Source organism: Lysobacter sp. 22409 (assembly GCF_052045105.1).
In the GTDB taxonomy this organism is placed as follows: Bacteria; Pseudomonadota; Gammaproteobacteria; order Xanthomonadales; family Xanthomonadaceae; genus Lysobacter; species Lysobacter antibioticus_B.
On record NZ_JBQEOE010000008.1, the window covers coordinates 16,715 to 68,147 of the forward strand.

General features: G+C 67.8%; 45 protein-coding genes and 1 pseudogene. 24 read left to right on the forward strand and 22 right to left on the reverse strand.

Annotation, left to right across the window (positions count from 1 at the left end):
• Window positions 1-106 precede the first annotated feature (106 nt).
• Window positions 107-1,267, forward strand: coding sequence for a hypothetical protein (locus ACTJJK_RS06090; RefSeq protein WP_440729765.1), 1,161 nt, complete (start codon window positions 107-109; stop codon window positions 1,265-1,267).
• An 82-nt stretch (window positions 1,268-1,349) separates the two neighbouring features.
• Here the strand turns inward: ACTJJK_RS06090 and ACTJJK_RS06095 are convergent, their stop codons facing one another.
• From ACTJJK_RS06095 to ACTJJK_RS06110, 4 genes are all read right to left on the reverse strand, one after another.
• A complete protein-coding gene (locus ACTJJK_RS06095) occupies window positions 1,350-2,090 on the reverse strand; it encodes a 2OG-Fe dioxygenase family protein (protein ID WP_223621497.1) in 741 nt (246 codons plus the stop codon).
• 43 nt (window positions 2,091-2,133) lie between these two features.
• On the reverse strand, window positions 2,134-2,529 hold the full coding sequence (locus ACTJJK_RS06100; RefSeq protein ID WP_440729766.1) for an MAPEG family protein: 396 nt from the start codon (window positions 2,527-2,529) through the stop codon (window positions 2,134-2,136).
• A gap of 135 nt (window positions 2,530-2,664) precedes the next feature.
• Window positions 2,665-4,431 carry a M28 family metallopeptidase gene (locus ACTJJK_RS06105; protein ID WP_440729767.1) on the reverse strand — a complete coding sequence of 589 codons (1,767 nt, stop codon included), beginning with the start codon at window positions 4,429-4,431 and terminating at the stop codon, window positions 2,665-2,667.
• A gap of 160 nt (window positions 4,432-4,591) precedes the next feature.
• On the reverse strand, window positions 4,592-5,260 hold the full coding sequence (locus ACTJJK_RS06110) for a hypothetical protein (protein ID WP_440729768.1): 669 nt from the start codon (window positions 5,258-5,260) through the stop codon (window positions 4,592-4,594).
• A gap of 251 nt (window positions 5,261-5,511) precedes the next feature.
• Between ACTJJK_RS06110 and gpmI the strand changes: the two genes are divergently transcribed.
• From gpmI to ACTJJK_RS06125, 3 genes are all read left to right on the forward strand, one after another.
• Complete coding sequence (gene gpmI, locus ACTJJK_RS06115; RefSeq protein ID WP_223621495.1) at window positions 5,512-7,062, forward strand: 2,3-bisphosphoglycerate-independent phosphoglycerate mutase; 1,551 nt, start codon at window positions 5,512-5,514, stop codon at window positions 7,060-7,062.
• Window positions 7,062-8,354 carry a murein hydrolase activator EnvC family protein gene (locus ACTJJK_RS06120; RefSeq protein WP_440729769.1) on the forward strand — a complete coding sequence of 431 codons (1,293 nt, stop codon included), beginning with the start codon at window positions 7,062-7,064 and terminating at the stop codon, window positions 8,352-8,354. Before gpmI ends, ACTJJK_RS06120 begins: the two co-directional genes overlap by 1 nt.
• A gap of 110 nt (window positions 8,355-8,464) precedes the next feature.
• Window positions 8,465-10,078: a S41 family peptidase gene (locus ACTJJK_RS06125; RefSeq protein ID WP_440729770.1), complete on the forward strand. Its 1,614-nt coding sequence runs from the start codon at window positions 8,465-8,467 to the stop codon at window positions 10,076-10,078.
• A 129-nt stretch (window positions 10,079-10,207) separates the two neighbouring features.
• Here the strand turns inward: ACTJJK_RS06125 and ACTJJK_RS06130 are convergent, their stop codons facing one another.
• Together ACTJJK_RS06130 and ACTJJK_RS06135 are read right to left on the reverse strand one after the other, a co-directional pair.
• Entirely contained in the window at window positions 10,208-10,525 is a 318-nt protein-coding gene (locus ACTJJK_RS06130) for a DUF1820 family protein (RefSeq protein ID WP_031371311.1), read from the reverse strand.
• A gap of 236 nt (window positions 10,526-10,761) precedes the next feature.
• Window positions 10,762-11,457 carry a rhomboid family intramembrane serine protease gene (locus ACTJJK_RS06135; RefSeq protein WP_031371310.1) on the reverse strand — a complete coding sequence of 232 codons (696 nt, stop codon included), beginning with the start codon at window positions 11,455-11,457 and terminating at the stop codon, window positions 10,762-10,764.
• A 265-nt stretch (window positions 11,458-11,722) separates the two neighbouring features.
• Between ACTJJK_RS06135 and ACTJJK_RS06140 the strand changes: the two genes are divergently transcribed.
• The 3 genes from ACTJJK_RS06140 (at window position 11,723) to ACTJJK_RS06150 (ending at window position 14,425) form a co-directional block, all read left to right on the forward strand.
• On the forward strand, window positions 11,723-13,102 hold the full coding sequence (locus ACTJJK_RS06140; RefSeq protein ID WP_223621492.1) for an OmpP1/FadL family transporter: 1,380 nt from the start codon (window positions 11,723-11,725) through the stop codon (window positions 13,100-13,102).
• A 218-nt stretch (window positions 13,103-13,320) separates the two neighbouring features.
• Window positions 13,321-14,037 (forward strand): MOSC domain-containing protein, encoded by a 717-nt coding sequence (locus ACTJJK_RS06145; RefSeq protein ID WP_440729771.1) that lies wholly within the window; start codon window positions 13,321-13,323, stop codon window positions 14,035-14,037.
• A 133-nt stretch (window positions 14,038-14,170) separates the two neighbouring features.
• Window positions 14,171-14,425, forward strand: a complete 255-nt coding sequence (locus tag ACTJJK_RS06150; RefSeq protein ID WP_031371307.1) for a DUF2164 domain-containing protein — start codon at window positions 14,171-14,173, stop codon at window positions 14,423-14,425.
• Between the two features lie 57 nt (window positions 14,426-14,482).
• Here ACTJJK_RS06150 and ACTJJK_RS06155 read toward each other — a convergent pair whose 3' ends face one another.
• Together ACTJJK_RS06155 and putA are read right to left on the reverse strand one after the other, a co-directional pair.
• Window positions 14,483-14,944 carry a DUF3574 domain-containing protein gene (locus ACTJJK_RS06155; RefSeq protein WP_081930688.1) on the reverse strand — a complete coding sequence of 154 codons (462 nt, stop codon included), beginning with the start codon at window positions 14,942-14,944 and terminating at the stop codon, window positions 14,483-14,485.
• A gap of 326 nt (window positions 14,945-15,270) precedes the next feature.
• Window positions 15,271-18,447, reverse strand: coding sequence for a bifunctional proline dehydrogenase/L-glutamate gamma-semialdehyde dehydrogenase PutA (gene putA / locus ACTJJK_RS06160; RefSeq protein ID WP_223621503.1), 3,177 nt, complete (start codon window positions 18,445-18,447; stop codon window positions 15,271-15,273).
• A gap of 675 nt (window positions 18,448-19,122) precedes the next feature.
• Between putA and coxB the strand changes: the two genes are divergently transcribed.
• From coxB to ACTJJK_RS06185, 5 genes are all read left to right on the forward strand, one after another.
• The gene (gene coxB / locus ACTJJK_RS06165) at window positions 19,123-20,079 is read left to right on the forward strand and encodes a cytochrome c oxidase subunit II (protein ID WP_031371304.1); all 957 of its coding nucleotides are present in this window, start codon (window positions 19,123-19,125) and stop codon (window positions 20,077-20,079) included.
• Window positions 20,080-20,105: 26 nt separating this feature from the next.
• A complete protein-coding gene (ctaD, locus tag ACTJJK_RS06170; protein WP_031371303.1) occupies window positions 20,106-21,731 on the forward strand; it encodes a cytochrome c oxidase subunit I in 1,626 nt (541 codons plus the stop codon).
• Between the two features lie 87 nt (window positions 21,732-21,818).
• Window positions 21,819-21,950: a hypothetical protein gene (locus ACTJJK_RS06175; protein ID WP_255611049.1), complete on the forward strand. Its 132-nt coding sequence runs from the start codon at window positions 21,819-21,821 to the stop codon at window positions 21,948-21,950.
• Window positions 21,947-22,564: a cytochrome c oxidase assembly protein gene (locus ACTJJK_RS06180; RefSeq protein ID WP_223621488.1), complete on the forward strand. Its 618-nt coding sequence runs from the start codon at window positions 21,947-21,949 to the stop codon at window positions 22,562-22,564. The genes ACTJJK_RS06175 and ACTJJK_RS06180 overlap by 4 nt, the downstream gene beginning before the upstream one ends.
• 49 nt (window positions 22,565-22,613) lie before the next feature.
• Entirely contained in the window at window positions 22,614-23,492 is an 879-nt protein-coding gene (locus ACTJJK_RS06185) for a cytochrome c oxidase subunit 3 (RefSeq protein ID WP_057919357.1), read from the forward strand.
• A gap of 288 nt (window positions 23,493-23,780) precedes the next feature.
• Here ACTJJK_RS06185 and ACTJJK_RS06190 read toward each other — a convergent pair whose 3' ends face one another.
• Window positions 23,781-24,008, reverse strand: coding sequence for a twin transmembrane helix small protein (locus tag ACTJJK_RS06190; protein WP_031371300.1), 228 nt, complete (start codon window positions 24,006-24,008; stop codon window positions 23,781-23,783).
• 105 nt (window positions 24,009-24,113) lie between these two features.
• Here ACTJJK_RS06190 and ACTJJK_RS06195 point away from each other — a divergent pair, with 105 nt between their 5' ends.
• The 5 genes from ACTJJK_RS06195 (at window position 24,114) to ACTJJK_RS06215 (ending at window position 29,018) form a co-directional block, all read left to right on the forward strand.
• Window positions 24,114-24,833: an SURF1 family protein gene (locus tag ACTJJK_RS06195; RefSeq protein WP_440729772.1), complete on the forward strand. Its 720-nt coding sequence runs from the start codon at window positions 24,114-24,116 to the stop codon at window positions 24,831-24,833.
• Between the two features lie 7 nt (window positions 24,834-24,840).
• Window positions 24,841-25,410, forward strand: a complete 570-nt coding sequence (locus ACTJJK_RS06200) for a hypothetical protein (RefSeq protein WP_440729773.1) — start codon at window positions 24,841-24,843, stop codon at window positions 25,408-25,410.
• Between the two features lie 121 nt (window positions 25,411-25,531).
• A complete protein-coding gene (locus ACTJJK_RS06205) occupies window positions 25,532-26,719 on the forward strand; it encodes a COX15/CtaA family protein (RefSeq protein WP_051884656.1) in 1,188 nt (395 codons plus the stop codon).
• Window positions 26,719-27,651 (forward strand): heme o synthase, encoded by a 933-nt coding sequence (cyoE, locus tag ACTJJK_RS06210; RefSeq protein ID WP_036148252.1) that lies wholly within the window; start codon window positions 26,719-26,721, stop codon window positions 27,649-27,651. The genes ACTJJK_RS06205 and cyoE overlap by 1 nt, the downstream gene beginning before the upstream one ends.
• 68 nt (window positions 27,652-27,719) lie before the next feature.
• A complete protein-coding gene (locus ACTJJK_RS06215) occupies window positions 27,720-29,018 on the forward strand; it encodes a Xaa-Pro dipeptidase (protein WP_031371295.1) in 1,299 nt (432 codons plus the stop codon).
• A gap of 25 nt (window positions 29,019-29,043) precedes the next feature.
• Here the strand turns inward: ACTJJK_RS06215 and ACTJJK_RS06220 are convergent, their stop codons facing one another.
• The 4 genes from ACTJJK_RS06220 to ACTJJK_RS06235 all read right to left on the reverse strand — a co-directional run bounded on the left by ACTJJK_RS06220 (window position 29,044) and on the right by ACTJJK_RS06235 (window position 33,783).
• Window positions 29,044-30,042 carry a bile acid:sodium symporter family protein gene (locus ACTJJK_RS06220; RefSeq protein WP_440729774.1) on the reverse strand — a complete coding sequence of 333 codons (999 nt, stop codon included), beginning with the start codon at window positions 30,040-30,042 and terminating at the stop codon, window positions 29,044-29,046.
• Between the two features lie 291 nt (window positions 30,043-30,333).
• A complete protein-coding gene (locus ACTJJK_RS06225) occupies window positions 30,334-30,708 on the reverse strand; it encodes a hypothetical protein (protein WP_031371293.1) in 375 nt (124 codons plus the stop codon).
• Window positions 30,709-30,730: 22 nt separating this feature from the next.
• Window positions 30,731-31,669 carry a DNA/RNA non-specific endonuclease gene (locus ACTJJK_RS06230; protein WP_440729775.1) on the reverse strand — a complete coding sequence of 313 codons (939 nt, stop codon included), beginning with the start codon at window positions 31,667-31,669 and terminating at the stop codon, window positions 30,731-30,733.
• A gap of 128 nt (window positions 31,670-31,797) precedes the next feature.
• The gene (locus ACTJJK_RS06235) at window positions 31,798-33,783 is read right to left on the reverse strand and encodes a prolyl oligopeptidase family serine peptidase (RefSeq protein ID WP_440729776.1); all 1,986 of its coding nucleotides are present in this window, start codon (window positions 33,781-33,783) and stop codon (window positions 31,798-31,800) included.
• Window positions 33,784-33,992: 209 nt separating this feature from the next.
• Here ACTJJK_RS06235 and ACTJJK_RS06240 point away from each other — a divergent pair, with 209 nt between their 5' ends.
• Window positions 33,993-35,114, forward strand: a complete 1,122-nt coding sequence (locus ACTJJK_RS06240) for a dipeptidase (RefSeq protein WP_440729777.1) — start codon at window positions 33,993-33,995, stop codon at window positions 35,112-35,114.
• Window positions 35,115-35,350: 236 nt separating this feature from the next.
• On the opposite strand, the gene dnaG is transcribed toward ACTJJK_RS06240, so the two are convergent.
• The 5 genes from dnaG to rpsU form a co-directional block, all read right to left on the reverse strand.
• Window positions 35,351-37,096, reverse strand: coding sequence for a DNA primase (dnaG, locus tag ACTJJK_RS06245; RefSeq protein ID WP_031371289.1), 1,746 nt, complete (start codon window positions 37,094-37,096; stop codon window positions 35,351-35,353).
• 155 nt (window positions 37,097-37,251) lie between these two features.
• Window positions 37,252-38,139: a YihY/virulence factor BrkB family protein gene (locus ACTJJK_RS06250; RefSeq protein ID WP_031371288.1), complete on the reverse strand. Its 888-nt coding sequence runs from the start codon at window positions 38,137-38,139 to the stop codon at window positions 37,252-37,254.
• 222 nt (window positions 38,140-38,361) lie between these two features.
• Window positions 38,362-38,592, reverse strand: coding sequence for an SEC-C metal-binding domain-containing protein (locus tag ACTJJK_RS06255; protein WP_081930684.1), 231 nt, complete (start codon window positions 38,590-38,592; stop codon window positions 38,362-38,364).
• 315 nt (window positions 38,593-38,907) lie between these two features.
• Entirely contained in the window at window positions 38,908-39,354 is a 447-nt protein-coding gene (locus ACTJJK_RS06260) for a GatB/YqeY domain-containing protein (RefSeq protein WP_031371287.1), read from the reverse strand.
• Between the two features lie 211 nt (window positions 39,355-39,565).
• On the reverse strand, window positions 39,566-39,781 hold the full coding sequence (rpsU, locus tag ACTJJK_RS06265) for a 30S ribosomal protein S21 (protein WP_031371286.1): 216 nt from the start codon (window positions 39,779-39,781) through the stop codon (window positions 39,566-39,568).
• A 138-nt stretch (window positions 39,782-39,919) separates the two neighbouring features.
• On the opposite strand from rpsU, the pseudogene tsaD reads away from it, so the two are divergent.
• From tsaD to ACTJJK_RS06280, 3 genes and pseudogenes are all read left to right on the forward strand, one after another.
• Window positions 39,920-40,968 (forward strand): annotated as a pseudogene (gene tsaD / locus ACTJJK_RS06270) (tRNA (adenosine(37)-N6)-threonylcarbamoyltransferase complex transferase subunit TsaD); the annotation flags it as partial.
• 91 nt (window positions 40,969-41,059) lie between these two features.
• The gene (gene folB / locus ACTJJK_RS06275; protein WP_440729778.1) at window positions 41,060-41,410 is read left to right on the forward strand and encodes a dihydroneopterin aldolase; all 351 of its coding nucleotides are present in this window, start codon (window positions 41,060-41,062) and stop codon (window positions 41,408-41,410) included.
• Window positions 41,411-41,546: 136 nt separating this feature from the next.
• Window positions 41,547-42,371: a DUF6159 family protein gene (locus ACTJJK_RS06280; RefSeq protein ID WP_440729779.1), complete on the forward strand. Its 825-nt coding sequence runs from the start codon at window positions 41,547-41,549 to the stop codon at window positions 42,369-42,371.
• A gap of 7 nt (window positions 42,372-42,378) precedes the next feature.
• Here the strand turns inward: ACTJJK_RS06280 and ACTJJK_RS06285 are convergent, their stop codons facing one another.
• A complete protein-coding gene (locus tag ACTJJK_RS06285; RefSeq protein ID WP_223621477.1) occupies window positions 42,379-43,224 on the reverse strand; it encodes a hypothetical protein in 846 nt (281 codons plus the stop codon).
• Between the two features lie 234 nt (window positions 43,225-43,458).
• On the opposite strand from ACTJJK_RS06285, the gene ACTJJK_RS06290 reads away from it, so the two are divergent.
• The 3 genes from ACTJJK_RS06290 (at window position 43,459) to ACTJJK_RS06300 (ending at window position 47,809) form a co-directional block, all read left to right on the forward strand.
• Window positions 43,459-44,643, forward strand: coding sequence for a class I SAM-dependent methyltransferase (locus ACTJJK_RS06290; RefSeq protein WP_031371281.1), 1,185 nt, complete (start codon window positions 43,459-43,461; stop codon window positions 44,641-44,643).
• Window positions 44,640-45,074, forward strand: a complete 435-nt coding sequence (locus ACTJJK_RS06295; RefSeq protein WP_440729780.1) for a VanZ family protein — start codon at window positions 44,640-44,642, stop codon at window positions 45,072-45,074. The genes ACTJJK_RS06290 and ACTJJK_RS06295 overlap by 4 nt, the downstream gene beginning before the upstream one ends.
• Before the next feature lie 236 nt (window positions 45,075-45,310).
• Window positions 45,311-47,809 carry a TonB-dependent receptor plug domain-containing protein gene (locus ACTJJK_RS06300; RefSeq protein ID WP_036148247.1) on the forward strand — a complete coding sequence of 833 codons (2,499 nt, stop codon included), beginning with the start codon at window positions 45,311-45,313 and terminating at the stop codon, window positions 47,807-47,809.
• A gap of 237 nt (window positions 47,810-48,046) precedes the next feature.
• Here ACTJJK_RS06300 and ACTJJK_RS06305 read toward each other — a convergent pair whose 3' ends face one another.
• The 3 genes from ACTJJK_RS06305 to ACTJJK_RS06315 form a co-directional block, all read right to left on the reverse strand.
• Window positions 48,047-49,273, reverse strand: a complete 1,227-nt coding sequence (locus ACTJJK_RS06305; RefSeq protein ID WP_440729781.1) for a multifunctional CCA addition/repair protein — start codon at window positions 49,271-49,273, stop codon at window positions 48,047-48,049.
• Window positions 49,274-49,391: 118 nt separating this feature from the next.
• Window positions 49,392-49,769, reverse strand: a complete 378-nt coding sequence (locus tag ACTJJK_RS06310) for a PH domain-containing protein (protein WP_031371277.1) — start codon at window positions 49,767-49,769, stop codon at window positions 49,392-49,394.
• A gap of 730 nt (window positions 49,770-50,499) precedes the next feature.
• On the reverse strand, window positions 50,500-51,411 hold the full coding sequence (locus ACTJJK_RS06315) for a complex I NDUFA9 subunit family protein (protein WP_440729782.1): 912 nt from the start codon (window positions 51,409-51,411) through the stop codon (window positions 50,500-50,502).
• Between the last annotated feature and the right edge of the window lie 22 nt (window positions 51,412-51,433).

A 51,433-nucleotide genomic window follows, 5' to 3' on the forward strand; every position in this document is an offset into this window, starting at 1 on the left:
CTCCACTTGACCGGCAAAGCGCCAAAGCAGATCAAAATCACGGCCACGGCCACGGCCACGGCCACGGCCACGGCCACGGCCACGGCTACGGCTACGACGCTCAGTCTTGCCGATGTTGGCGGCCACATCGACGACCGGCTCGTGCATTTTCTTCAATTTCTGCGCCTTCTTCGATGTCCGCAACTGCGACTTCTACGCTCGCTTTTACTCGCAGGCGAAGCTATTTCGCGGCATGACGCTGTTCCGGGCGTCCGACGGATTCATCCGCCATTGCCGCCTGCGTTATTTTCGCGAGGACGGCATTCATACGACCGGTTCGTCGCACAGCGCGAGTCCGAATCCCTACCGCACCGTCGACGTGCGCATCGAGTCGACGCGCATCTACGCATGCGCCGGCTACCAGGTCTACTTCGGACCGCACACCGGCGGCATGTTCGTAAACGACCTGATCCTGATGCAGGCCGATCAGAATCCGGCGTTCTATATCGATTCCGACCCGGTGACCCAGGACGGGACGAATTTCTTCGTCGTCAACGTCAATATCGAAGGCGGCAATAGCGGCAGCCGCGGGATCGTCGTCAACAAGGGACAAGCGGTGCAGATCGTCGGCGGCTGGGTCGGCGGCATCCTCGGCAACGGTGCGGGGGTGGAGCTCGGCGCAGGCGCGAGTTCCTGTGAAATCAACGGGTTGAAGGCGGATTACTGCGGGCTGATCGTTAACGGTCCGGCCAATTCGATCAAGAATTGCGATATCACCGGAGACTTGACCAGCACCGTCAACGGCATCGTCCTCGGGCCGGGCGCGAGCGACACATTGATCACTGGGTGTCGGATCCGTCAGTTCACCGGCCCGGCGATCCTCATCCAGAAGCAGTCGGGTGGCCCGGCCCGTTGCGTCATCAGCGGTGTGACGCTCAAGGACGCGCCGGCCTCGCCTTATATCGAGGGGGCCGACTACCGGGAAGGCCCGTCGATTACCGGCATCCGTAGCGACGCCGCCGTTTACATGACGGCAGCTGCGCAGGTGCAACTCAACTACGGAGCAGAGTTCTATCAGGTGATCGGCGGGACGGCGATTCAGGACCTGGTACCGCGAAATCCGGGGCGGCGAGTGACCATTCAGGCCGGTTTAAACGGCGTAACCTTCACCGGCAACGGTGTATTGCAGCTCAAGGGTGGCGCCGCCAGCGTTACGGTGCCCGCTTATCGGACCATCGAATTCATGTCCGACGGCCTCAATTGGTTTGAATCGGGAGGCAATCGCTGATTCTGGTTCGTCTCCATAACGGTTGACCGATCCGAATCCTGCTGCGCACTTCCGGCAGGATTCGGATCACGGTCGCCTCCCGTCAACGGGCATCTACCGCCCGAAACGTCACCACCAGCACGTCCCGATGCGCTTCGAGCGTCGGGTCTTGCGGGGTCACGGCGGTTACGCCGTGGAAGACGCGGGCATCGTCGACCAGGGCGGCGTCGAGCGGGGCGGTCAGGGTGAAGCTGCCGAGCAGGCTGCCGTCGGCGCTGTGGATGGTGGTCGTGCCGCTGACGATGTTGTGGCGATCGATCAGCAGTACCAGCACGTAATCCACGCCGTCGCGGTGCACCCCTTCGGGCGTGGGCTGGCCTGCTTCATCGCTGCGGGCCTCGATGCGGAACTGATGCAGTTCGATGTGCCAGCCCGGTACCTGCGGCGCCAGCTGGCCGAAGAAGTCGCGGCAGAAACCGAGCACGGTCGCCAAGGTGGCGCCGTTGGCGACGTCGTCGCGTACCGGCTCGAACCAACGTTCGATGTCGCCCTGCAATGCGTTGTAATTCAGGCTTTGGTAGTGAGGCTGATGCGGCTGGCGCGCGATCGCGCCGTCGCGACCGGCGCGGAACACGGCGTGGCGGCGGCGGCGATGGCGGCCGACGCTGGCGAGGTAAGTATCCGGCGCCAGGTCGTTCCAACTGTCGGCGAACGCGGCCCAATCCTGCAGCGAACCGTGCCGCTGCAGATGCGTGCGCATGTCTTCGCCGGCGACGAAACGGAAGCCGTCGCGACGCAGGGCATCGGCGAAATCCTGGTGCTCGGAACTCGGTGCGGGGTTCATGCCTGACTCTTGAAGACGGAACGAACGAAGTCGAGACGAACGGTCAGACCGTCGCCAGCGCCGCTTGCGCCAGCAAGGCGATCACGCAACCGAAGCCGACGAACCAGACCAGGCTGCGCAGGGGCGGTTTGCGCAGCAGATAGAACAGGCCGTGCAATACGCGGCAGACGATGAAGACCAGCGAGAGCACGACGATGATGCCGGTATCGACGCCGGCCATCTGCGCGCCGAGCACGCCGGCCGCGAACGGTGCGAAGGCCTCGAAAGCGTTGAGGTGCGCGGCATACGCGGCATTGCTGCGCGGATTGTCCTGACGGCTCTGCCAGGCGCGGGGATCGCGGTTGTCGTAGCGCTGGCCGCTGCCCTTGGCGATCGCGACCCAGGCATAGGGCAACAACGCGGCGATCAACAGGCACCAATAAGCGATGGTCATGGACATGCGCGTTCCCTCATGGCCGCGGAACGCGGCCTGCAAAGCCTAGCGGAAAAAACGACGGCGCCCAGGGGCGCCGTCGTCTGATCGCTTTGCGGTCGCGGGCGACCGGCCGAACGTCCGGCCCGGCCACCCGGCGGCTTACTTGGCCGGAGCGGCCATCAACTTGTCGTGCGCCGCGCGGAAGGCATTGCCTTCGTACCAGTTGGGCCACTGCTCGTTGCCGGCCAGGACCTTGCCGACGCCGTACAGCGCATCGAGGTCCTGGACCACGCCGTCGAGCCTCCAGTTCGGGTCGAACTGGTCGGCGGGCTTGTGATAGCGGTGGTCGCGATAGTCGACCTGGGCCTTCTGTCCGGCTTCGGTACCGCCTTCGAGCAGATCGTCGCCGCCCTTGGCGTACAGCGCGGGCACGCCGGCCTTGGCGAAGTTGAAGTGATCGGAGCGGAAGTAGAAGCCGTCCTGCGGGGTGGCTTCGGCGTGCAGCACGCGACCCTGGCCGTCGGCGATGGTCTTGAGGATGTCCTCGAGCTCGGAGCTGCCGTAGCCGACCACGGTGAAGTCCTTGGCCTTGCCGATGATCGGCATGGCGTCGAGGTTGATCACCGCGACGGTCTTGTTGAGCGGGACGGTCGGATGGGCGACGTAGTACTTGGAACCGAGCAGGCCCGACTCTTCCAGCGTCACCGAGACGAACAGCAGCGAACGGTCCGGCGGCGGCGTCTGCTTGCTGAAGGCTTCGGCGATCTCAAGGATGCCGGCCACGCCGGAGGCGTTGTCGATCGCGCCGTTGTAGATCGTGTCGGTGCCGCCGGCCTTGCCGTCGCCGGCGCCGTGGCCTTCGTGGCCGCCTTCGCCGGTGTGGTTGCCGAGGTGATCCCAGTGCGCCATGTAGACGATGGCTTCGTCGGGACGCTTGGCGCCGTCGAGGCGCGCGATCACGTTGCGCGAGGACTTCTCGCTGATCTTGCTCTTCAGATCGACCGAGGCCTTGGCTTGCAGCGGGATCGCCTTGAAGCCGCGCTTGCCGGCTGCCTTGTAGAGCTCGTCGAGGTTCTGACCGAGATCGCCGAGCAGCTTGCGTGCGCTGTCGCCGGTGATCCAGCCCTGCACCGGCAGGCGCGGTTCCGGATCGTCCTTGGCCGGCAGGTCGAACTGCGCGCCGGACCAGGAATTCTTGACCACCTCCCAACCGTAGGAGGCGCCGGCATCGTCGTGGACGATCAGCGCGGCGGCGGCGCCCTGGCGGGCGGCTTCTTCGAACTTGTAGGTCCAGCGGCCGTAATAGGTCATGCGCCGGCCTTCGAACAAGGTCGCGTCCTGGCTGTGGAAGCCCGGGTCGTTGACCAGGATCACCACGGTCTTGCCCTTGACGTCGACGCCGGCGTAATCGTTCCACTTCTGCTCGGGCGCATTGACGCCGTAGCCGACGAAGACCAGGTCGCTGGCGTCGAGCTTGACCTCGGCCTGGCCGGTGCGGGTGCCGACGACCATGTCGCTGCCGAACTTGAGTTCGCGCGGCTGGCCCTTGACCTCGAGCTTGAGCGAGGTGGCCTCGTCGGCGGTGGTCTCGACCATCGGCACGGTCTGGAAATAGCTGTCGCCGTTGCCGGGCTTCAGGCCGAGGCGTTTGAACTGCGCTTCCAGGTACTGGACGGTCTTTTCTTCGCCGGCGCTGCCGGGCGCGCGGCCCTCGAATTCGTCGGAGGCCAGGACCTTGACGTGCTGGGCGAAGTCGGCGGCGTTGATCGCGCCGTCGAAGGCGTGATCGGCGGCGGTGCCGGGCGTCGCCGCCGGGGCATCGGCCGGAGCCTTCGCGTCCGGTGTTTCGGCCGGCTTGTTGCAGGCCGACAACACCAGAGCGGCGGCCACCAGCGAGGTGGCGGTGAGGAGCGGGGTACGGGACATCAGACCTCCAGGAGCGGCCGGTGGGCCGGGGGTGGGGGAGGTCCATTCTAGGGGCAACTTTGAGGTGGCGTTGTCCCGTGCGTGGCCACTGACGGGCGCGGTTCCCGCGCACGCACCCGGCCCGGCCCGTTCAGCGGGCCGGGCCGGGCGGATCGACGGCTTACTCGGCCGGCGGCTTGGGCGTGTTGTAGGCGATCGCGGTGGCGCCGCGGATCGCGCCGGTCTTGGCGGTGGCGTGCACGTACAGGGTGACTTCGCGTTCGAACACCAGCGGGCCGTCGACGCGCGCGTTCGGGCCGATCACCACGCGCGGGTTGCGCGGCTTGAGCTTGATGCCGATGCCGCTGGGCTTGACGTAGTGGATGCCGCCGCTGACGTGCGAGTCGACCCCGACGGTGACATCGCCGTTGACGGTTTCGATGCCGCCGGTCACGTCGGTGTCGACCAGGCCGATCGAGCCGTTGACGGTTTCGATGTCGCCGCGCACGGTGCCGCCGCGGTCGACGAAGATGCCGCCGTTGACCGTTTCCAGGCCGGCGCTGGCGGTGACGTTGCTGCCGACGCGGATACTGCCGTTGACGGTCTCCAGGCCGCCGGTCTGGCTGCGTGAGCCGACGCTGATGCTGCCGTTGACGGTTTCGGCGTCGGCGACGCGGGCGTTGTCGCCGATCTTGATGCTGCCGTTGACGGTTTCCAGCGTGCCTTGGCTTTCGCCGGAGCCGACGGTGATGCTGCCGTTGACCTTGCTGATGCCTTCGGCGGCGAACGCCAGCGGCGAGGACAGAGCGATCAGGACCGAGAGGCTGAGAGTGAGGCGGGGGCTCGTCATGGCGTGTTCCGTTGTTTGGTGGACAGGGACTGAGATGCGGGCAATGCGCAAACGGTTTACGTGCGGGTAAAGAAATCCTGCATCGGCCGCCGCCCGGCGTTGAGGATCAAGCACTTGCCGGCGCCGCTTCGAGCCGGGTCATGCCCGATCCGCCGCCGCGCGGCGGTTGCACGGGGCTTCATGCCCCGCTTCGCTACAATCGCAGGACCCGCCCGTGGCGGCCCCTGCCCCAAGTCATAGGAACTTCCGACGTGTCAGCGCCTTCCCGCCCCAAGCCCGTAGTGTTGTTGATCCTGGACGGTTGGGGCCATCGCGACGATCCCGCCGACAATGCCCTGGCCCAGGCGACCCTGCCGAACTGGCACGCCTTGCTTGCGAGCGAACCGCACACCCTGATCCACACCGAAGGCCGTCACGTCGGCCTGCCGGACGGGCAGATGGGCAATTCCGAAGTCGGCCACATGAATCTCGGCGCCGGCCGCATCGTCTACCAGGACCTGACCCGCGTCGATGCGGCGATCGAGGACGGCAGCTTCTACGCCAACGAAGAATTGCGCGCGGCCTGCGCCGCGGCCAAGGCGAACGGCGCCGCCCTGCACGTGATGGGCCTGCTCTCGCCGGGCGGCGTGCACAGCCACGAGCAGCACATCTTCGCCATGCTCGAACTGGCCCGTCGCGAAGGCGTGGCCCGGGTCGCCGTGCATGCCTTCCTCGACGGCCGCGACATGCCGCCGAAGTCGGCCGCACCGAGCCTGGAACGCCTGCAGCAGGTGTGCGAGAGGGTCGGCAATGCCCATATCGCTTCGATCAGCGGTCGCTACTACGCGATGGATCGCGATCAGCGCTGGGACCGGCAACTGCGCGCCTGGAACGCGATCGTCGACGCCGCCAGCGAGCATCGCGCCGCGAGCGCGCTCGCAGGCCTCGAGGCCGCTTATGCGCGCGGCGAGACCGACGAGTTCGTTGCTCCCACGGTGATCGGTACCGATGAAGCCGGCGCAAGCGCGGCGATGGCCGACGGCGACGCGGTCGTGTTCATGAATTTCCGCGCCGACCGCGCCCGTCAGCTGACCGCGGCCTTCGTCGATCCGGCGTTCGCCGGTTACGAGGCGCGCCGGCCGAAGCTGTCGCGCTTCGTCTGCCTGACCGAGTACGACGCCAAGTTGCCGGCGCCGGTCGCGTTCGGCCCGGACGATCTGCACAACACCCTCGGCGAACTGCTGGCCGCGGCCGGCCTCACCCAGTTGCGCATCGCCGAGACCGAAAAGTACGCGCACGTGACGTTCTTCTTCAGCGGCGGCCGCGAAGAACCGTATGCCGGCGAAAGCCGCATCCTGATCCCGAGCCCGAAGGTCGCGACCTACGATCTGCAGCCGGAAATGAGCTGCCCGGAGCTGACCGAGAAGCTGGTCGCATCGATCCGCTCCGGCGCCATCGACGTCGCGGTCTGCAACATCGCCAATCCCGACATGGTCGGCCACACCGGCGATCTCGGTGCGGCGATCAAGGCCGCCGAAGCGGTCGATCAGGCCATCGGCGCGGTCGCCGCGGCGGTACGCGAAGTCGGCGGTGCCCTGTTGATCACCGCCGACCACGGCAACCTGGAAATGATGCGCGACCCGGAAACCGGACAGCCGCACACCGCGCACACGGTCGGCCCGGTGCCGTTCGTGTATCTCGGCTCGCGCAAGACCGCGTTGCGCAGCGGTGGCGCCCTGCGCGACGTCGCCCCGACCATGCTCGACCTGCTCGGCTTGGCGCAACCGGCCGAAATGACCGGGCAGAGCCTGCTGGAGCGCTGATGCCCAATCTGCGCGCGTGGAGTTTGCCGGCACTGGCGACGCTCGCGTTCGCTGCGGCGTCGTTGCTCGTGCCTGCGTCGGCCGCGCTGGCGGCGGCGCAGAACAGCAGCCGCGAGACCGAACGCAAGCTCGAGAAAATCAAGACCGAGTTGAAGTCGGTCGCCGCCGAGCGTCGCCAACTCGAAGGCCAGCGCGGCGACGCTTCGCAGCGACTGCGCGCCGCCGACGAACAGGTCGGCCATTCCAACCGCGCCCTGCGCGAGACCGAAACGCGCCTGGCGCGCGAGCAGGCCGCATTGAAGGATCTGCAGACGCGTCGCGATGAGCTCAACGGCAAGCTCGGCTCGCAGCGCCAGGAGCTCGCGCGCCTGCTGCGCGCGGCCTATGCGCAGGGCAACGACGCGCCGTTGAAGTTGTTGTTGTCGCAGGACAAGGTCGCCGACAGCGGCCGCATCCTGACCTACCACGGCTACATCCAGCGCGACCGCGCACGCCGCATCGCCGAGCTCGGCACGCAACTGCGCGAACTCGATGCGATCGAGCGCGAGATCGTCGAGCGCCGCGTCACCCTCGACAGCACTCGCAAGCAGCAGCGCAGCCAGCTCGGCCAGCTCGAGAAGGATCGCAAGGCGCGTGCCGCGCTGGTCGCGCAGATCAACGAAAAATACGAAGACCGCAGCACCCGCGAGCGCGAGCTCGGCCGCGATGCGAAAGGTCTGGAGCAATTGCTGGCGAAATTGCGTGCCGCCGCCGCGCGCGCCGAGGCGCAACGCCGCGCCGCCGCCAAGGCCAAGGCCGAACGCGAAGCGCGCGAGGCGAAAGCCGCGGCCACCGCGGCGGCCTCGGGCAAGCCCGTGCGCACGACCACGCCGCGCAAACCGCCGGTCGCGGTCGCCAGTGCGCCGCCGCCGCAGGTCGGCGGCTTGGGCTGGCCGGTGTCGGGCGCCTTGCTGGCCGGGTTCGGCGGCACCATGCCCGATGGCCGCAGCAGCGAGGGCCTGTTGATCGGCGCCGCTGCCGGCAGCACGGTCAAGGCGGTCAGCGACGGCACCGTGGTCTATTCGGAGTGGATGACCGGTTACGGCCTGCTGCTGATCATCGACCACGGCAACGGCTACATGAGCCTGTACGCGAACAACGACGCCCTGCTCAAGGACGCCGGCGCCGCGGTCAGGAAAGGCGACGGCGTCGCCACGGTCGGCAGCTCCGGCGGGCATGGCCGCCCGGCCCTGTATTTCGAGCTGCGCCGCGGCGGCCAACCGGTCAATCCGAACACCTGGTTGCGACGCTGATCGCGCATTTAACAAAAGCTTGCAAACGCGCCGATTAACGTGCGCAGATAGCCGGTCGAACCCGGGCCGCCTGCCGCGGTCCAACCGGTACCTGTCTCGGAGCTTCGTGCATGCCCCTGCGTCATCCTTTGCGTAGTCTGCTTCCGCTCGCACTCGCGTTCGGCGCCGCTCCGGCCTTGTCGCAGGTAACGCCTGCGCAGCAACCACCGGTGCAGCAGGCGCCCGAGACACCGGCTTCCGACAAGCAAGCTCCCGACAAGCAGGCTTCCGACAAGCACGCCGCCGAACAACCGGCCGCGGACGAACCCGCGGCGCAGCCGCCGACGCCGGATGCAGCACCGGCCAAGGACCAGGCGGTCCCGCCGGCGCAGGCGCCGAGCAGGGATGCGCCGGCCAAGGACGCGTCCGGGCAGAAGGCGTCCGAGCCAACCCCGGCGCAGGACAAGCCCACCCAGGACAAGCCCACCCAGGACAAACCCGCCGACAAACCCGTCGCCGCCAAGGCCAAGAAGGGCGACGACGCCAGCGATTCGAAAGTGCCGATCGAGGAAATCCGCCGTTACGTCGCGGTCTACAACGCGGTCAAGCAGGCCTATGTCGAACCGGTCGACGACGCCAAGCTGATGCACTCGGCGATCCGCGGCCTGTTGTTCGATCTCGATCCGCACAGCGTCTATCTCGACAAGGTCGCCGCCGAGGATTTCGACGAGCAGTCGCGCGGCGCCTACGACGGCATCGGCGTGGAACTGCAGCGCCAGCCCGACGGCAGCCTGCGGGTGATCTCGCCGATTGACGACACGCCGGCCGCGCGCGCCGGCATCAAGGCCGGCGACCTGATCACCGCGATCGACGGCAAGCCGTTCAAGGTCGACGAGGGCGACAGCTCCGGCCCCTTGCGAGGCCCGGCCGGCAGCAAGGTCGTGCTGACCATCGTGCGCGAAGGCCGCGACAAACCGTTCGACGTCACCGTTGCGCGCGAGACCATCCGCGTCGCCAGCGTCAAAGGCCGCATGCTCGAACCCGGCTACGGCTATGTGCGGGTCAGCGCGTTCCAGGCCGACACCGCGGCCGATTTCGAGAGCCAGCTCGAGAAACTCAAGACCCAGGCCGGCGGCAAGCTGCGCGGCCTGGTGATCGACCTGCGCAGCAACCCGGGCGGGCTGCTGACCTCGGCGGTGCAGATCGCCGACGACTTGCTCGAGAAGGGCAAGATCGTCAGCACCCGCGGCCGCATCGCGATCAGCGACGCCGAGTTCGGCGCGACCCCCGGCGATCGTCTCGACGGCGCGCCCGTGGTGGTTTTGGTCGATGCCGGCTCGGCCAGCGCCTCGGAAGTGTTGGCAGGCGCCTTGCGCGACAACGGCCGTGCGCGCGTGGTCGGCAGCCGTACCTTCGGCAAGGGCTCGGTGCAGACCGTGCTGCCGCTCGACAACGGCGACTCGGTCAAGCTGACCACCGCGCGTTATTACACCCCGAGCGGCAAGTCGATCCAGGCCCTGGGCATCATCCCCGACGTGCTGCTGCGCGCGGCCAAGAGCGAAGACGACAAGCGCCCGAGCTACTACAGCGAGGCGACCTTGCCCGGCCACCTGCATGGCGACGAAGAGGACGCGCCCGGCACCAACGCCGGCGAAGTGCTCGAAGGCGATGCACCGATCGCTTCGGCCTTGGCCGAACTCAAGAAACCGGTCGCGACCGCGGCCGGCGCCGGCGTGCGTCGCTGACGCAGGCGTCGCCGATCGCGGTGCGGGCCAGGCCACGCACAAACGAAAAACCCGGCCGCTGGCCGGGTTCTTTTCTTGTATCGCTTCTCGTATCGCTGCAAACCGTTGCCGAGGTTCGCCGGCCCGCGCTCAGCGCGGTTTGGCCGGCAGCGGGAACGGCGTCACCACTTTCTCGCCGGTAGTGGCGTCGCGGATCGCCGACTGGCCTTTGCGCTCGACTTCCTCGATCCGCACGATGCTCTGCATCGGCAGGTGCAGCACGCGGGTGCTGCCGAATTCATCGCGCAGACGCTCCTCGGTCGGGTCGACCACCAAGCCTTCGTGCAGATCGAAGACCAACTCGCTGACCTCGGTGAACCCCCACAGATTGCCCGAGGCGATCTTGCGCGCGTACAGCTCGTAGATCTTGCCGGCGTTGAGGAAGGTGACTTTGTAGAGGGTGGCCATTGTGGAGCCGGGAATCGGGAATGGGGATTCGGGAATCGTAGGAGCGGTAATGCAATTGCCTGTGGTTAGCGTGGGGCCGGCGGGCTGCGATTCAAGAGTGATCGAGGACCGCAGGACGGGAATGGGGAATCGAGAATCGTAAGAGCGGCGACGGCGTTGCCGGTGCCATCGTAGGTCGGCCGTAGGGCTCTGTTTTTACGAATCCCGAATCCCCATTCCCGATTCCCGGCTCCTGATCAATAGCCCCGCTTGCGCCGCAGCCGCCGCGCGATGCCGGCGCGCGCGATCAAGGCGAACGCGCCGCCGAAGGCGAAACCGGCCAGATGCGCCGACCAGGCCACCGCGCCGAAGGCCGGGCCGATGAAGGTGAAGACCACCTGCAGCAGAGCCCAGACCCCGATCAGCAACGGCGCCGGGACTTTGACGAACTGCAGGAACAGGCCCAGCGGCACCACCACCCCGAGTTTGGCGTTCGGGAACAGGGCCAGGTAGGCGCCGATCAGGGCCGAGACCGCGCCGCTGGCGCCGATGATCAGCCGGTCGGGGGTGCCGATGGCGATCACTGCGGCCAGGTTGGCGACCGCGCCGCCGAACAGGAACAAGGCCAGCAGCCGCCACGGCCCCATGGCGCGTTCGGCCGGCAGCCCGAAGATCAGCAGGAACACCAGGTTGCCGAGCAGGTGGGCCCAGTCGGCATGCAGGAACAGGGCGCTGAACAGGCGCAGCGCGCTGCCGTCGCGGATCGCTTCCCACCAGGCCAGCGGGCTCGACAGGCCGCCCGACAGCGCCCCCCATTCGAGCATGAGCCGGCGTTGCTCCGGGTCCGGCAACACCACCGCCGAGACGATGAAGCACAGCCAGAGCAGGGCGAACAGCAACGGGGTCGCCCAGCGCAACCGGGTCCGCTCACGCGAGGGAATGGCGACGAACATGGCCTCAGCTCCGTCCGTCGGGCACGGCCGGGCCGGCTCCCGGAAGGGGGGCGAATGGCGGAAACGTCCGTGGGGCGTGGCTTTGCGACATCGGTACGGTACGGGTTTGCGGCCTTGGGCGTATTGTTAGCGTTCGGTTAATGGCCGCGCTATAGTGCATACGGCGTCGTACGTCGGGAGGGGTTTCCGGCGGAACCGGGCCTAACCCGCGGCACCGTGTATACGGCCGTGTTAGACAAAAAATACTCCAACGGAGACTACACGCATGCAACCCTCACAACGCATCTCTCGCCTGACCGCACTCGCGCTCGGCATCGCCGGCGTCATCAGTGTCGGTTCGGCCGGTGCGACCGGCTTCCAGATCCGCGAAAACAGCATCCGCAACCAGGGCCGCAGCTTCGCCGGTAGCGGCGTGGCCAAGAACGACGCCGCCGTCGTATCGAACAACCCGGCGGCGATGGTCAACGTGGACTCCACCACGATCCGCAGCGACATCACCATCATCGACCTGACCGCCAAGTTCACCGGCGGCGGTTCGGCCGCAGCCGGCAGCCCGCTGGCGCGTCCGCTCACCGGCGGCAACGGTGGCGACCCGGGCGACGCGACGCCGGTTCCGGCGCTGTCGCTGGTGGTGCCGCTGACCGGTTCGTTCGAGAAGCTGACCCTCGGCGCCAGCCTCAGCGCGCCGTTCGGCCTGAAGACCGAATACGACAAGGACTGGGTCGGCCGTTACAACGCCGTCGAGTCCGAAGTGAAGACCATCGACCTGACCTTCTCGGCCGCGGTCGCCCTGACCGACCGCTTCTCGGTCGGTGCCGGCCTGATCTACGAACGCGCCGAAGCCACCCTGACCAACGCCGTCGATTTCGGCTCGGCGATCTGCCGCGTCAGCGTCGCCGCCTGCGTGACCCCGAACCCGGTCGCCGCACCGTTCGGTCCGCAGAAGAACGACGGTTTCGCCAAGGTCAAGGGCGACGACTACGGCATCGGCTGGCTGGTGGGCTTCCACTTCCGTCCGACCGACAAGTTCTCGATCGGTTACTCGCACCGTTCGGAAATCGATCATGAGCTGGAAGGAACGATCGACTTCACCAAGCCGGGCAATGTCTCCGCGCTGTTCGCCGCGCGCGGCATCACCCAGTACAACAGCGGTCCGGGCGGCGCCAAGCTGACCACGCCGAGCGTGGACACGCTGAGCCTGCAGTACGAGTTCACCGATCAGTTCCGCATGATGGCCGACATCCAGGCCACCGATTGGCATTCGCTGCAGTCGGTCGACATCGTCCGCGCCAACGGCACGCCGGTCACCAGCGAAGCCTTCGGCTGGGAAGACACGATGATGTATGCGCTCGGCGCCGAGTACGACCTCAGCGATTCGCTGACCCTGCGCGGCGGCGTCGCGATCGACGAAACCCCGACCAACGATCACGCCCGCACCCCGCGTCTGCCCGACAACGATCGCAACCTGTATTCGATCGGCCTGACCTGGAACGCCAACGAGCACCTGAGCGTGGATGCGGCCTATACCCGCATCACCATCGACAGCCCGACCATCAACACGGTCTCCAGCAGCGGTTCGACCCTGCAGGGTTCGTACAAGGGCCACGCCGATCTGTTCGGCCTCGCCGCTCAGTACAAGTTCTGATCGAGGCGTCATCGCAGTAAACCAAAGCCCCGCTTCGGCGGGGCTTTTTTTCGCCTGCGGTTTTCGCTTCCGGTTCGGCCAGCGCTGGAATCCGGCCTGCCAGGATCGGGCGCCTATGCGAAAATCCCTGCGCATACCGTCGCCGAGAGCCGGGGACGGCTTTGCGGCACTCGCCGCGCCTCCAAGCTCCGCCGCAGGCCGCGGCACAGGACGCCTCATTGAGCGCTGACGTCTCTACCGATTCCCTCCGCATCCTCGTCGATACGCTGCTGTGCGGGCGTGCCCGGCCTTATACGCGGCCCGGCAGCCTGAGCGCGATCGCCAAGACGTCGCTCGCGGGTCGTGTGCGCATCGGCGAGTCGGGCCTCGAAGGCGACGAGCAGGGCGACCGGCGCGTCCATGGCGGCCCCGACAAGGCTGTGCATCACTATCCCTACGATCATTACCGCGCCTGGCGCGAGGAACTCGGCCCGCATGCGCTGCTGGACCGCCCCGGTGCGTTCGGCGAGAACCTCAGCAGCAGCGGCCTGACCGAGGCCGAGGTCTGTCTCGGCGATCGGTTTCGTTGCGGCTCGGCGTTGCTGGAAGTCAGTCAGGCGCGCCAGCCGTGCTGGAAACTCAACGACCGTTTCGCGATCGCCGACATGGCGCGACGAGTGCAGGCCAGCGGCCGCACCGGCTGGTATTACCGCGTGCTCGAAGCCGGCGAGGTCGAGGCCGGCGACGCGCTGCTCCTGGTCGAACGCGCGTGGCCGGACTGGAGCCTGCAACGCATCGCCACGATGTTGTATACGCGCACTCTGGATCGCGAAGAGCTGCAGGCCGCGCTGGCGCTGCCGTTGGTGCCGTCGTGGCGCAAGCTGGTCGAGGCGCGGCTCGCGCGCGGCGCGGTCGAGGATTGGAGCTCGCGCATCGAAGGCCCGGTTACGCCGTGAGGCCGGAATGCCTGCGTCGTAGCGCGCGGCGCAGCGAGTGCGATCCATCCCTGCTATCTCTATGGTCGCGGCAGATGCTGCCAACGCTGCCTTCGGCTGCGTGTCCACCCCACCGATGCGGAGCCGTCGAGGCATGAGCGAGATCAAGTTCTCCAACGAAGAAAAGGCGCTGATCGTCGCCAAGCTGCAGCGCTATTTCAGCGAGGAGCTGAAGCAATCGATCGGCCGTTTCGATGCCGAGTTCATGCTCGACTTCATCGCCGACGAGATCGGCGCGTATTTCTACAACCGCGGCGTGCTCGACGCCCATGCGCTGTTGTCGGCCAAGTTCGAGGACATCGGCGACGCCTTCTACCAGCTCGAGCAGCCGACCGATTTCAGGCGTTGAGGGGCGGGCGCGATCGAGGCACGGCCGGGCGACTGGGCCGTTCGCCGGACGCGCGGCTCAGCCGGCCGGCGATGCCTCGGTCGCGCCGATGGCTTGCCGAGCGAAGCAGGCGCGTGTCGGCAGGCTGATCACCAGCACCGCTTCTTGTTGGAAGCGGCGCTTGTACTCGTCGGCGATCTCGACCACCCGTTGGCGGCCGGCCGCGCTGTCGGTATGGACGAGGTCGATCGCGCGCGACTCTTCGCGTTCGATCTCGCCGCTGGCGCCGCGCCACTGGCCTTGCGCCTGGTAGATGGTCAAACCCTCGGGAAAGCGCGGGGTGACGACTTCGGCCAAGAAGGCCTGCCATTGGCCGTCAGTGACCGGGCCGGAGGGGCTGTTCATGCCGAACAGCACCCGGTCGAGCCGGCGTTCGCCGCAGGCGCTGGGGTCACCGGGTTTGATCGGCAACGGAGCGAGCGAAGCACAGGCCGTCAGTGCGCACAGCAAGGCGGCCGACAGCAAGGGTCTGCAGGACATCTGCGTAGCTCCGCGGGCGATCACGCCTATCTTGCGCGCGGCTCCAGCCTCGATGTGTCTGCCAATAGGCGGTTATGCGATGCGCGTCGCAGAGCAGTGGGCGCGACGGCCTCGGGGTAGGAGCGGCGCAAGCCGCGACTTGCGCGGTCGCTCGAAGTTTCGTTGTCGCGGCGCGCGCCGCTCCTACCCTTAGGAGCCCGGGCACGAGCAAGGTCTACGATTCACGGATGCGCAAACGAATACGGCGCGACCCGAGGGGCGCGCCGTATTCGTTGCCTGGCTCGATGGGCCGCGCCTCGGCGCGATCAAGGGTCAGGCCATCGCGATCAATCGCCCAGCGTAAGCAGCGAGGCGTTGCCGCCGGCCGCGGTGGTGTTGACGGTGATGGTCTTCTCGGTGGTGAAGCGCGGCAGGTAGTGCGGGCCGCCGGCCTTCGGGCCGGTGCCGGACAGGTTCTGGCCGCCGAAGGGCTGCACGCCGACGACCGCGCCGATCTGGTTGCGGTTGACGTAGCAATTGCCGACCTTGACCCGCGCGCTGATGCGCTCGATGGTCTCGTCGATGCGCGAATGGATGCCGAGGGTCAGGCCGTAGCCGGTCGCGTTGATCGCATCGATCACCGCGTCGAGCTGATCGGCCTTCCAGCGGATCACGTGCAGCACCGGGCCGAACACTTCCTTGTGCAGCTGGTCGAGCGACTTCAGGGTGTAGGCGCGCGGCGCGAAGAAGCTGCCGTGTGCGCTGTCGGCGTCGACCGCGACTTCGGCGATCTTCACCGCTTCCTTGTCCATGCGCGCGGCATGTTCGACGAGCATCTTCAGCGCGTCTTCGTCGATCACCGGGCCGACGTCGGTCGACAGCAGGCCGGGGTTGCCGATCTTGAGCTCGGCCATGGCGCCGGCCAGCATCGTGGTGACCTTGTCGGCGATGTCTTCCTGCACGAACAGCACGCGCGCGGCCGAGCAGCGCTGGCCGGCCGAGGTGAAGGCCGAACCGATGGCGTCCTTGACCAACTGCTCGGGCAACGAGGACGAGTCGGCGATCAGCGCGTTCTGGCCGCCGGTCTCGGCGATCAGCACGCCGATGGCGGCGTCGCGCGCGGCCAGCGAGCGGTTGATGGCGCGCGCGGTGTCGGTCGAACCGGTGAAGGCGACGCCGGCGACGCGCGGGTCGCGGGTCAGCGCCGCGCCGACGGTGGCGCCGTCGCCGGGCAGGAACTGCAGCACCGCTTCCGGCACGCCGGCTTCGTGCAGCAGCTTGACCGCGTAGTAACCGATCAGGTTGGTCTGCTCGGCCGGCTTGGCGATGACGCTGTTGCCGGCGGCGAGCGCGGCCGAGATCTGGCCGGCGAAGATCGCCAGCGGGAAGTTCCACGGGCTGATGCAGACGAACACGCCGCGGCCGGACAGGTGCAGGGTGTTGGACTCGCCGGTCGGGCCCGGAAGCGCTTCCGGCGCGAACAGCTTGCGCGCCTGCTGGCCGTAATAGCGCAGGAAGTCGACCGCTTCGCGCACTTCGGCGACGCCGTCGGGGATGGTCTTGCCGGCTTCCTTGGTGCACAGCGCGATGTACTGCGGCATGCGCTGCTCGAGCAGGTCGGCGGCGTGTTCGAGGATCGCGGCGCGGCTGGCGGCCGGGGTCGAGTCCCAGGCTTCCTGCGCGGCGACCGCGTTCTTCAGCGCCAGCTCGACGGTGGCGCTGTCGGCGGCCTGCCACTGGCCGACGGTTTCGCGGCGGTCGGCCGGGTTGGTCACGGCGATGTTCGGACCGGTGACGGTCGCGCCCGGCACCAGCGGTGCGGCGCGCCAGTCGCCGACGGCGGCGTTGACTTCGGCGGCGAGGGTCTGCAGTTGCTGGTCGTTGGCGAGATTGACGCCCATGGAATTGGTCCTGTCATTGCCGAAACTGCGATACAGGTCGGCCGGAAGCGGAATGCGCGGATGGGGAATGCTGGCGAACGCGGCGACGGTCTCGACCGGGTCCTGGATCAACTCGTCGATCGCGATGCTCTCGTCGGTGATGCGATTGACGAAGCTGGAGTTGGCGCCGTTCTCGAGCAGGCGACGCACCAGGTAGGGCAGCAGGTCTTCGTGCGAACCGACCGGCGCGTAGACGCGGCAGGGCACGTCGAGGCGGTGCGACGGAATGACCTCGGCGTAGAGGTCGTCGCCCATGCCGTGCAGCTTCTGGAACTCGTAGTGACGCTCGCGGCCCATCGCCTTGGCGCGCTGGTGGATCGTCGCGATGGTCTGGGCGTTGTGGGTGGCGAACATCGGGTAGATCGCATCGCCGGCTTCGAGCATGCGGCGCGCGTTGGCGAGGTAGGACACGTCGGTGTTCGGCTTGCGCGTGAACACCGGGTAGCCCGCCTGTCCGTCGACCTGGGCGCGCTTGACCTCGCTGTCCCAGTAGGCGCCCTTGACCAGGCGCACCGGAATGCGGCGGCCGGTCTTGCGGGCCAGGTCGGCGATGAAGTCGATCGCTTCCGGCGCGCGCTTCTGATAGGCCTGGATCGCCAGGCCGTAGCCTTCCCAGCCGTCGAGCGACGGGTCGCTATAGGCCGCGGCGATGACGTCGAGCGACATCTCCAGGCGGTCGGCTTCTTCGGCGTCGATGGTGAAGCCGATGCCGTAGTTGCGCGCCAGCTGCGCCAGTTCGAGCACGCGCGGCGTCAGTTCGGCGAACACGCGCGCACGCTTGGCGTGCTCGTAGCGCGGGTGCAGCGCCGACAGCTTGACCGAGATCGACGGCGCGCCGAACACGGCGTCCTTGTCGCCGGACTTGCGGTCCGACTGCGCGCTCTTGCCGATCGCATGGATCGCATCGCGGTAGGCCTGCAGGTAGCGCAGGGCATCCTTGGTGGTCAGCGCGCCTTCGCCGAGCATGTCGAAGGAGTAGCGATAGTTGGCGTTGTCGCCCTTCTTCGAACGCGACAGCGCTTCGCCGATGGTGCGGCCCATGACGAACTGGTGGCCCATGATGCGCATCGCCTGGCGCACGGCGAGGCGGATCACCGGTTCGCCGACGCGGCCGACCAGGCGCTTGAAGGCGTTGTGGACGTCGCGCTTGGTGTCGTCGTTGAGGTCGACCAGCTTGCCGGTCAGCATCAGGCCCCAGGTCGAGGCGTTGACGAGCACCGAGTCCGATTGGCCCAGGTGACGCTTCCAGTCGGCTTCGCCGAGCTTGTCGCGGATCAGCTTGTCGGCGGTTTCCTGGTCCGGAATGCGCAGCAGGGCTTCGGCCACGCACATCAGCAGCACGCCTTCTTCGCTGCCGAGGTCGTACTGGCGCATGAAGGCTTCGATCGCGCCCTGGTCCTGGGCGCGGGCGCGCACGCGCTTGACCAGCTCGGCCGCGGTGGCCTGGGCGGCGTCGCGGTCGGCGGCCGGCAGGCGCGCCAGTTCGAGCAGGTGGCGGACGTGATCGGCTTCGTCGCGGACCCAGCCGGCGGTCAGGGCCGCGCGCGGCCCCGAGGGCGGTGCGGGCAGTTCGGGGCTGATCATGGCGCCTGAAGGCTGCGCGTTGGAAAGCGCGGCGCTCGAGCGCGTCGGCGGACCGTCGTGGGCGACGGTGGAAGAGACGTTGGTGGACATCGGACCCGGCACTGGGGTGGGAAGTCGGGCATTTTAGAGCTTTCTATCGGTCGCGGCCTGTACCGGATCGGTTCGGGGCGGGCCCGGCGCGAGAGCGCCGTCGCAAGGCCGGCCAACCGGTCGGCCAACCGGTCGGCCAACCGGTCGGCCAACCGTCAGCCGCCGCCATCGGATCAGCAGCATCGGATCAGCGCCGGACCCGGCCGCCGCGGCTGCGGCGAGCGGCCCGATCCGCGCGTTGCGCGCGCCGGACCACCGCAACTTGCATCCGTCACGCTTGCGATCGGCCGTCGCCGACATTCGTATGAGGCGCCGAACTGGCGCGCAAAGCCTGTCGCTGCGGGGCGCAGGCGGTCTCCGGACCGATTGGGGCTAGCACCTCCGGGTTGCCGCAAGACGGGGCGGCCGCTACCATTTCTCGGTTATCCGTAGCGCCGATCCCGGCGTGATGGGCCCTCGACAGGGCTCGCCAGCCACCTTCTTCCGCACAGCCTCACGCCCAGGACATCGGCGCGGACGGGGCGGGAGGGGCAGCCCGCGGAGCACGAAAACGAAAACCACACTGATTTTTCGGGGCTCGAACTGATGAAAGCCGGTCGTTTCAAGCAGTGGGCAGCGGGCGTCGCCGCATCGGCGTTGCCTGTCCTTGCGTTTGCTCAGGCGGCCGATCCCAAGCCGTGGCAGCTGAATATGGGCAAGGGCGTGACCGCCCAGTCGATGAACGCCTACTCGGCGCACATGTTCGCGCTGTGGGTCTGCGTGGTGATCGGCATCCTGGTCTTCGGCGCTATGGCCGTGGCCATGTTCAGGTTCCGCAAGTCCAAGGGCGCCGTCGCCGACAAGGACTTCACCCACAGCACCAAGCTCGAGATCATCTGGACCGTGGTGCCGGTGGCGCTGCTGGTGCTGATGGCCTTCCCGGCCACCAGCAAGCTGATCGCGATGTACGACACCCGCAACGCGGCGATGACGGTCAAGGTGACCGGCTTCCAGTGGATGTGGAAGTACGACTACCTCGGCGAGAACGTCTCCTTCACCAGCCGCCTGGACCGCAAGAGCGACCAGCTGCGCCAGGCCGGCAAGCTCGTCACCAAGGCCGACCACGAGCACTACCTGCTCGACGTCGACAACGTCCTGGTGCTGCCGACCGACACCAAGATCCGCTTCGTGATCACCGCCGACGACGTCATCCACGCTTGGTGGGTGCCGGCCCTGGGCTGGAAGCAGGACGCGATCCCGGGCATCGTCAACGAAGCCTGGACCGAAATTAAGGAGCCTGGCGTCTACCGCGGCCAGTGCGCCGAGCTGTGCGGCAAGGACCACGGCTTCATGCCGATCGTCGTGCGCGCGCTGCCCAAGGCCGAGTATCAGCAGTGGCTGGCCGAGCAGAAGGCCAAGAACGCGCCGGCGCCCGCCGCCGCGCCGGCGGCTCCGGCTGCAGCACCTGCGGCCGCTCCGGCCGATGCCGCTCCGGCTTCCGCCGCAGCCCCGAACACCGACACCACGACCGCCGCGGCTCCGCACGCAGCGGTCGTCGGTTGATCGTCAGCATTCTCTAGAGGTAGGCCATGGCAGCCACGCACCCCGTCGCCGATCATCACGATCACCACGATGATCACGCCCACAAACAGGGCTTCATCGAGCGTTGGTTCTTCTCGACCAACCACAAGGACATCGGCACGCTGTACCTGATCTTCAGCTTCGTCATGTTCATCATCGGCGCGGCGATGTCGGTGGTGATCCGTGCCGAGCTGGCCGAGCCGGGTCTCCAGCTCGTCAATCCCGAGTTCTTCAACCAGATGACCACCATGCACGCGCTGGTGATGATCTTCGGCGGCGTGATGCCGGCCTTCGTCGGCCTGGCCAACTGGATGATCCCGCTGCAGATCGGCGCGCCGGACATGGCGCTGCCGCGCATGAACAACTGGTCGTTCTGGATCCTGCCGTTCGCCTTCACCCTGCTGCTGATGACGCTGTTCCTGCCGGGCGGCGCTCCGGCCGGCGGCTGGACCCTGTACCCGCCGCTGTCGCTGCAGGGCGGCAACAACGTCGCCTTCGCGATCTTCGCCATCCACATGATGGGCATCAGCTCGATCATGGGCGCGATCAACGTCATCGCCACCATCCTCAACATGCGCGCCCCGGGCGTGGACCTGTTGAAGATGCCGATCTTCTGCTGGACCTGGCTGATCACCGCCTTCCTGCTGATCGCGGTGATGCCGGTCCTGGCCGGCGCGGTGACGATGCTGCTGACCGACAAGTTCTTCGCCACCTCGTTCTTCAACGCGGCCGGCGGCGGCGACCCGGTGATGTTCCAGCACATCTTCTGGTTCTTCGGTCACCCCGAGGTCTACATCATGATTCTGCCGGCGTTCGGCGTGGTCTCGGAGATCATCCCGACCTTCGCCCGCAAGCCGCTGTTCGGCTACCAGGCCATGGTGTACGCGACCGCTTCGATCGCCTTCCTCTCGTTCATCGTGTGGGCCCACCACATGTTCACCGTCGGCATGCCGCTCGGTGGCGAGATCTACTTCATGTTCGCGACCATGTTGATCGCGGTGCCGACCGGCGTGAAGGTGTTCAACTGGGTCACCACGATGTGGCGCGGCTCGATGTCGTTCGAGGCGCCGATGCTGTGGGCGATCTCGTTCGTGATCCTGTTCACCATCGGCGGTTTCTCGGGTTTGATGCTCGCGATCGTGCCGGCCGACTTCCAGTACCACGACACCTACTTCGTGGTCGCGCACTTCCACTACGTGCTGGTGACCGGCGCGCTGTTCTCGATCATCGCCGCGGTGTACTTCTGGTGGCCCAAGTGGACCGGCCGCATGTACAGCGAGCCGATGGCCAAGTTCCATTTCTGGTGGACGATGATCTTCGTCAACCTGCTGTTCTTCCCGCAGCACTTCCTGGGCCTGGCCGGCATGCCGCGCCGCATCCCGGACTACAACGTGGTGTTCGCGGACTGGAACCTGATCAGCTCGATCGGCGCGTTCGGCATGTTCGTCACGCCGTTCATGATGGCCTTCATCCTGTTGCGCTCGAAGAGCGTCGGCGCCAAGGCCGAAGCGCGGGCCTGGGAAGGCGCGCGCGGCCTGGAGTGGACGGTGCCGAGCCCGGCCCCGCACCACACCTTCGGCACGCCGCCGGTGATCCGCGACGGCGACCTGGCCCACGGCGACATCACCCACTGAACCCGACAGGACACAGGACCCCGCGACGGGCCCCGGCAGTGAGCGCTTCGATCCGATAGCGCGCCTCCGCGGCCCAGGCGAATCAAGATGACCCAGTCCCACGACCAGCACGATCTCGCCCACCGCCGTTCGGCCGCGCGCCGCACCGCGCTGTGGTTCGGGCTGGCCGCGGTGGCGGTCTATGTCGCCTTCATCCTGACCGGGGTGCTGTCGAAATGAGCGCCGACGACGCCAAGGCCAACGCCGAGGTCCGCCGCCAGGCGAGCCCGAAGATGACCCGGCTGATGGTGCTGGTCGCGTTGGGTGCGTTCGGTTTCACCTTCGCCCTGGTGCCGATGTACCGCATCGCCTGCGAGAAGGTGTTCGGCATCCGCCTGGAGCGCGGCGTGGTCGATGCCCAGGTGGCGGCCGCGCCCGTCGCCGACCGCATGGTCACCGTGCAGTTCGACGGCAGCGTCAATTCCAAGCTGCCCTGGGACTTCAAGCCCCACCAGTTCAGCATGCAGGTGCGTCCGGGCGAGCAGTACGAGACCACCTACTACGCCCGCAACACCACCGACCGCGCCATCGTCGGCAGCGCCTCGCCGTCGGTCGCGCCGGCGCGGGCTTCGGGCTATTTCAACAAGACCGAGTGTTTCTGCTTCACCGCCCAGACCCTGCAGGCGGGCGAGTCGCGCGATATGCCGGTGCGTTTCATCGTCGATCCGAACCTGCCGGCCGAGATCAAGACGATCACGCTGTCCTACACTTTCTCCAAGAACGACGTGCTCACGGCGCGCCTGCAGCAGGGATCGGTGTCCAAGACCGCATCCTCGCCGCTGTCGGCGCCGTAAGCGGCTCAGCACCATTCAAACCAGCACCACTTATCACTGGAACGCCGCCATGGCCCACGCTCACACGCCAGACGCCAACATCTACTACGTGCCGCACAGCAGCCGCTGGCCGTTCCTCGGCTCGATCGGTCTGTTCACGACCATGATCGGCGTCGCCAGCTGGCTCAACGAAGTCAGTTGGGGCAAGCCGGTGTTCTTCGTCGGCCTGGCGATGATGGTCGGCGTGCTGTTCGGCTGGTTCGGCGATGTCATCCGCGAATCGGTGCGCGGCAACTACAACAAGCAGGTCGACGTCTCGTTCCGGATGGGGATGATCTGGTTCATCTTCTCCGAGGTGATGTTCTTCGCCGCCTTCTTCGGCGCGCTGTTCTACGCGCGCAGCCTGGCCCTGCCGTGGCTCGGCGGCGAAGGCGACGGCGTGATGACCAACAGCCTGCTGTGGCCGCAGTTCAGCGCCGCCTGGCCGAGCAGCGGTCCGGCCGCGGTCGGTGGCGTGTTCGAGACCATTCCGGCCTGGGGCTTGCCGCTGCTCAACACCCTGATCCTGCTGACCTCGGGCTCCACGGTTACCGCCGCGCACCACGCGCTCAAGGGCGGCCACCGCAAGGCGCTGCTGTTCTGGCTGGGCCTGACCGTGCTGCTGGGCTGCCTGTTCCTGTTCTTCCAGGCCGAGGAATACATCCACGCCTACACCGAGCTCAACCTGACCCTGGGTTCGGGCATCTACGGTTCGACCTTCTTCATGCTCACCGGTTTCCACGGCCTGCACGTGACCCTGGGCACGATCATGCTGGCGATCATCTGGTTCCGTTGCCTCAAGGGCCATTTCGACAAGGACAACCACTTCGCGTTCGAGGCAGTAGCCTGGTACTGGCACTTCGTCGACGTGGTCTGGCTGGGCCTGTTCCTGTTCGTCTACGTGCTGTAAGCGCGACGCGGCGGAATCGGCAAAATCACGACGAGGGCCGGCGCTGCCGGCCTTTCGTTTTTTTGTTATTGCTGCGGGGCGGCGTCTACGTCGTTCCGCGAAGACGGGCGTTGCTTTACTTCGGCGCAGCCGGACATCCAGCGTCTTTCGTACGGGAACGCTTGAAGTCGTTGGATTCCCGCCTGCGCGGGAATGACGTTCTGTAAAGAAGCGTCGCCCGCGCGGTTTTTACGCTGCATCGCCGTGATCCGCCCGCCGTGCTCGCTCAGCCAAGCCGGCCTGCCAGGATCAGTTCGGGTTGGAGCCGATCCCGTGCGGTTCGATCCAGCCCATCCACATCGCGAACAGGATGATGGCGATCAGCGCGACGGACAGCGCGATGCGACGGGTCAGCGCATTGACCGTGCGTTTGCTCTGGCCCTTGTCCACCAGCATGTAATACAGGCCTGCACCCAGGTTCCAGAGGATGACGATCAGGAAGCCGACCACCAGCAGGATCTTCAGCGACTCGTTCACCGCGGGCTCCTCAAGTGCGCGCCGGGCGCGCGCGGATGCATTTGCGGCGCGCAAAGCGCGCGCAGATGCGCTGCGCGGATTATCGCAGCCCGCCGGGAGGATGTGGTGAGCCGTCGCGGCACCCTGCTGTTCGGCTGGATGCTCGCGCTCGCCGCGATCGCGCTGTTCGCCAACCTGGGGCTGTGGCAGGGCCGGCGTGCGGTCGAGAAGCAGGCCATGCTCGATGCCGCCGCCGCGGTCCTGAACGAGCGCACGCCGCGGCCGCTGGCTGCGGCCGACGATCCCACCCGGTCGCGTGACTACGACTGGGCGGTGGGCCTGGGCCGGTTCGACCGGCGTGGCGCCCTGCTGCTCGACAACCAGCAGCGCAACGGCCGCGCCGGTGTGCGCGTCTATCGTATTTTCGTGCCGGCGCAGGGCGGGCCGATGCTGGTCGACCTGGGCTGGTTGCCGCTCGGCGGCGATCGCAAGCTGCCGGCCATCCCCCAGCCCGAGGGCGAGCTGGCCTTGCGCGGGCTGCTGGCGCCGCCGCCGTCGACCGGTCTCGCACTGGGCCCGGGCATCGGCCGCGAAGGCGAGGGCTGGCTGCTGACCCGGGTCGACCCGAAGGCGATCGCCGAGGCCACCGGCCTGTCGGTGCCGCTCGCACCGCGCGTGCTGCGCCTGGACCCGGCGCTCGAGCTCGGTTACGAGCGCGACCTGGAACTGCTCGCCAATACCTTGCCGCCGGACAAACACCGCGGCTATTCGCTGCAGTGGTTCGCGCTCGCCCTGGCGGTGCTGGCGACCGCCCTGATCCTCACGTTCCGTCCTCAGCGTCGATAACCCACCGATGAACACACCCGTGAATTCCTCGCAGCGCAATCGCAACCGCCTGGTGCTGGTGCTGATCGCCGCGTTCTTCTTCGTGCCGATGCTGATCGCCGGGGTCATGCGTTTCACCAACCATCACCCGGCGGTGAGCCGCCAGCACGGCGAACTGCTCGAACCCAAGCCCGACTTGCGCGCGCTGCAGCCGCGCCTGGCCGACGGCAGCGTCTATGCCTGGAACCCGCCGGCGCGGATCTGGCGCATCGTGGTCGCGCCGGCGCCGGATTGCGCCGAGGCCTGCGTCGCGTTGTCGCAGCAGTTGGACACGGTCTGGCAGCTGTTCGGCAAGGACGCCGACCATGTCGAAGTGCTCTGGCTCGGCGAGCCGCCGGCCGGCGCCAAGCGCCCGGCCAGCCTGCGCGTGCTCGGCCCCTCGCCGGAGCTGCGCGCGCAACTGCCGCGCCTGAGCGACCCGGCCGGCGTGCCGCTGTACGTGGTCGACCCGAACGGCTTCGTGATTCTGCGTTACGCTCCCGGCACCGATCCGGGCGGGCTGCGCGCCGACCTGGCCAAGCTGCTGAAACTGATGTGAGCGGCGGCAAGAACGGGCGCGCCGGAGCGGGACGTCGGGAACGGCATGAAACGAACCAAGTCGCCGGGACTCGCCCGGCCGCACGAGTGTTGCAGCAGAGTTGGGTAGGAACGAGTTTCGAATGAGCGTAACCAACAAGCCCGGATCTTCGGATCCGTTCACGAACGGCCTGAGCAAGACCGGCCTGTCGAAGAATTTCCATCGCATCGCCTGGCTGGCGGTGGCGCTGGCGCTGTGCGTGATCGTGTTCGGCGCCTTCGTGCGCCTGTCCAACGCCGGCCTGAGCTGCCCGGACTGGCCGACCTGCTACGGCCGCGCGGCCTGGCCGACCAGCGCCCACGAGATCACCGACCACGTCGCCACCGCGATCCGGCCGGTCGAGGTGCACAAGGCTTGGCGCGAGCAATTCCACCGCATGATCGCCGGCCTGCTCGGCGTGCTGGTGTTGATCCTGGCGTTGGTGTCGGCGCGCAAGCGTGCCTACGGCGTGCCGCAAGTGATCGCAGCGGCCGCGGTCGTGGCGGTGGCCATACCGCTGTACATGAAAGGCCAGCACGTCGCCGCCTCGGCGCTGGCGATCGTCGGCGAAGCCATCCTGCTCGCCGCGGCGCTGCGCTGGAGCAACACCGATCTGTCGCGGGTGTCGGCGCTGACCCTGGCGGTGATCATCTTCCAGGCCCTGCTCGGCATGTGGACGGTGACCTGGCTGCTCAAGCCGGTGGTGGTCATGGGCCATCTGCTCGGCGGCCTGCTGACGTTCTCGTTGCTGGTGTGGACCGCGTGGCGCGCGATCGGCCACCCGATCCGCCTGGCCGACGCGGCCAACGTACGCCGTCTGATCATGCTCGGCATCGGCGTGCTCGGCGTGCAGATCGCGCTTGGCGGCTGGACCAGCGCCAACTATGCCGCGCTCGCCTGCGGCAACGATTTCCCGACCTGCGTCGGCCAGTGGTGGCCGCGCCACGACTTCGGCGAAGCCTTCGTGCTGTGGCGCGGCATCGGCGTGGACTACGAGGGCGGCATCCTCGACGGCGAGGCCCGCATCGCGATCCAGCTGGCCCACCGCATCATGGCCGGCGTGGTCTTCGTCTATCTGCTGGGCCTGACCGTGAAGCTGTTGCGCACACCCGGCATGCGCGGCTGGGCGAGCCTGCTCGGCGCGCTGACCCTGGCCCAGGTCGGCCTGGGCATCGCCAACGTCAAGCTCGGCCTGCCGCTCGCGGTCGCGGTGGCGCACAACGCCGGCGCCGCGCTGCTGCTGTTCGCGCTCGTCTCCCTGCTCGCACGCCTGCGTACGCCGGAGGCCTGATGAATACCGCCAAGCGCCCGACCGCCAAGCAGTACTGGGACCTGACCAAGCCGCGCGTCGTCGCGCTGATCGTGTTCACCGCCTTCGTCGGCATGTTTCTGGCCGTGCCGGGCTTGCCGCCGTTGCGCGAGTCGGTGCTCGGCTTCTTCGGCATCTGGCTCGCAGCGGCCTCGGCCGCGACCATCAACCAACTGCTGGACTCGCGCATCGACGCCAAGATGGCGCGCACGTCGTGGCGGCCGATCGTCGCCGGGCAGGTCTCGCCGACCCAGGCGCTGGTGTTCGCGCTGATCCTGGCCGCGTTGTCGATGACCATCCTGGTGGTGTGGGTCAACGCGCTGACCGCATGGCTGACCTTTGCTTCGCTGATCGGTTATGCGGTGGTCTACACCGTATTCCTGAAGCGGGCCACGCCGCAGAACATCGTCATCGGCGGCATCGCCGGCGCGGCGCCGCCGCTGCTCGGCTGGGCCGCGGTCACCGGCATGCAGGGCGAGTGGGACTGGGCCCATGCGCTGTTGCTGGTGCTGATCATCTTCGTGTGGACGCCGCCGCATTTCTGGGCGCTGGCGATCTTCCGCCGCGCCGACTATGCGCGGGCGATGGTGCCGATGCTGCCGGTCACCCATGGCGTCGAATACACCCGCTGGCAGATCCTGTTCTATACGATCCTGCTGACGGTCGTCTCGGTGCTGCCGTGCGTGTTCGGCATGAGCGGTTATTTCTATCTGTTCGGGGTGTTGGTGCTGGACGCGGTGTTCCTATACCACGCCTGGAAGCTGATGAACCCGCCCGACGAACTGTACGCGATGCGGGTTTTCAACTACTCGATCGTCTACTTGATGGTGTTGTTCGCATTCCTGCTGATCGATCACTGGCTGCCGTCGTCGATGCAGTCGGCGCCGTTGTTCGAGCTGCAGCGGATGCGCTGACCGCCCGCGCCGCGCGGGCGTCCAATCGCGCGCCGCACCGGCGCCTAATCGCAAGGGGAAGGTCGTCGATGAGAAACCGGATCGCGTGTTCGATCATGGCGCTGTTGCCGCTGTCGGCGGCCGATGCCGCGCAGGCGCAGGACGCCGCCGCGCCGCCGCGCGAACTGGTGGTCACCGCGGCCAAGCTGTTCGATTCGCGCAGCGGGCGCCTGCTCGACAACCCGCAGGTGCTGATCCGCGACGGCCGCATCGTCGAAGTCGGCCGTGCCGGCGACGCCGCGCCGGCCGGCGCTCGACGCCTCGACCTGCCCGGCATGACCCTGCTGCCGGGCCTGATCGACATGCACACCCATCTCGATGCCGACCCGACCTACGGCGGCTACACCAGTCTGCAGTTCAACGACCGCTTCTGGTCGGTGCTCGCGGTCAAGCACGCTCAGGACACGCTGGCCGCCGGCTTCACCACGGTGCGCAATCTCGGCGCCGATGCCTGGAACGATGTCGGCCTGCGCCAGGCCATCGACGAGGGCAAGCTGAGCGGCCCGCGCATCGTCTCGGCCGCCTACGGCTTCGGCGCCACCGGCGGCCATTGCGACTCGACCTTCTTCCCGCCGTCGATGCAGCAACGCAGCCCTTACAACGCCGACTCGCCCGAGCAGGCGCGCCAGCACGTGCGCGAGCTGCGCAAGTACGGCGCGCAGGTGATCAAGATCTGCGCCACCGGCGGCGTGTTCTCGCGCAACACCGAGCCGGGCCAGCAGCAGTTGAGCCTGGAGGAAATGAAGGCGGTGGCCGACGAGGCGCATCGCTGGGGGCTCAAGGTCGCCGCGCATGCGCACGGCACCAGCGGCATCAAGGACGCGATCCGCGCCGGCATCGACACCATCGAGCACGCCAGCCTGATCGACGAAGAAGGCATCCGCCTGGCCAAGCAGCACGGCACCTGGCTGTCGATGGACATCTACAACACCGACTACACCCAGGCCGAGGGCAAGAAAAACGGCGTGCTCGAAGACAATCTGCGCAAGGACCGCGAAGTCGCCGACGTTCAGCGCGAGAACTTCCGTCGAGCCCATCAGGCCGGGGTGAAGATGGTCTACGGCACCGACACCGGGGTCTATCCGCACGGGCAGAACGGCCGCCAGTTCGCGGTGATGCAGCGCTACGGCATGAGCGCGGCCCAGGCCATCCAGGCGGCGACCGCGAACGCGGCCGAAGCGCTGGGCAGCCAGGACGTCGGCGTGATCGAGAAAGGCCGCTGGGGCGACATCATCGCGGTCGCCGGCGACCCGACCCGGAACGTCGCCTTGCTCGAAGCCGTGCCGGTGGTGATCAAGGGCGGCGAAGTGGTCAAGGACGCGCGCTGAGCGCTTCGGCCGAGGGCGGCGGGGTTCAGTCGGCGACCCGTTCGGGCACCGCCGCGGTGTTCGCCTTGCGCGCATAACGGCGCGCGACCTGCGCGCAGACGATCAGCTGGATCTGGTGGAACACCATCACCGGCAGCACGATCGCGCCGAGCGCGCTGCTCGCGAACAGGATCTTGGCCATCGGCACGCCGGTGGCCAGGCTCTTCTTGGAACCGCAGAACACGATCGCGATTTCGTCCTCGCGCGAAAAGCCGAGGCGGCGCGCCGCGAAGGTCGTGGTGAGCATGACCGCCGCGAGCAGCAGCGCACATACGCCGAACACGACGTATAAAGCCTGCACCGGCGTGCTCTGCCACAACCCGGTCGCGACCGAGGCGGCGAACGCGGTGTAGACCACCAGCAGCACCGTGCCTTGGTCGGTATAGCGCAACAGCGCGCGCCGGCGCTCGACCCAGCCGCCGATCCAGCGCCGCAGCAGATGGCCGGCGACGAAGGGAAGCAGCAATTGCAGGGTGATCTTGGCGATGGCCTCGGCTGGATCCGCCATCGCGCCCTGTGCGCCGGCCAATGCGCTCATCAGCAAGGGCGTCAGGAACACACCGAGCAGGCTCGATGCCGAGGCGCTGCACACCGCCGCGGGCACGTTGCCGCCGGCCATCGAGGTGAAGGCGATCGAGGACTGCACGGTCGAGGGCAGGGTGCACAGGAACAGCAGCCCCAGGTACAGCTCCGGCGTCAGCAAGCGCCCGGACAAGGGTTTCAGCGCCAGGCCGAGCAAGGGAAACAAGACGAAGGTGCTGGCGAAGATCAACAGGTGCAGGCGCCAATGCAGCGCACCGGCGAGGATCGCCTCGCGCGACAGGCGCGCACCGTGCAGGAAGAACAGCGCGGCGATGGCGATATCGGTAAAGCCGTCGAGCGCCGCGGCCGGGGCGCCGCCGAGCGGAAACCACCAGGCCAGCGCGACCGCCGCCAGCAGAGCCAGGGTGAAGCTGTCGACGCGCAGTCGCTGGAAAAAACTCATCCGGTGCTCGCCTCGATGCGACGCTCAGGCAGACGTCCCGCATTCTGACCGCAGGCCGCACAGCGGTCCACGGCGCAAGCCGGCACCGCTGCAAGGGTAGGAGCGGCGCGAGCCGCGACCCACCGCAGAAGTGCACGCCAGCGTCGTGTCCGAAGACCGGTCAGACGGCTCGAAACAGCCAGTGCCAGTCGAACATCCGGAGCTTCGACGAATTGCGCTTTCGATCGACGCTGCGGGCGGTCGCGGCTCGCGCCGCTCCTACTCCAAAGCCGGCCGGGTTCGATCAGCCGTTCAGCACGGACGCACGCGCTCGGCGATCTCGGCGACGCTGTCGGGGGTGACGTACCAACGGCCCGGATCTTCGTACTCGAAGTCGATCGCGACTTCGGCGTCGGCGCGGTGGATGCGCACGATGCAGACCCGCCACGGCGCCTTGCCGGCGACCTGGGTAACCTTGCGCAGTTGTTCCAGGCGGTTCTCGATCTCGACACCCGACGGCGTCAGCGGTTCGCCCGGCTGGCCCTTGTCGTAGCGGAAGCCGTTGAGGCGGCTGATGCCGTCGCCGTACCAGGCGATCAGCGCGTATCCGTCCCAGGGCCGTTCGCTGGCCTTGGGGTCGACCACGATCAGGCGCGCGATCTCGCCGAGCAATTCGTCTCTGTTCATGTCCTGCCTTGAGCGTGTCGATTTAGGAAGCGGCTGCGATCAGGTCATCCATCTGTCCGACGTCGACCCGGTCGTAGCTCTGGCCGGCGCGGTTCTCGAAGGTGACGCGCTGATCGTAAACCCTGCCGCCGTCGGCGGGATCGATCACGTCGTAGGAAATGCGAACACGGTCCGGTCGGTCGGCTTCCCGCGGGCTCAGGTCGATGCTGATGCGCACGTCCATGCCCTTGTCGACCCAGGCCGCCCATTCGTTCTCGAGCGTCTTGTAGGCGCCCATGTTGAAGTTGCCGTTCTGCGGGAACAGGTTCTTCAGGCCCTGGTCGGTGACGAAGCGGTGGCCGAACACATGCCCGCCCTGGTCGCCTTCGACGCCACGGTCGGCGGCGGTGCGCTGCGCCTGGGTCTCGTCGTCGCTGCGCTCGATCCCGCTGAACACGGTGCGCAAGGTGCCTTCGGCATGGATCGGCCGGCCTTCGTCGTCGACAGTCCAGCGTGCGTCGTTGACCTCGCCGGTGTCGGGGTTGACGACCGTCGCCGAAATCTCCTCGGTCTCGCCGCGCGCGCGGTCGCTGAGACCGAGCCAATCCTTGAGCCGGCCGATCAGGCCGTCGTCGTCGGCGTTACCTGCGCCCTCGGCATAGGCGGCGTGCACCTCGGGGCCGCTGCGGCGATCGACCGCGGCGGCGATGCCGTCGCGCCCGAACGCGGCCTCCAGCTTGCGCAACTGCGGCGCGTCGAGCTTGCCGGCGAGTTCGTTGGCGAGGGTTTCGCGCTCGGCCACGGGCATCGCCTCGACCTCGCTGCGCAAGCCGCTCAATTGCGGCGCGGTGAGCGCATCGACCGCGCCGCGCGCCTGCGCCGGATCGGTGCTGCTCAGGGTCTGCGCGATCGATGCGGCAGGCGGTTCGATGCCCGGCGACGAGCCGTTGAGGTGGACGTTCGGGCTGATCGGGTCGGTCATCGGGCGGGGCCTGGACTGCGCGCGTCGCCCTGGAATCTAGCCGTAAAGCGCCACGCCGCCCATTGGGGAAAACCCCAGGAAAACATGACAGTTCAAAGACTTCGCGCCTGCCGGCGGGTGTGCCCGCCTCACTTCCCGCCGATCAGATGCTGCTGCCAGAAGGTCATCATCGCCGCACCGAAATAGTCGGTGTTGGCCTTCTTCTGGAAGCCATGGCCTTCGTCGTCGAACATCAGGAACCACACCGGCACGCCGTTGCCGCGCACCGCCTTCACGATCTGCTCGGCCTCGGTATAGGGCACGCGCGGGTCGTTGCGGCCCTGGGCGACGAACAGCGGCGCGCGGATCTTGCCGGCGTTCCTGAGCGGCGAGATGCGATCGAACACCGCCTTCATCTCGGGCAGGCGCTCGTCGCCGTACTCGGCGCGGCGCAGGTCGCGGCGATACGACTCGGTGTTGGTCAGGAACGTGCTGAAGTCGGAGATGCCGACCACGTCGACGCCGGCGCGGATGCGCTCGCTGTAGTGCATCAGCGAGGCCAGCACCATGTAGCCGCCGTAACTGCCGCCGTACACGCCGACGCGTTGCGCATCGAGTTCGGGCTGGGCGCCGATCCAGTCGAGCAGGGCACCGATGTCTTTGACCGAGTCTTCGCGTTTCTCCGCATCGTCCAGGCCCAGGTAGCTGCGGCCGTAGCCGGCCGAACCGCGCACGTTCGGCACCAGCATCGCCACGCCGAGTTCGTTGGCCAGGAACTGGGCGTTGGCGTTGAAGCTCGGCTGCGATTGCGCTTCCGGGCCGCCGTGGATCTGGATCACCACCGGCAGTTTCGTGCCGGCCGGGACCTTCGCCGGCCGGTAGTAGAACGCCGGGATCGTGCGCGCTTGGCCGTCGACGCGGTCGAAGGTCGGATAGCGGATCAAGGTCGGGGTGACGAAACGGCCGGCATCGAGCCCGCCGACTTCGCTGCGGGTCCAGCGCACCAGCCGCTGGGCGGCCAGCTCGATCACGTAGACATCGCTCGGCGAGGTCGCGGTGTTGATCGACACGGCGATGCGCCGGCCGTCGGGCGAGAACTCGGCGCCGCCGATCACCCCGACCGGCAGCGCCGGCAGCTTTACCTCTTTGTGCCCGGGCAGCGACAACACATGCAGCTTGCCGATGCCGTCTTCGTTGCTGACGAACAGCAGGTGGCGGCCGTCCTCGGACAGGCTGAGGTTGCCGACGTCCCAAGGGATGCCGGCGCTGAGCACCTCGAATTTGCCGCTCGCCGGTTCGTGCCGGCGCAGGCTGGCGAACTCCTGCGGCTTGCCGTCGAGGATTTCGTTGGAGACGTAATAGACCGCTTGGCCGTCCTTGGAAAAACGGAAATCGCTGATCGCCGCTTTGCCGCCGTCGACCGGGAACAACTGCAGCTTGCCGGTGTCCAGCTCGACCAGGCCCGGATAGGTTTCGCTGGCCGAGACGTACTTGATCACCAGCAACTGCCTGCCGTCCGGCGAGAAATCGGCGGCGCTCCAGGTGCCGCCCTCGGTCACCACCGCGCGCGCCTTGCGGGTGGCGAGATCCATCACCCATACGTCGATGTCGCGGCCGTTGCGCGCGGTGCTGCTGTAGGCCAGTTGCTTGCCGTCGTCCGAGAAGCGCGCATCCTGGTTGCGCGACTTGCCGTCGGTGAGCAGGGCGGTCTCGCGCGTGGCCAGGTCGAACCAGTGCAGTTGCCAGAACTCGTTGCCGCCGACGTCCTTGCCGAACACGAAGCCATCGAGCGGTTTTGGGGCGGCGTCCAGGCTGTTGAGCGGTTCGCGATGGAAGGTCAGTTGTTCGCGCATGCCCAGCGGCTCGCAGACGCGATGAGCCTGCTGGGTTTCGGCGAAGCGCGTAGCGATCAGCAGGCAGCCCTCGCCGGTCCAGCCGCCCAGGCTGGCGCCGCGGGTGTTTTGGTAGCGCTCGAGGCGTTCGAGCAGGGCCGGCGCGATCGCCGGCAGGTTCTCGCTGACGCGATTGCCGGTGTGCTCGCGGACGACGGCTCCTTTCGGCGCGTCCCCGGCCAGGGCGGGAGAGACGCAGGCCAAGGCCAGCGCAGCGACGGACAAGGCATGGCGCAGCGACATCGGCGTTCTCCCGGGGAAGGATACGGGCGCACCGCAGCAGCGGAATTCTGGCGCACGCATACCGAGCTTAGCGCGCCCACCGCGATGCGATCCGTCCCGAAAGTCACGGCTGGAGCGCTGGCGCGTTTGCCTTAGAGTGCCGCGACAGCGCGTGACCAAGCGCACGATTCGCCGCATCCGCGCGCGAGGGCTCATCCAGGGAGGATTCGATGATCGACAGAAGGACGTTTCTGATCGGGGGCGCGGGCGCGCTCGCCAGTGCCTGGGCCAACGGCCGCGCCTGGGCCGCGGCGCCGCGCTGGGCGCCGTATGCGGACGCGATGGTGATCGACGGCTGCGGCTTCATCGCCGGCGAAGACGGGGCGCCGGGTGCGGCGCTGTCGGCGCAACTCGTCGACGAGGCGCGCCGCAGCGGCCTGCGCGTCCTCCAGACCACGGTCGGCCCGGTCGCCCAGTACGAAGGCGCCTACGAGGAAACGGTGCGCAGCATCGGCTTCTGGGAGAACGAAATCCTCGCCCATCCGGAGGTATTCATGGCGGTGCGCAACCGCGCCGACCTGGACGCCGCGCGGCGCGAGAAGAAGCTCGGCGTGGTCTATCAATTCCAGGACAGCGCGCCGATCGGCGAGAAGCTCGAACGCGTCGACGACTTCCACCGGCTCGGCGTGCGCACCGTGCAACTGACCTACAACCTGCGCAACCTGGTCGGCGACGGTTGTTTGGAGCCCGGCAACGCTGGCCTCAGCCGCTTCGGCCACCGCCTGATCGAACGCCTCAACGAGCGGCGCATCCTGGTCGACCTGGCCCACAGCGGGCGTCGCACCGCGACCGAGGCGATCGCTGCGTCGAAGGCGCCGGTGTTGATCAGCCACACCGGTTGCGCCTCGCTGGTCGAGCGGCCGCGTAACAAGACCGATGCCGAACTGCGCGCGGTCGCCGACGGCGGCGGGGTGGTCGGCATCTATCTGATGCCGTTCCTGCGCGAGAGCGGCCAGACCACCGCCGCCGACGTCATCCGCCACCTCGAATACGCCTTGAAGGTTTGCGGCGAAGACCACGTCGGCATCGGCACCGACAACCTCGTCTCGCCGGTGCGCTTGAGCGAGAAGTACAAGCAGCAGCACCGCGAGGCGATCCAGGAACGGCGCCGGCTCGGCATTTCGGCGGCCGGCGAAAGCGAAGAGGTGTATCTGTTCGTGCCCGACCTCAACACAGTCGACCGTTTCCATACCCTGGCCGTGTTGCTGTCGGCGCGCGGACATTCCGATGCGCGCATCGGCAAGATCCTCGGCGGTAATTTCGCCAGGGTGATGGGCGAGGTGTGGGGATGAGAAGCGTTGCCTCTACAGGGTAGGAGCGGCGCGAGCCGCGACCGCGAACCGTCGGCTGCGACGAGGCGACACGGTGGCTGGGATCAACCGGAGAGGCGTATGCCAGCGTTCCGTCCGGAGATCGGACGGACAGCGCATTACGGCCAAGGCAAGACGAATGGCCGGGCTTCGGCCGATGCGCTTTCGATCACCTCTTCGGTGGGTCGCGGCTTACGTCGTTCCTGCAGGGCCAGAACTCAGGGGCTCGGCGACTTCGCCAGGCGCGCCTGCTGCAGCGACAGCAGCTCGCGTTTTTCCTCGGCGCTCAGGCCGACTTCGCGGTGCTGGTGCTGCAACTCGGCCAGGCGCTGTTCGATCGTTTGCTTGTCGAGTTGAGCGACCGCATCGAGAAACTCGCGCTGCAAGGTGTCGTCGTCGCCGGGGAAACTCTGGCTGGCGAGCTTCTGCAGGGCGCCGGCCTGTTCGTGACCGGCGAACTGTTCGAGCAGGGCGCCGGTGCTGATTTCCGGGCGTTGCTGGACCAGGTCGACGATCTCGACGAGCAGGTCGATGCCGGGCTGGCGCAGTTCGGCGAAACGGTAGGGCGGGGTCAATGCGGCGGCCAGCGACGGCTTCTGCAGCAGCACCGAGATCGCGCTGCGCACCAGGCTGCGCTTCGGCGTCGGCGCGTGGCGCCCGCCGCCATGGGCGCGCTGGGTCGGCACGTGCGTGTCGGGGGGCGAGGCGCGTGCGCCGACGCCGGTCAGTTCGGTCAGGCGCTGCTTCATCAGGTCGCCGAAGGCGCCGTCGGGAATCTGCGCGAGCAGCGGTTTGGCGCGCTCGGCCAGGCGGCCCTTGCCTTCGAGGGTGTTGAGGTTGACGTCGGCGGCCAGCGAGTCGAACAGGAATTGCGATAGCGGCGTGGCCTCGCGCAGGCGCCGGTCGAAACCGTCGGCGCCTTCCTGGCGCACCAGCGAATCCGGGTCCTCGCCGTCGGGCAGGAACAGGAAGAAGGCCTGGCGCCCGTCCTTCATGCGCGGCAGCACCGACTCGACCGCTTTCCAGGCCGCGCCGCGTCCGGCGCGGTCGCCGTCGAAACAGAAATAGACGTCGGCGGCGTTGCGGAACAGCAGCTCGGCGTGGTCGGGCGTGGTCGCCGTGCCCAGGGTCGCCACGGCGGTGTCGACGCCGTGCTGGAACAGCGCGATCACGTCCATATAGCCTTCGACGACGATCAGGCGCGGGATCTTGTTGTGGGTCTGGCGCACCTGCCACAAGCCGTAGAGTTCGCGGCCCTTGTGGAACAGCGGCGTCTCCGGCGAGTTGAGGTATTTGGGCCCGTCTTCCTTGTCGAGCACGCGGCCGCCGAAGGCGATGGTGCGCCCGCGCCGGTCGTGGATCGGAAACATCACCCGGTCGCGGAATTTGTCGTAGACGCGGCCGCTGTCGTTCTTCGAGAACAGGCCGGCGCGTTCGAGCAGTTTCATGCGCCGATCGTCGGTGCCGAGCGCGTCGCGCAGGGCGTTGAAACCGTCGGGCGCATAGCCGATGCCGAAGCGTTCGCGGATGTCGGCGCTGACGCCGCGGCTGTCGAGATAGCCCTGGGCCTTGCCGCTGTGGCCGTACTGCTTCTGGAAGAAGCGCGAGGCGGCCTCGACCGTGCTGAACAACTCCTGGGTGTCGGAGTCTTCGTTGCGCGCGCGGGTGTCGCGCGGCACTTCGACGCCGACCCGCTTGGCGAGTTCTTCGACCGCATCGAGGAATTCGAGGCGGTCGTAGTTCATCAGGAAGCTGATCGCGGTGCCGTGCGCGCCGCAGCCGAAGCAGTGATAGAACTGCTTGGTCGGCGAGACCGTGAACGAGGGCGAGCGCTCGTCGTGGAACGGGCAGCGCGCCGAGTATTCCTTGCCCTGGCGTTTCAACGGCACGCGCGTACCGATCACCTCGACGATGTCGGTGCGCGCCAGGAGGTCGTCGATGAAACCGTCGGGAATGCGGGCCATGCGTAGGGCGCCCGCGAAGGGGCGGCGTTGCTCGTCGTGGTCTAACGGTGTCTAGGATGCCATGCGCGGCCGGCCCGCGACGGTTCGGGTCGTGGCCGCTGGGCCTCGAATCTGCGCAGTCGTCGCTTTAAGCGCTGAGTTCGCGGCGTGGCCGCTCAGGCGCCGGACGCATCCAGGCCGGCGATAGCGCGTTCGTCGGCCAGGCGCCGACGCACGCGGGCGTGCTCGTCGAGCATGGCGGTGATCAGCGCGCCGAGCAGGAACACCACGGCGCAGTAGTACATCCACACCAGCATGATCACCAGGCCGCCGGCCGGGCCGTAGGCGGTGCCGAGGCTGGCCTGGCCGAGATAGAGGCCGATCGCGCTGCGCCCGAGCATGAACAGCCCCGCGGTCAGGGCGCCGCCGAACAAGGCCCGGCGCCGGCTGACCGGGCGGTCCGGCAGCCAGCGGTACATCGCTGCGAACACCAGGGCGTAGAGCGCGAACGAGACGATCGCGGCGAACACCGGCAGCAGGTCGGGCACGTAGGCGATCAGCAACTGCAGCGCCGCCTGCACCGCCATCGACACCACCAGCAGGAAACCGACGCTGATGACCATGCCGAACGAGAGCAGGCGCTTGCGCAGCCAGGCGGCGAGGCCGCCGAGGCGTTTGGCGTCGCTGCGGAACACCCGGTTGAGGGCGGCCTGCAACTGGCCGAACACGGCCGAGGCGCCGACCAACAAGGCCAGGGTGCCCAGCAGCGCCGCCAGCGAGCCGGTGCCGGGGCGGTTTTCGGCGTTGGCGACGATCAGGCGGGCGGTGCTCTCGACCTGGTCGCCGACCAGCAGGCCGATCTGGCGGAAGAATTCTTCCTGCGCCGACGGGTACAGCGCGGTGGTCAGCCACAGCACCATCAGCACCAACGGCGCCAGCGACAGCAGGGTGTAGAAGGACAGCGCCGCGGCCAGGGCGAGGATGTCGTAGTCGATGAAGCGCTGGGCGAACTTGGCCACCCAGCTTTGCTCCAGGCGCGCCTGCAGGGCGTGGATGCGCTGCATCGGGCCATGATCGGCCGCTTCGGCCGCCGTGGCGGCGTCGCGCTCGGGCGGGCGCTCGCTGGAAAGAGGTTGGGTCGGGGTCGGGGGCATGCGGCTCGCGATGACGGCGCGTGGATCGCCGGTTTCAGTATCCGGGGTCCAGGTTAGCGAGGCGTGGGCGCGGTGTGGAGGCGTGGGAGAGCAAACGGCCGGGCTGCAAGCCCGGCCGTTCGTCGATAGCGGTCACCGACAGCGGTGGACGGCCGTCGTCAGTCCCTGAAGTAGTGATCGCGTTCGGAACCTTCGTAGCGGCCGTCGCGCAGGCAACAGTTCCTTGAACCTCCGCGTGGAGCCGCACGGGCAGGGATCGTTGCGGCCCAGTTTCTCGAGCAGTTCCTTGTCGCCGTGGACCAGGCGCTGGCCGCGCTTGACGTGGGTTTCGGACGGGAAGCCCTTGCGGCGCTTACGCGTGATTTCGCGGGTCGGCTCGAAAGCAGGCGGCGTTGGGGTTGTGACGCTTCATGGTGCACCTCCGGGTGTGCGGCCCTTGCGGGCGGGTCTTGGTGTTGCGGGTGTTGCTTGGCCGGCCCTCGGCCCAACCCCTCTCCGTAAACGGGAGAGGGCTCGGTACGGGCGAATGTGGTGGATCGAAGCCGGGCGGCCTTCAGCCGCGTCGTGATCTCTGCCGTTCCGGCCGAACAGTCCCCTCTCCCGCTTGCGGGAGAGGGCTAGGGCTTAGGGCTAGGGTGAGGGCAGGCCCGAGGCCCGGCCCTCATCCATCGAGTGAACTCAGCCCGCCAGGCGCTTCTTCGCCAGCGCCGAGACCAGGCCCATGTCGGCCTTGCCGCCCAGCTTGGCCTTCAGCGGGCCCATGAGCTTGCCCAGGTCGGACGGCGCGGCCGCGCCGACTTCGGCGATGACTTCCTCCAGCACGACCAGGATCTCGGCTTCGCCGAGCTTGGCCGGGACGTAGCGCTCGATCACCACGATCTCGTCGCGTTCGATCGAAGCCAGGTCCTCGCGCGCGGCCGCCTCGTACTGGCTGACCGAGTCGCGGCGCTGCTTGATCATCTTGTCGAGGATCGCGATTACCGCGGTGTCGTCGAGTTCGATGCGCTCGTCGACTTCCTTCTGCTTGAGCGCGGCGTTGATCAGGCGGATCACGCCGAGGGACTGCTTGTCGCCGCTCTTCATCGCGGCCTTCATGTCGTCGGTGAGGCGTTGCTTGAGGCTCATGGTCTGACCTTAGTGTTGCGAAAGGGGGAGGGGCCGCCGGCCGACGCGGCCCCGGCCGCATTGGGCCCGGCGGGGCGCGCCCGACAGCGTGATGCGGTTCCGCTTTGCGGCGACGGAAACGCAAAAAGCCGGCAGCGCCCGAGGCGCAGCCGGCTTGATGGTCGTTCCCCACGAGCGCCGGCGGTGAAGCCGGGTCGCGCGGAACGAACGATCAGTACAAGCGCTGGCGCTTGGTGACGTCGCGCGACGCGCGGCGCGCCTGGCGCTTCACCGCCGCGGCGGCCTTGCGCTTGCGCTCCTGGGTCGGCTTCTCATAGAACTCGCGCTTGCGGGTCTCAGCCAGTACACCGGCCTTCTCGCAGGTGCGCTTGAAGCGACGCAGGGCAAACTCGAAAGGCTCGTTTTCGCGGACTTTGACGCTGGGCATACGTAATCTCGTTAACGGGAACCGGCCCGGGCAGACCGGGAGAGCCGCGCATTATAGCGATGCTCCTGCGGAAGGTGCAACATAGGCACCCATGAATCCGACATTCTCCCAGAAATCGGCGCGCCGAGCAGGGTGCCGATGAAAGTCCTGGGCATCGAAACCAGCTGCGACGAGACCGGTGTGGCCGTTTACGACACCGACGCCGGCCTGCGCGCCCATGCGCTGTACAGCCAGATCGCCCTGCACGCCGAGTACGGCGGGGTGGTCCCGGAGCTGGCCAGCCGCGACCACGTGCGCAAGCTGCTGCCGCTGATCCGCCAGACCCTGACCGAGTCCGGCCTGGACGTGAACGAGCTCGACGGGGTCGCCTATACCGCCGGCCCCGGCCTGGTCGGGGCCTTGCTGGTCGGGGCCGGGGTGGCGCGCGCGCTGGCCTGGGCCCTGGACGTGCCGGCGATCGGCGTCCACCACATGGAAGGCCACCTGCTGGCGCCGCTGATGGAGGACGACCCGCTGGGCCGCCCGCAGCCGCCGTTCGTGGCTCTGTTGGTCTCCGGCGGGCACACCCAGCTGGTCGCGGTCGACGCGATCGGCCAGTACCGCCTGCTCGGCGAAACCCTGGACGACGCCGCCGGCGAGGCCTTCGACAAGACCGCCAAGCTCATGGGCCTGCCGTACCCCGGCGGCCCGCAACTGGCCGCGCAGGCCGAACTCGGCCGCCCCGGCCTGTTCAAGTTCGCCCGGCCGATGACCGACCGGCCCGGGCTGGACTTCAGCTTCAGCGGCCTCAAGACCCAGGTCTTGCTGGCCTGGCGCAACAGCGACCAGAGCGAGCAGACCCGCGCCGACATCGCCCGCGCGTTCGAGGACGCGGTGGTCGACACCCTGGCGATCAAATGCGCTCGCGCGCTCGATGCGGCCGGCTGCAACACCCTGGTGGTGGCCGGCGGCGTCGGCGCCAACCGGCGCCTGCGCGTCAAGTTGGCGACGATGGCGGACAAGCGCGGCGGCCGGGTCTGTTTTCCGCGCCCGGCGTTCTGCACCGACAACGGCGCGATGATCGCCTACGCTGGCGCCCTGCGCCTGCAGGCCGGCCAGTTCGAGAGCGCGGCGGTGAAAGTGACCCCGCGCTGGGACATGGCGTTGTTGCAGGCGGTGTAGCTCGTTCGGGAATCGGGAATAGAGAATCGGGAATCGGGAATCGCAAAGGCGCGCGATCCCGCCTACCATCCCTGCTCTTACGATTCCCTATTCTCGATTCCCCATTCCCGGCCCCCCATGGACCACGTCTTCATCGAAGGCCTCGAAATCGACGCCGTGATCGGCATCTACGACTGGGAGCGGCGCATCCGCCAGCCCCTGGTGTTCGATCTCGAAATGGCTTTCGACAACCGCGTGCCCGCGGCCAGCGACGCGATCGGCGACACTCTCGACTACAAGGCGATCAGCGACCGCATCGTCGAGTACGCATCGCAATCGCAGTTCGGCCTGGTCGAGACCTTGGCCGAACGCGTCGCCGCGATCGTGCTGGAGGAATTCGGCGTGCGCCGGGTGCGGCTCAAGCTCAGCAAGCCCAGCGCGATCCGCAATGCGCGCGCGGTCGGGGTGATGATCGAACGCAGCCGCTGAGGCCTCTCGACAGGGGCCGCCGACGCCGCGCACAAGCGCCCCGCACGCCCCCGGATTTGCACCCCGTCGCGGCCGCGCTTGCGATTTTCCGCCGCAGGTTCGAGGATGCCCCCGGGATCAATCATGGGGGCATGAGATGTTCGAGAAACTTTCGCGCAGTTGGGAACTCGCCAAGGCCAGCGCCTCGGTGCTCAATTCGGATCGCGAGCTGTTGGTGTTTCCGGTGGTGTCGGCGGTGTGCGTGTTGATCGTTCTGGCGACCTTCCTGATTCCGGCCACGGCGCTGGAGATCTTCTCCGATGGCTTCGGTCCCGGCGCCGCGCTGTTCGGCTTCGCGTTCTATTTCTGCCAGTACTTCGTGATCATCTTCTGCAACTGCGCCCTGGTCAGCGCGGCGATGATCCGCCTGGAAGGCGGCGACCCGACCGTCGGCGACGGTTTCCGCGCCGCCGCTTCGCGCCTGCCCACGATCGCCGGTTACGCCGCGATCGCCGCGACCGTCGGCATGATCCTGCAGGCCCTCAAGGACCGCGACAACAACTTCATCGTGCGCATGATCGGCGGCGCGCTCGGCGCGGCATGGACCATGGCGACCTTCCTGGTGGTGCCGGTGCTGGTCGCCGAAGACGTCGGCCCGATCGATGCGGTCAAGCGCAGCGTGAGCATGTTCAAGCGCACCTGGGGCGAAAGCGCGGCCGGCATGGTCGGCATCGGCCTGGCCACCGGCCTGGCGATGGTCGCCGTCGGCGTGGTCGGTTTCGGCCTGGCCTACCTGCTCGGCCTGGTGTCTTCGGCCCTGGCGGTGTTGCTCGGCGCGGTGACCGTGCTCGTCCTGCTGGCCCTGGCCGTGTACCAGAGCGCGCTCGGCGGCGTGTATTCGGCGGCGCTGTACCGCTATGCGGTCGACGGCGAAATGCCGGCCGGTTTCGAAGGCCTGCAGTTGGAAGCGCGCGGCCGTTGAGCCGCGCTCAGGCGACCGGCTCGTCGCCGTTCGCAAAACCGACCAGGATCTGGTCTTCGTCGCCGGCCCGGTCCGGGTAGAACCAGACCAGGGCCGCATCGCCGACGCGCGGCAAGCGCACCGGGTCGAACAGACCGGTCTTGGTCACCCAACGCTCGATGCCGGCGTGATCGGTGAACCGCACGACGAAGCGCAGGCGCAGCTCGTGGTAGATCTCCACGCCGGTGTCGTGGACCTCGGTGATCGCCGCGTCCGCGCGCCGGCCTTCGGCGAGCAAGCGCCGGATACGTTCGGCGCGCGCTGCGTGGCGGCGGTGCGCGCGCCAGGCCAGGCCCGCGCAGCACAGCGCGGCCAGCGCCAGCGAGGCCGGCAGCCAGTACTGCGCGCTCCAGCCGAGCCAGGCGACGACGTCCCAGTCCGGCGCGGGCACGCCCGGCGCATCGGCGAACGAGCCGACCCGCAGCGGCGCCACCCACGAGTCGCCCGCGCCGCGCCAGAAGCCCGCCGCGCACGCGAGCAGGGTCGATGCGAACTGGCCCCAGGTGCTCGCGGCCAGGCCGTACAGCTCCTTGAGCACGTAGCTCAGCAGGAAGCCGGCGATGAAGCCGCCGAACGACCCCACGAACACGCCGAAGAACCACGCCGGCGCGACGTTGTCCGGATACAGGCTCGGCGGCAGATAGGCTTCGGCGATCGGATAGCGGAGGGTGTCGGCGAGCGAATAGGCGAACAGCGCCCACAGGCTCCAATAGATCAGCACGAGGATCCACAGGCCGGCGCCGGGCCGGGGCGGTCGTTGCATGCGTTCGAGCGCTTGCCGGCGACGTTCGACGGCCGGATCGACGGTGCTCATGGGCGGGCTTCCGTGCGGGATGCGGCCATCTTGCACGGCGGCGATGAAACGCAAACGCGCGCATGCCCGAATGGCGCCGGTTTAGTACCAAAGCGCTAGCCGCGCAGGCCTCCGGCGCTGTCGCGCGAGCCTGCGTTCAGCCTGCATTGCGCAGACCTTGGCGATTCGCCGTGCCTGCGCCGGGGCCGTATCCTGTCGGCCTGTTTCCGATGCGCCTGCGACGCCGCCACCGACGTGAATTCCTTCGATCTGCCGACTCCCGATGCCGATGCGCTCGCCCACAGTGCGCGCCTGGCCGCCCTGATCCGCGAGCAGATCCTCGCCCACGGCGGCGCGATTCCGTTCTCGCGCTTCATGGAGCTGGCGCTGTACGCGCCGGGCCTGGGCTATTACAGCGCCGGCGCGAGCAAGTTCGGCGCAAGCGGCGATTTCGTCACCGCGCCGGAGATCGGGCCGATCTTCGCCGCCTGCGTCGCCGAAGCGGTGGCGCCGGTGCTGCAGCAGATCGGGCCTTCGGCGCGGTTCCTCGAACTCGGCGGCGGCACCGGCGCGTTCGCCGAAGTCGCGCTCAAGCGCCTGCTCGAACTGGACGCCTTGCCCGACCGTTACGCGATCCTCGAACCCAGCGCCGAGTTGCGCCATCGCCAGCGCGAACGCCTGCGCGAGCGCCTGGTGCCGCCGCTGTTCGATCTGCTCGAATGGCCTGACGGGCCGTTCGGCGACGAGTGGGACGGCGTGCTGTTCGCCAACGAAGTCATCGATGCCCTGCCGACGCCGCGTTTCGCGATCCGAGACGAGGAAGTGTTCGAGGAATACGTGGCGATCGACGGCGACGGCTTCGCGCGCGAGTTGCGCCCGGCCGACGATTTCCTCGCCCAGGCGGTGCGCATCGCCGAGCGCCGCCTCGAAGCTCCGCTGGCCGAAGGCTATCGCTCCGAGCTGTTGCCGCAGTTGCCGTACTGGATCCAGGCGGTCGCCGGCGGCCTGCGCAACGGCGCCATGCTGTTCGTCGATTACGGCTATGCCCGCGCCGAGTTCTACGCGCCCGATCGGGTCGACGGCACCTTGCGTGCGTTCTATCGCCACCGCATGCACGGCGACCCGCTGCTGTGGCCGGGCCTGCAGGACCTGACCGCCTCGGTCGATTTCACCGCTCTGGTCGAGGCCGGCGTCGCGGCCGGTTTCGATCTGGCCGGTTACTGCTCGCAGGCCAGCTTCCTGCTCGGCAACGGCCTGGCCGGGGTGTTGCAGCGGATCGAAGGCATCGACGACGAACTCGAGAAGCAGCGCCGCCTCAACGAGGTCAAGCGCCTGACCCTGCCGAGTGAAATGGGCGAGCGCTTCCAGGTCATGGGCTTCGAGAAGGGCGTCGAGTTCGGCGTGGCCTTCATGGCCGGCGATCTGAGCTTCCGTCTGTGAGCGGGGTCAGCGAGCTTGGCGCGCGCAGCGTGCTGCGCGCGCTCGAGCGGCCGGCGCTGTGGTGCGCGATCGGCGTGGCGATGATCGCCGCGGTCGCTTGCGCGACCTTGTTGCCGGCGCACGATCTGCCGCCGACGCCGTTCTCGGGTTTCGACAAAGTCGAACATTTTTCCGCGTATGCGGCGATGTCGGCCTACGCGACGATGCTGTTCGCGCGGCTGCGTCCGCAGGCGATCGCCGCGGCCGGCTTGATCGCGCTCGGGGTGGCGCTGGAATTCGCCCAGGCCGGCCTGACCGATTCGCGCACCGGCGACGCCATCGACGCCGCCGCCAACAGCCTCGGCGTGTTCGCCGGCCTGTTCGTGTCGCTGACCCCGGCCTCGCGCTGGCTGCAGCGGCTGGACCGCCGGCTGGCGCGTCGGCGCACCTGAGGTTTCGCGCACTGCGGCCGGCGGAGGGTCGCTCGGCGGCCTTCGGGCCACTGCTGTTCAGGATCGTCGAGCCGATGGCCGGCTCAAAAAAATGGTTACCGCTGTATCGGTTAGTAGAGGACGGTCACAAAGGCACATTCGGCACAGTCACATAGCCGCTTGCGCAAAGGTTAAATATTTGTGAGGCTCGCCGCGGGCTCTGCAGAGCCTGACCTCATCCTCGCAAGGAACCGACCATGTCCGTAGTGCACCGCAACCGTCTGGCGCTAGCCGTAGCCGCCGCCGTGGCCGCCAGCGTCTTCGTCCCCTCCGCTTTCGCCCAGGAACCCGCCGCTCCGGCCAGCCGCGAGGCGACGACTCTCGATGCGGTGCAGGTGACCGGTTCGCGCGCACGCGGCCGTGCCGCCGAAGAGACCGCCGCCCCGGTCGACGTGATCGGCAAGGAAGAGTTGAACGCCACCGGCGCGACCGAGATCGGTCAGATCCTGCAGATGCTGGAGCCCTCGTTCAATTTCTCCCGCACCTTCGTCAGCGACGGCACCGACATCCTGCGTCCGGCGACGCTGCGTTCGCTCGGCCCCGACCAGGTGTTGGTGCTGGTCAACGGCAAGCGCCGCCACCAGCAGGCGCTGGTCAACGTGCAGCAGACCATCGGCCGCGGTTCGGCCGGTACCGACATCAACGCCATTCCGCTGTCGGCGATCGAGCGCATCGAAGTGCTGCGCGACGGCGCCGCGGCGCAGTACGGTTCGGACGCGATCTCCGGCGTCATCAACATCATCCTCAAGAAGCAGACCGAGGAAACCCAGCTCTCGTTCCAGGCCGGCAAGTACTACGCCGGCGACGGCGCCAACTACCAGGGCTCGGTCAACACCGGCGTCAAGCTCGGCGGCGACGGCGGCTACCTCAACCTGTCGCTGGAATACCGCGACCGCGCCGAGACCAACCGCGCCGGCCCCGACAGCCTGCGCGTGAACCCGCCGCGCGTGACCCAGCGCCTCGGCGACGCCGACGCCACCGACGCCTACTTCTGGTTCAACGGCGGCCTGCCGGTCGGCAACGGCGAGTTGTACTGGTTCGGCGGCCTGTCCAGGCGCGAAGGCGATTCCTCCGGCTTCTTCCGCAGCCCGGGCGACAACCGCACGGTGCCGGCGCTGTACCCGAACGGTTTCCTGCCGAACATCCTGACCACCGTCGACGACCACTCGCTCGCGGTCGGCTACAAGGCCCCGATCAACGACAATTGGGATTGGGACATCTCGATCAACCGCGGCCGCAGCAAGTTCGGCTTCGAGGAAAGCAACTCGGTCAACGTCAGTTGGTGGTACGAGCCCAAGCCGGGCGGCGGCATCTACGCCGAGTCGCCGACCAAGGCCGACACCGGCACGCTGCAGTTCGACCAGACCACCTTCAACCTGGATTTCCGCGGCACCCTGAAGGGCTTCAACGACAACCCGCTGTACCTCGGCACCGGCGTGGAATACCGCCAGGACGACTACCAGATCCGCCCCGGTGCGCCGGTGACCTACACCTACGGCCGCACCAACAACCGCGCGATTCCGATCTTCGGCCAGACCGGCGACACCGCCCAGCCGGGCATGCAGGGCTTCCCGGGCTTCTCGCCGAACGAAGCCGTCGACGACGGCCGCCACAACTACGCCGTCTACCTCGACGCCGAAACCAACCTGACCGACCGCTTCCTGCTCGGCGGAGCGGTGCGTTACGAGGATTACTCCGACTTCGGCAACACCACCACCGGCAAGCTCTCGGCGCGTTTCGACGCGACCGAACAGTTCGCCGTGCGCGGCACCGTTTCGACCGGCTTCCGCGCGCCGGGCGTGCAGCAGCTGTTCTACAGCCAGCGCTCGACCAACCTCAACGCCGCCGGCGTGCTCACCGACACCCTGACCGCGCGCCAGGACAGCGCGGTGACGCGCGCCTTCGGCATCGAGCCGCTCAAGGAAGAAACCTCCAAGAGCGCCTCGCTGGGCTTCGTGTTCAAGCCGAACGACCGCTTCTCGCTGACGATGGACGTGTTCCGCATCGACATCGACGACCGCATCATCTTCTCCAGCAACATCCAGCCCGAGAGCGTCGGCACCAACGGCCAGCCCTGCGCGGCCGGTAACGGCAACTGCCCGATCCGCGCGATCCTCGATCCGATCGGCGTCGGCCAGGTGCTGTTCTTCACCAATGCCATCGACACCCGCACCACCGGCCTGGACGTGGTCGCCAGCCACAACACCGAGTTCGCCGGCGGCTCCAAGCTCAACCTGACCGCGCTGGTCCACTTCAACAAGACCGAGGTCAAGGACCGCCGCTCGCAGTCGACGATCCTGTCGCCGGAAGCGCTGTTCGACGACACCCAGGTGACCCTGATCCAGGACGGCCAGCCGCGCGCCCACCACGTGCTGCAAAGCGTGTACGAGATCGGCAAGTGGGAATGGACGGCGCGTGCGAACTACTACGGTTCGGTGGCCGGCGAAGGCTTCACCCCCGGCACCAAGCAGCGTTGGGGCGGCAAGTGGCTCGGCGACCTGGCGGTGCGCTACAAGTTCAACGCCAAGACCAGCCTGACCGTCGGCGGCAACAACATCTTCGACACCTACCCGGACAAGTGGGACACCGTCACCGGTGCGCCGTTCCCGCAGCTCGGCTTCAAGTACGGTTGGGAAACCCTGCCGTTCGGCATGAACGGCGGCAGCTACTACGCCCGGATCGACTACCGGTTCTGATAGCGGCACCCTTGCGACACCGAAGCCGCCGCGCATCCGCGCGGCGGCTTCTTGCTTTCTGTAGGAGCGGCGTGAGCCGCGACAAACGAAGCGGTGTTTGCGAACGCAGCCTCCGAAACTCGGGCCATCGAACGGCTTTCCGGATCGTTGGAGCGGCTCGTCCCGTCTTCGGTCACGGCGCTTGCGTACCTTTCTGCGGTTGGTCGCGGCTTACGCCGCTCCTACAAAAGCTCGCGATTACTCCGCCGCCTTGCTCACCGCCGCGATCGCCGCGATCCGCGCGCGCCGCACCGCTTCGCCGACTTCGGGTCCGGCCAGACCGGGGGCGACTTCGTTCGCGCGCACCTTCATCGCCGCGCGCACCGCTTCGCGCAAGGCCGCGCCCGACGGATACGGTTGGTCCTGCAGCCCCAGGCGCCCGCGCTTGTCGGCCTCGCAGACCAGGCTCATCTGCTCGATCCGCTTCGGGTTGCGGAAACCGTCGCAGCGCGCGATCAGCTCGTAGACGCTGCGCGGGCGCATTTCGGCAAGACGGTGCACGTTGAGGTGTTCGCGGCAGACCGCTTCGGCGAGCAGGCGATGCTCGGTCGGCACCTTGAGGCGCTCGCACACGGCCTGCAGCGGCTCCAAGCCGCCCTGTTCGTGGCCGTGATGGCGCGGCAGCAGTTCGGCCGGGGTCAGCGCCTTGCCGAGGTCGTGGGTCAGCGCGGCGAAACCGATCAGGTCGTCGCCGGGCGCGAGCTGTGCGGCCATGTCGAGCACCATCTCGGTGTGGATGCCGGTGTCGACTTCAGGGTGGTATTCGGGGCGCTGCGGCACGCCGTACAAGGCCTCGACTTCCGGCAGCACCACGGCCAGCGCGCCGGCGTCGTGCAAGGTGCGCACGAACGCCGAAGGCCGCGCGCAGGTCAGCGCACGCCGCAGTTCCTGCCAGACGCGCTCGGCGACCAGCGCCGACAGCTCGCCGGATTCGGCCATCTGCCGCATCAGCGCCATGGTTTCCGGGGCGACGCTGAAACCGTGCTCGGCGAAGCGGGCCATGAAGCGCGCCGCGCGCAGCACCCGCAGTGGGTCTTCGACGAAGGCCGGGCCGACATGGCGCAGCACCCGCGCTTCGATATCGCGCGCGCCGCCGTAAGGGTCGACCAGGCGGCCGTCGTCGGTGCGGGCGATCGCGTTGATGGTGAAATCGCGGCGGACCAGATCGTCTTCGAGCGTCACCGAAGGATCGGTGTCGACCACGAAGCCGCGGTAGCCGCGCCCGGACTTGCGTTCGGTGCGCGCCAGCGCGTATTCCTCGCCGGTCTTCGGGTGCAGGAACACCGGGAAATCGCGGCCGACCGCCTTGAAGCCGGCGGCCAGCATGGCCTCGGGCGTTTCGCCGACGACCACGTAATCGCGATCGCCGGCCGGCAGGCCGAGCAGGGCGTCGCGGACCGCGCCGCCGACGAGATAAGTCTTCATGGTCGTTTCCAGGCGGGAATGGGGAATCGGGAGTTGGGAATCGTTGAAGCGGATCCGCCTCTCCCGTGGAAGTCTGCAAGCAAGCCGTTGCGATTCCCGCTTCCCGATTCCCGGCCGCTCAACGCGGCGAGTTCTGCGCGAGCAGGGCGACGATGTCTTCCGCTCCGGCGCTGCGGCCGAGGTGGCGGATGATCGGCGTCGCCTGGCCCGACACCCACAGGCGCAGCTCGGCTTCCAGATCGAAATGGCCGGCGGTCTCGAGCGAGAACATCACGATGCTGCGATACGGCAGGCTGAGGAATTCCGTCTTGCGGCCGGTGACGCCCTGCTTGTCGACCAGGATCAGGCGGCGATCGGTGAACACGATCAGGTCGCGGACCTCGCCGAACGCGCGCTGCACGGTTTCGCCGGGTGCGAGCAGGGGTTGGAAGTCTTCGCCGACCTTCTCGGCGGATTTGGCGCCGGCATGGCCGAGCAAGGTGTCGAGCAGCCCCATGGGGATCTCCTTGTGATGGGCAGTGGCCTGCATCCTAGCGCGCGCTGGCGGCGGCGGCGATGAGGCCTTGCTTTAAGGGTAGGAGCGGCGTGAGCCGCGACCAAAAGCAGAGGCGTACGTAAGCGCCTCCGACGCAGATTCGATAAGCGGCACGACCGATCCGGAAAGCGACCGTCTGTCCGGGCTTCGGATACTTAACGCTTTCGCTCACCGCTGCGGTTGGTCGCGACTTGCGTCGCTCCTACCCAAAAGCGCGGCGTGGCTTCCCTTGTAGGAGCGGCGCGAGCCGCGACCAAAAGCAGAGGTGTACGCAAGCGCCCTCGACGAAGATTCGATAAACGGCAGGACCGATCCAGAAAGCGATGGTTTGTCCGGGTTTCCGATACTCAACGCTCTCGGTCACCCCCACGGATTGCCGCGCCGGTTCGGGTGGTTGCGCGGTTGCGACTTGCGTCGCTCCTACCCAAAAGCGCGGCGTCGCCTCCCCTGTAGGAGCGGCGCGAGCCGCGACCAAAAGCAGAGGCCTACGCAGGCGCCCTCGACGAAGATTCGATAAACGGTAGGAGCGATCCGGAAAGCGACGGTTTGTCCGGGCTTCGGATACACAGCGCAAAGCGACCGTCTGTCCGGGCTTCGGATACCTAACGCTTTCGCTCACCGCTGCGGTTGGTCGCGACTTGCGTCGCTCCTACCCAAAAGCGCGATGCCGCTCCTGCCCTGGATACGTGCCTCAACCGGCGTGCGCGTTCAGTCCCAGGATTTCCGGCAGATGCGACAGCACCGGCGTCGGGCTGACGCCGAGCTTCAGCAAACCGTTCTCGACGCTGGTCGAGTCGGTCTGCAGCGAGCGCCAGTTGTCGCGGCTGATCGGTTTGCCGGGCAGCCACTCGCCGATCTCGGCTTGCAGTTTGCCGAGCGATTCCGGCAGCGGCAGCACCGCGCGCAGGCGCCGGCGCGCACGCGCCGTCGCGCGCACGATCTCGGCAAGGGTCATCACCTCGGGGCCGACCAGGTTGTAGCTGCGGCTGACGTGGCTGTCGTCGGCGAGCGCGTTGACGAAGGCCTGGGTGACGTCGCCGATCCAGACCGGCTGGAAGCGCGCGTTGGCACGTCCCATCGGCAACAACGGCGCGTAGCGCAACAGCGCGTCGAAACGGCAGAACAGGCCGTCGCCTGCGCCGGCGATGACCGAAGGGCGGAACAGGGTCCAGGCCAGCTTGGAGGCGCGCACGCGCTGCTCGGCGCGGCCGCGCGACTCCAGGTAATGGCTGTGGCCGGTGCCGGCGTTGAGCGCGCTCATCTGCAGCAGCCGCGACACGCCCATGTCGCGCATCGCTTCGAGCAAGGCGTCCAGCAGTTCGACGTAGACGTGCTCGAAGCCGGCGCCGCTGTCGCCCTGCTCGTTGAGGATGCCGACCAGGTTGACCACCGCGTCGACGTCGTCGAGCACGGCGCGCAGGAAGTCCGGGTTGCCGATATCGCCTTCGATGATGCTGGCATCGCGCGACAACAGCTTTTTCTTGGCCGGGTCGACACCGCGGCTCAGCACGGTGATGCGGTAACGCTCGCGCAGCAGGTGCTCGACGAGATGGCGGCCGACGAAACCGGTGCCGCCGAGAATCAGAACATGACGACGGGGCATAGCGGCAGGCTCACTCTTGTTC

Bases quoted from the DNA above. Each gene is read 5' to 3' on its own strand.
- ACTJJK_RS06185 (WP_057919357.1), top strand. From the start codon at position 22,614: ATGGCCCACGCTCACACGCCAGACGCCAACATCTACTACGTGCCGCAC.
- ACTJJK_RS06220 (WP_440729774.1), bottom strand. From the start codon at position 30,042: ATGAGTTTTTTCCAGCGACTGCGCGTCGACAGCTTCACCCTGGCTCTG.
- folB (WP_440729778.1), top strand. From the start codon at position 41,060: ATGGACCACGTCTTCATCGAAGGCCTCGAAATCGACGCCGTGATCGGC.
- ACTJJK_RS06130 (WP_031371311.1), bottom strand. From the start codon at position 10,525: ATGGCCACCCTCTACAAAGTCACCTTCCTCAACGCCGGCAAGATCTAC.
- ACTJJK_RS06155 (WP_081930688.1), bottom strand. From the start codon at position 14,944: ATGTCCTGCAGACCCTTGCTGTCGGCCGCCTTGCTGTGCGCACTGACG.
- ACTJJK_RS06095 (WP_223621497.1), bottom strand. From the start codon at position 2,090: ATGAACCCCGCACCGAGTTCCGAGCACCAGGATTTCGCCGATGCCCTG.
- putA (WP_223621503.1), bottom strand. From the start codon at position 18,447: ATGATCAGCCCCGAACTGCCCGCACCGCCCTCGGGGCCGCGCGCGGCC.
- ACTJJK_RS06110 (WP_440729768.1), bottom strand. From the start codon at position 5,260: ATGACGAGCCCCCGCCTCACTCTCAGCCTCTCGGTCCTGATCGCTCTG.
- coxB (WP_031371304.1), top strand. From the start codon at position 19,123: ATGAAAGCCGGTCGTTTCAAGCAGTGGGCAGCGGGCGTCGCCGCATCG.
- ACTJJK_RS06315 (WP_440729782.1), bottom strand. From the start codon at position 51,411: ATGCCCCGTCGTCATGTTCTGATTCTCGGCGGCACCGGTTTCGTCGGC.
- ACTJJK_RS06260 (WP_031371287.1), bottom strand. From the start codon at position 39,354: ATGAGCCTCAAGCAACGCCTCACCGACGACATGAAGGCCGCGATGAAG.
- ACTJJK_RS06215 (WP_031371295.1), top strand. From the start codon at position 27,720: ATGAGAAACCGGATCGCGTGTTCGATCATGGCGCTGTTGCCGCTGTCG.
- ACTJJK_RS06250 (WP_031371288.1), bottom strand. From the start codon at position 38,139: ATGCAGCGCATCCACGCCCTGCAGGCGCGCCTGGAGCAAAGCTGGGTG.
- ACTJJK_RS06120 (WP_440729769.1), top strand. From the start codon at position 7,062: ATGCCCAATCTGCGCGCGTGGAGTTTGCCGGCACTGGCGACGCTCGCG.
- ACTJJK_RS06135 (WP_031371310.1), bottom strand. From the start codon at position 11,457: ATGTTCGTCGCCATTCCCTCGCGTGAGCGGACCCGGTTGCGCTGGGCG.
- dnaG (WP_031371289.1), bottom strand. From the start codon at position 37,096: ATGGCCCGCATTCCCGACGGTTTCATCGACGACCTCCTGGCGCGCACC.
- rpsU (WP_031371286.1), bottom strand. From the start codon at position 39,781: ATGCCCAGCGTCAAAGTCCGCGAAAACGAGCCTTTCGAGTTTGCCCTG.
- ACTJJK_RS06305 (WP_440729781.1), bottom strand. From the start codon at position 49,273: ATGAAGACTTATCTCGTCGGCGGCGCGGTCCGCGACGCCCTGCTCGGC.
- ACTJJK_RS06150 (WP_031371307.1), top strand. From the start codon at position 14,171: ATGAGCGAGATCAAGTTCTCCAACGAAGAAAAGGCGCTGATCGTCGCC.
- ACTJJK_RS06230 (WP_440729775.1), bottom strand. From the start codon at position 31,669: ATGACCGACCCGATCAGCCCGAACGTCCACCTCAACGGCTCGTCGCCG.
- ACTJJK_RS06240 (WP_440729777.1), top strand. From the start codon at position 33,993: ATGATCGACAGAAGGACGTTTCTGATCGGGGGCGCGGGCGCGCTCGCC.
- ACTJJK_RS06310 (WP_031371277.1), bottom strand. From the start codon at position 49,769: ATGGGGCTGCTCGACACCTTGCTCGGCCATGCCGGCGCCAAATCCGCC.
- cyoE (WP_036148252.1), top strand. From the start codon at position 26,719: ATGAATACCGCCAAGCGCCCGACCGCCAAGCAGTACTGGGACCTGACC.
- ACTJJK_RS06125 (WP_440729770.1), top strand. From the start codon at position 8,465: ATGCCCCTGCGTCATCCTTTGCGTAGTCTGCTTCCGCTCGCACTCGCG.
- ACTJJK_RS06100 (WP_440729766.1), bottom strand. From the start codon at position 2,529: ATGTCCATGACCATCGCTTATTGGTGCCTGTTGATCGCCGCGTTGTTG.
- ctaD (WP_031371303.1), top strand. From the start codon at position 20,106: ATGGCAGCCACGCACCCCGTCGCCGATCATCACGATCACCACGATGAT.
- ACTJJK_RS06285 (WP_223621477.1), bottom strand. From the start codon at position 43,224: ATGAGCACCGTCGATCCGGCCGTCGAACGTCGCCGGCAAGCGCTCGAA.
- ACTJJK_RS06300 (WP_036148247.1), top strand. From the start codon at position 45,311: ATGTCCGTAGTGCACCGCAACCGTCTGGCGCTAGCCGTAGCCGCCGCC.
- ACTJJK_RS06180 (WP_223621488.1), top strand. From the start codon at position 21,947: ATGAGCGCCGACGACGCCAAGGCCAACGCCGAGGTCCGCCGCCAGGCG.
- ACTJJK_RS06140 (WP_223621492.1), top strand. From the start codon at position 11,723: ATGCAACCCTCACAACGCATCTCTCGCCTGACCGCACTCGCGCTCGGC.
- ACTJJK_RS06205 (WP_051884656.1), top strand. From the start codon at position 25,532: ATGAGCGTAACCAACAAGCCCGGATCTTCGGATCCGTTCACGAACGGC.
- ACTJJK_RS06105 (WP_440729767.1), bottom strand. From the start codon at position 4,431: ATGTCCCGTACCCCGCTCCTCACCGCCACCTCGCTGGTGGCCGCCGCT.
- ACTJJK_RS06225 (WP_031371293.1), bottom strand. From the start codon at position 30,708: ATGAACAGAGACGAATTGCTCGGCGAGATCGCGCGCCTGATCGTGGTC.
- ACTJJK_RS06200 (WP_440729773.1), top strand. From the start codon at position 24,841: ATGAACACACCCGTGAATTCCTCGCAGCGCAATCGCAACCGCCTGGTG.
- ACTJJK_RS06175 (WP_255611049.1), top strand. From the start codon at position 21,819: ATGACCCAGTCCCACGACCAGCACGATCTCGCCCACCGCCGTTCGGCC.
- ACTJJK_RS06280 (WP_440729779.1), top strand. From the start codon at position 41,547: ATGTTCGAGAAACTTTCGCGCAGTTGGGAACTCGCCAAGGCCAGCGCC.
- ACTJJK_RS06235 (WP_440729776.1), bottom strand. From the start codon at position 33,783: ATGTCGCTGCGCCATGCCTTGTCCGTCGCTGCGCTGGCCTTGGCCTGC.